57 protein-coding genes and 1 pseudogene (1 of these 58 only partly in view) are annotated in these 54438 nt (G+C 71.8%); 24 read left to right on the plus strand and 34 right to left on the minus strand.

The features are described from left to right. Positions 1 to 400: pseudogene (locus AB0D85_RS32655) on the minus strand (hypothetical protein); the annotation flags it as partial. A 293-nt stretch (positions 401 to 693) separates the two neighbouring features. On the opposite strand from AB0D85_RS32655, the gene AB0D85_RS32660 reads away from it, so the two are divergent. Together AB0D85_RS32660 and AB0D85_RS32665 are read left to right on the plus strand one after the other, a co-directional pair. After that, positions 694 to 1509 (plus strand): DeoR/GlpR family DNA-binding transcription regulator, encoded by an 816-nt coding sequence (locus AB0D85_RS32660; RefSeq protein ID WP_362328213.1) that lies wholly within the window; start codon positions 694 to 696, stop codon positions 1507 to 1509. Positions 1510 to 1575: 66 nt separating this feature from the next. Further along, the gene (locus AB0D85_RS32665; protein WP_362328215.1) at positions 1576 to 2037 is read left to right on the plus strand and encodes an SRPBCC family protein; all 462 of its coding nucleotides are present in this window, start codon (positions 1576 to 1578) and stop codon (positions 2035 to 2037) included. A gap of 46 nt (positions 2038 to 2083) precedes the next feature. On the opposite strand, the gene AB0D85_RS32670 is transcribed toward AB0D85_RS32665, so the two are convergent. Further along, positions 2084 to 3208, minus strand: a complete 1125-nt coding sequence (locus AB0D85_RS32670) for a PLP-dependent cysteine synthase family protein (protein ID WP_362328217.1) — start codon at positions 3206 to 3208, stop codon at positions 2084 to 2086. A 368-nt stretch (positions 3209 to 3576) separates the two neighbouring features. Here AB0D85_RS32670 and AB0D85_RS32675 point away from each other — a divergent pair, with 368 nt between their 5' ends. Both AB0D85_RS32675 and AB0D85_RS32680 read left to right on the plus strand, forming a co-directional pair. Next, entirely contained in the window at positions 3577 to 3900 is a 324-nt protein-coding gene (locus AB0D85_RS32675) for a hypothetical protein (RefSeq protein WP_362328219.1), read from the plus strand. Between the two features lie 183 nt (positions 3901 to 4083). Beyond that, a complete protein-coding gene (locus AB0D85_RS32680; protein ID WP_362328221.1) occupies positions 4084 to 4650 on the plus strand; it encodes an ATP-binding protein in 567 nt (188 codons plus the stop codon). A 27-nt stretch (positions 4651 to 4677) separates the two neighbouring features. Here AB0D85_RS32680 and AB0D85_RS32685 read toward each other — a convergent pair whose 3' ends face one another. The 3 genes from AB0D85_RS32685 to AB0D85_RS32695 are packed head-to-tail and all read right to left on the minus strand — an operon-like array spanning position 4678 to position 8269. After that, positions 4678 to 7239, minus strand: coding sequence for an ABC transporter permease (locus AB0D85_RS32685; RefSeq protein ID WP_362328223.1), 2562 nt, complete (start codon positions 7237 to 7239; stop codon positions 4678 to 4680). Next, positions 7236 to 7982 carry an ABC transporter ATP-binding protein gene (locus tag AB0D85_RS32690; protein WP_362328225.1) on the minus strand — a complete coding sequence of 249 codons (747 nt, stop codon included), beginning with the start codon at positions 7980 to 7982 and terminating at the stop codon, positions 7236 to 7238. The genes AB0D85_RS32685 and AB0D85_RS32690 overlap by 4 nt, the downstream gene beginning before the upstream one ends. Further along, positions 7979 to 8269 (minus strand): SHOCT domain-containing protein, encoded by a 291-nt coding sequence (locus AB0D85_RS32695; RefSeq protein WP_362328227.1) that lies wholly within the window; start codon positions 8267 to 8269, stop codon positions 7979 to 7981. Before AB0D85_RS32695 ends, AB0D85_RS32690 begins: the two co-directional genes overlap by 4 nt. A 166-nt stretch (positions 8270 to 8435) precedes the next feature. Here AB0D85_RS32695 and AB0D85_RS32700 point away from each other — a divergent pair, with 166 nt between their 5' ends. From AB0D85_RS32700 to AB0D85_RS32710, 3 genes are read left to right on the plus strand one after another with little or no spacing between them, the layout of a single operon-like run. Further along, entirely contained in the window at positions 8436 to 9005 is a 570-nt protein-coding gene (locus AB0D85_RS32700) for a TetR/AcrR family transcriptional regulator (RefSeq protein WP_362328229.1), read from the plus strand. A gap of 6 nt (positions 9006 to 9011) precedes the next feature. Then, positions 9012 to 9596, plus strand: a complete 585-nt coding sequence (locus AB0D85_RS32705) for a DUF4865 family protein (RefSeq protein ID WP_362328231.1) — start codon at positions 9012 to 9014, stop codon at positions 9594 to 9596. Next, positions 9593 to 10501 carry a phosphotriesterase gene (locus AB0D85_RS32710; protein WP_362328233.1) on the plus strand — a complete coding sequence of 303 codons (909 nt, stop codon included), beginning with the start codon at positions 9593 to 9595 and terminating at the stop codon, positions 10499 to 10501. Before AB0D85_RS32705 ends, AB0D85_RS32710 begins: the two co-directional genes overlap by 4 nt. 3 nt (positions 10502 to 10504) lie before the next feature. Here the strand turns inward: AB0D85_RS32710 and AB0D85_RS32715 are convergent, their stop codons facing one another. After that, positions 10505 to 11977 (minus strand): ketol-acid reductoisomerase, encoded by a 1473-nt coding sequence (locus AB0D85_RS32715; protein WP_362328235.1) that lies wholly within the window; start codon positions 11975 to 11977, stop codon positions 10505 to 10507. 88 nt (positions 11978 to 12065) lie between these two features. Here AB0D85_RS32715 and ilvY point away from each other — a divergent pair, with 88 nt between their 5' ends. Further along, positions 12066 to 12920: an HTH-type transcriptional activator IlvY gene (gene ilvY, locus AB0D85_RS32720; RefSeq protein ID WP_362328237.1), complete on the plus strand. Its 855-nt coding sequence runs from the start codon at positions 12066 to 12068 to the stop codon at positions 12918 to 12920. 48 nt (positions 12921 to 12968) lie between these two features. Here ilvY and AB0D85_RS32725 read toward each other — a convergent pair whose 3' ends face one another. Both AB0D85_RS32725 and AB0D85_RS32730 read right to left on the minus strand, forming a co-directional pair. Beyond that, positions 12969 to 14204 (minus strand): ROK family protein, encoded by a 1236-nt coding sequence (locus AB0D85_RS32725; protein WP_362328239.1) that lies wholly within the window; start codon positions 14202 to 14204, stop codon positions 12969 to 12971. Between the two features lie 96 nt (positions 14205 to 14300). Then, on the minus strand, positions 14301 to 14951 hold the full coding sequence (locus tag AB0D85_RS32730) for an alpha-ketoglutarate-dependent dioxygenase AlkB (RefSeq protein WP_362328241.1): 651 nt from the start codon (positions 14949 to 14951) through the stop codon (positions 14301 to 14303). A gap of 67 nt (positions 14952 to 15018) precedes the next feature. Between AB0D85_RS32730 and AB0D85_RS32735 the strand changes: the two genes are divergently transcribed. Next, positions 15019 to 16149 carry a methyltransferase gene (locus AB0D85_RS32735; RefSeq protein ID WP_362328243.1) on the plus strand — a complete coding sequence of 377 codons (1131 nt, stop codon included), beginning with the start codon at positions 15019 to 15021 and terminating at the stop codon, positions 16147 to 16149. Here AB0D85_RS32735 and AB0D85_RS32740 read toward each other — a convergent pair. Further along, the gene (locus AB0D85_RS32740) at positions 16136 to 17002 is read right to left on the minus strand and encodes a class II fructose-bisphosphate aldolase (RefSeq protein WP_362328245.1); all 867 of its coding nucleotides are present in this window, start codon (positions 17000 to 17002) and stop codon (positions 16136 to 16138) included. The two genes, AB0D85_RS32735 and AB0D85_RS32740, sit on opposite strands and share 14 nt — an antisense overlap. Before the next feature lie 2 nt (positions 17003 to 17004). Next, positions 17005 to 17907 (minus strand): SIS domain-containing protein, encoded by a 903-nt coding sequence (locus tag AB0D85_RS32745; protein ID WP_362328247.1) that lies wholly within the window; start codon positions 17905 to 17907, stop codon positions 17005 to 17007. Positions 17908 to 18030: 123 nt separating this feature from the next. Here AB0D85_RS32745 and AB0D85_RS32750 point away from each other — a divergent pair, with 123 nt between their 5' ends. Beyond that, positions 18031 to 18810: a DeoR/GlpR family DNA-binding transcription regulator gene (locus AB0D85_RS32750; protein WP_362328249.1), complete on the plus strand. Its 780-nt coding sequence runs from the start codon at positions 18031 to 18033 to the stop codon at positions 18808 to 18810. Positions 18811 to 18855: 45 nt separating this feature from the next. Here AB0D85_RS32750 and AB0D85_RS32755 read toward each other — a convergent pair whose 3' ends face one another. The 3 genes from AB0D85_RS32755 to AB0D85_RS32765 all read right to left on the minus strand — a co-directional run bounded on the left by AB0D85_RS32755 (position 18856) and on the right by AB0D85_RS32765 (position 21059). After that, positions 18856 to 19251: a luciferase family protein gene (locus AB0D85_RS32755; protein WP_362328251.1), complete on the minus strand. Its 396-nt coding sequence runs from the start codon at positions 19249 to 19251 to the stop codon at positions 18856 to 18858. Between the two features lie 204 nt (positions 19252 to 19455). Continuing rightward, positions 19456 to 20385, minus strand: a complete 930-nt coding sequence (locus tag AB0D85_RS32760) for a carbohydrate kinase family protein (protein ID WP_362328253.1) — start codon at positions 20383 to 20385, stop codon at positions 19456 to 19458. Next, on the minus strand, positions 20382 to 21059 hold the full coding sequence (locus AB0D85_RS32765; protein ID WP_362328255.1) for a class II aldolase/adducin family protein: 678 nt from the start codon (positions 21057 to 21059) through the stop codon (positions 20382 to 20384). The genes AB0D85_RS32760 and AB0D85_RS32765 overlap by 4 nt, the downstream gene beginning before the upstream one ends. A gap of 57 nt (positions 21060 to 21116) precedes the next feature. Between AB0D85_RS32765 and AB0D85_RS32770 the strand changes: the two genes are divergently transcribed. Beyond that, a complete protein-coding gene (locus AB0D85_RS32770) occupies positions 21117 to 21770 on the plus strand; it encodes a TetR/AcrR family transcriptional regulator (RefSeq protein ID WP_362328257.1) in 654 nt (217 codons plus the stop codon). 25 nt (positions 21771 to 21795) lie between these two features. Here the strand turns inward: AB0D85_RS32770 and AB0D85_RS32775 are convergent, their stop codons facing one another. From AB0D85_RS32775 to AB0D85_RS32805, 7 genes are all read right to left on the minus strand, one after another. After that, positions 21796 to 22083, minus strand: a complete 288-nt coding sequence (locus tag AB0D85_RS32775) for a hypothetical protein (RefSeq protein ID WP_362328259.1) — start codon at positions 22081 to 22083, stop codon at positions 21796 to 21798. 269 nt (positions 22084 to 22352) lie between these two features. Next, positions 22353 to 23345, minus strand: a complete 993-nt coding sequence (locus tag AB0D85_RS32780; RefSeq protein WP_362328261.1) for a pyridoxal-phosphate dependent enzyme — start codon at positions 23343 to 23345, stop codon at positions 22353 to 22355. 76 nt (positions 23346 to 23421) lie between these two features. Next, positions 23422 to 24072, minus strand: coding sequence for a DJ-1/PfpI family protein (locus AB0D85_RS32785; RefSeq protein ID WP_362328263.1), 651 nt, complete (start codon positions 24070 to 24072; stop codon positions 23422 to 23424). Positions 24073 to 24141: 69 nt separating this feature from the next. After that, on the minus strand, positions 24142 to 25185 hold the full coding sequence (locus AB0D85_RS32790) for an alpha/beta hydrolase (RefSeq protein ID WP_362328346.1): 1044 nt from the start codon (positions 25183 to 25185) through the stop codon (positions 24142 to 24144). 140 nt (positions 25186 to 25325) lie between these two features. Beyond that, positions 25326 to 26201 carry a type II CAAX endopeptidase family protein gene (locus AB0D85_RS32795; RefSeq protein WP_362328264.1) on the minus strand — a complete coding sequence of 292 codons (876 nt, stop codon included), beginning with the start codon at positions 26199 to 26201 and terminating at the stop codon, positions 25326 to 25328. A 203-nt stretch (positions 26202 to 26404) separates the two neighbouring features. After that, entirely contained in the window at positions 26405 to 27232 is an 828-nt protein-coding gene (locus tag AB0D85_RS32800; protein WP_362328265.1) for an SDR family NAD(P)-dependent oxidoreductase, read from the minus strand. A gap of 7 nt (positions 27233 to 27239) precedes the next feature. Further along, positions 27240 to 27896, minus strand: coding sequence for an NAD(P)-binding oxidoreductase (locus tag AB0D85_RS32805; protein WP_362328267.1), 657 nt, complete (start codon positions 27894 to 27896; stop codon positions 27240 to 27242). 118 nt (positions 27897 to 28014) lie between these two features. Here AB0D85_RS32805 and AB0D85_RS32810 point away from each other — a divergent pair, with 118 nt between their 5' ends. Both AB0D85_RS32810 and AB0D85_RS32815 read left to right on the plus strand, forming a co-directional pair. After that, positions 28015 to 28452, plus strand: coding sequence for a MarR family winged helix-turn-helix transcriptional regulator (locus AB0D85_RS32810; RefSeq protein WP_362328269.1), 438 nt, complete (start codon positions 28015 to 28017; stop codon positions 28450 to 28452). 261 nt (positions 28453 to 28713) lie between these two features. Then, positions 28714 to 29865 carry an MFS transporter gene (locus tag AB0D85_RS32815; RefSeq protein ID WP_362328270.1) on the plus strand — a complete coding sequence of 384 codons (1152 nt, stop codon included), beginning with the start codon at positions 28714 to 28716 and terminating at the stop codon, positions 29863 to 29865. 33 nt (positions 29866 to 29898) lie between these two features. On the opposite strand, the gene AB0D85_RS32820 is transcribed toward AB0D85_RS32815, so the two are convergent. Further along, positions 29899 to 31644, minus strand: a complete 1746-nt coding sequence (locus tag AB0D85_RS32820) for an alpha/beta-hydrolase family protein (protein WP_362328271.1) — start codon at positions 31642 to 31644, stop codon at positions 29899 to 29901. A gap of 143 nt (positions 31645 to 31787) precedes the next feature. Between AB0D85_RS32820 and AB0D85_RS32825 the strand changes: the two genes are divergently transcribed. The 3 genes from AB0D85_RS32825 to AB0D85_RS32835 are packed head-to-tail and all read left to right on the plus strand — an operon-like array spanning position 31788 to position 33679. Further along, on the plus strand, positions 31788 to 32195 hold the full coding sequence (locus tag AB0D85_RS32825) for a hypothetical protein (RefSeq protein WP_362328272.1): 408 nt from the start codon (positions 31788 to 31790) through the stop codon (positions 32193 to 32195). A gap of 16 nt (positions 32196 to 32211) precedes the next feature. After that, the gene (locus tag AB0D85_RS32830) at positions 32212 to 32919 is read left to right on the plus strand and encodes a CPBP family intramembrane glutamic endopeptidase (protein ID WP_362328274.1); all 708 of its coding nucleotides are present in this window, start codon (positions 32212 to 32214) and stop codon (positions 32917 to 32919) included. A gap of 25 nt (positions 32920 to 32944) precedes the next feature. Beyond that, entirely contained in the window at positions 32945 to 33679 is a 735-nt protein-coding gene (locus tag AB0D85_RS32835; protein ID WP_362328276.1) for a maleylpyruvate isomerase family mycothiol-dependent enzyme, read from the plus strand. Between the two features lie 9 nt (positions 33680 to 33688). Here the strand turns inward: AB0D85_RS32835 and AB0D85_RS32840 are convergent, their stop codons facing one another. After that, positions 33689 to 34081, minus strand: a complete 393-nt coding sequence (locus AB0D85_RS32840) for a MarR family transcriptional regulator (protein WP_362328278.1) — start codon at positions 34079 to 34081, stop codon at positions 33689 to 33691. Between the two features lie 86 nt (positions 34082 to 34167). On the opposite strand from AB0D85_RS32840, the gene AB0D85_RS32845 reads away from it, so the two are divergent. Both AB0D85_RS32845 and AB0D85_RS32850 read left to right on the plus strand, forming a co-directional pair. Beyond that, positions 34168 to 35652: an MFS transporter gene (locus AB0D85_RS32845; RefSeq protein ID WP_362328280.1), complete on the plus strand. Its 1485-nt coding sequence runs from the start codon at positions 34168 to 34170 to the stop codon at positions 35650 to 35652. A gap of 101 nt (positions 35653 to 35753) precedes the next feature. Continuing rightward, positions 35754 to 36038, plus strand: a complete 285-nt coding sequence (locus tag AB0D85_RS32850; RefSeq protein ID WP_362328282.1) for a DUF6332 family protein — start codon at positions 35754 to 35756, stop codon at positions 36036 to 36038. Here the strand turns inward: AB0D85_RS32850 and AB0D85_RS32855 are convergent. The 3 genes from AB0D85_RS32855 to AB0D85_RS32865 form a co-directional block, all read right to left on the minus strand. Further along, positions 35999 to 36664 carry a response regulator transcription factor gene (locus tag AB0D85_RS32855; protein WP_362328284.1) on the minus strand — a complete coding sequence of 222 codons (666 nt, stop codon included), beginning with the start codon at positions 36662 to 36664 and terminating at the stop codon, positions 35999 to 36001. The two genes, AB0D85_RS32850 and AB0D85_RS32855, sit on opposite strands and share 40 nt — an antisense overlap. Further along, positions 36661 to 37893 (minus strand): sensor histidine kinase, encoded by a 1233-nt coding sequence (locus tag AB0D85_RS32860; RefSeq protein WP_362328286.1) that lies wholly within the window; start codon positions 37891 to 37893, stop codon positions 36661 to 36663. The genes AB0D85_RS32855 and AB0D85_RS32860 overlap by 4 nt, the downstream gene beginning before the upstream one ends. Positions 37894 to 37984: 91 nt before the next feature. Further along, positions 37985 to 38647, minus strand: a complete 663-nt coding sequence (locus AB0D85_RS32865) for a TetR/AcrR family transcriptional regulator (protein ID WP_362328288.1) — start codon at positions 38645 to 38647, stop codon at positions 37985 to 37987. A 238-nt stretch (positions 38648 to 38885) separates the two neighbouring features. Here AB0D85_RS32865 and AB0D85_RS32870 point away from each other — a divergent pair, with 238 nt between their 5' ends. After that, positions 38886 to 39989: a medium chain dehydrogenase/reductase family protein gene (locus tag AB0D85_RS32870; RefSeq protein ID WP_362328290.1), complete on the plus strand. Its 1104-nt coding sequence runs from the start codon at positions 38886 to 38888 to the stop codon at positions 39987 to 39989. Between the two features lie 11 nt (positions 39990 to 40000). Here the strand turns inward: AB0D85_RS32870 and AB0D85_RS32875 are convergent, their stop codons facing one another. Both AB0D85_RS32875 and AB0D85_RS32880 read right to left on the minus strand, forming a co-directional pair. Further along, a complete protein-coding gene (locus AB0D85_RS32875) occupies positions 40001 to 41212 on the minus strand; it encodes a GDSL-type esterase/lipase family protein (RefSeq protein WP_362328292.1) in 1212 nt (403 codons plus the stop codon). Between the two features lie 34 nt (positions 41213 to 41246). Continuing rightward, positions 41247 to 41816, minus strand: a complete 570-nt coding sequence (locus AB0D85_RS32880) for a WHG domain-containing protein (RefSeq protein WP_362328294.1) — start codon at positions 41814 to 41816, stop codon at positions 41247 to 41249. An 85-nt stretch (positions 41817 to 41901) separates the two neighbouring features. On the opposite strand from AB0D85_RS32880, the gene AB0D85_RS32885 reads away from it, so the two are divergent. After that, positions 41902 to 42393, plus strand: a complete 492-nt coding sequence (locus AB0D85_RS32885) for an FBP domain-containing protein (protein ID WP_362328296.1) — start codon at positions 41902 to 41904, stop codon at positions 42391 to 42393. A 29-nt stretch (positions 42394 to 42422) separates the two neighbouring features. Here AB0D85_RS32885 and AB0D85_RS32890 read toward each other — a convergent pair whose 3' ends face one another. Continuing rightward, on the minus strand, positions 42423 to 43127 hold the full coding sequence (locus AB0D85_RS32890; RefSeq protein ID WP_362328298.1) for a TetR/AcrR family transcriptional regulator: 705 nt from the start codon (positions 43125 to 43127) through the stop codon (positions 42423 to 42425). 223 nt (positions 43128 to 43350) lie between these two features. Here AB0D85_RS32890 and AB0D85_RS32895 point away from each other — a divergent pair, with 223 nt between their 5' ends. Continuing rightward, positions 43351 to 43800 (plus strand): nitroreductase family deazaflavin-dependent oxidoreductase, encoded by a 450-nt coding sequence (locus tag AB0D85_RS32895; RefSeq protein WP_362328300.1) that lies wholly within the window; start codon positions 43351 to 43353, stop codon positions 43798 to 43800. Here the strand turns inward: AB0D85_RS32895 and AB0D85_RS32900 are convergent. Next, the gene (locus AB0D85_RS32900; RefSeq protein ID WP_362328302.1) at positions 43790 to 45082 is read right to left on the minus strand and encodes a geranylgeranyl reductase family protein; all 1293 of its coding nucleotides are present in this window, start codon (positions 45080 to 45082) and stop codon (positions 43790 to 43792) included. The two genes, AB0D85_RS32895 and AB0D85_RS32900, sit on opposite strands and share 11 nt — an antisense overlap. A gap of 219 nt (positions 45083 to 45301) precedes the next feature. Here AB0D85_RS32900 and AB0D85_RS32905 point away from each other — a divergent pair, with 219 nt between their 5' ends. The 3 genes from AB0D85_RS32905 (at position 45302) to AB0D85_RS32915 (ending at position 48510) form a co-directional block, all read left to right on the plus strand. After that, on the plus strand, positions 45302 to 46654 hold the full coding sequence (locus tag AB0D85_RS32905; RefSeq protein ID WP_362328304.1) for a dipeptidase: 1353 nt from the start codon (positions 45302 to 45304) through the stop codon (positions 46652 to 46654). Between the two features lie 67 nt (positions 46655 to 46721). Then, positions 46722 to 47444: an MBL fold metallo-hydrolase gene (locus AB0D85_RS32910; protein ID WP_362328306.1), complete on the plus strand. Its 723-nt coding sequence runs from the start codon at positions 46722 to 46724 to the stop codon at positions 47442 to 47444. 10 nt (positions 47445 to 47454) lie between these two features. Further along, entirely contained in the window at positions 47455 to 48510 is a 1056-nt protein-coding gene (locus tag AB0D85_RS32915) for a protein kinase family protein (protein WP_362328308.1), read from the plus strand. Here the strand turns inward: AB0D85_RS32915 and AB0D85_RS32920 are convergent. The 5 genes from AB0D85_RS32920 to AB0D85_RS32940 form a co-directional block, all read right to left on the minus strand. Then, complete coding sequence (locus AB0D85_RS32920; RefSeq protein WP_362328310.1) at positions 48483 to 49535, minus strand: oligopeptide/dipeptide ABC transporter ATP-binding protein; 1053 nt, start codon at positions 49533 to 49535, stop codon at positions 48483 to 48485. The two genes, AB0D85_RS32915 and AB0D85_RS32920, sit on opposite strands and share 28 nt — an antisense overlap. Continuing rightward, a complete protein-coding gene (locus tag AB0D85_RS32925; protein WP_362328348.1) occupies positions 49532 to 50635 on the minus strand; it encodes an ABC transporter ATP-binding protein in 1104 nt (367 codons plus the stop codon). The genes AB0D85_RS32920 and AB0D85_RS32925 overlap by 4 nt, the downstream gene beginning before the upstream one ends. A 47-nt stretch (positions 50636 to 50682) precedes the next feature. Further along, entirely contained in the window at positions 50683 to 51603 is a 921-nt protein-coding gene (locus tag AB0D85_RS32930; RefSeq protein ID WP_362328312.1) for an ABC transporter permease, read from the minus strand. After that, positions 51596 to 52582 (minus strand): ABC transporter permease, encoded by a 987-nt coding sequence (locus AB0D85_RS32935; protein ID WP_362328314.1) that lies wholly within the window; start codon positions 52580 to 52582, stop codon positions 51596 to 51598. The genes AB0D85_RS32930 and AB0D85_RS32935 overlap by 8 nt, the downstream gene beginning before the upstream one ends. Before the next feature lie 76 nt (positions 52583 to 52658). After that, positions 52659 to 54438, minus strand: partial view of an ABC transporter family substrate-binding protein gene (locus tag AB0D85_RS32940; protein ID WP_362328316.1) — the 3' portion only. It continues 38 nt past the right edge of the window; only the last 1780 of its 1818 coding nucleotides appear in the window; the start codon falls outside the window, past its right edge; its stop codon occupies positions 52659 to 52661.

The following is a 54438-nucleotide window of genomic DNA, read 5'->3' on the forward strand; positions in this document are numbered from 1 at the left end:
CCATCTCAGCCTTCGTGGCCACGGCCTGCTCGACCGTCCCGACCCCCGCGGCTGCGACTTCCTCGGCCGTCCCGGCCCCCGTCGCTGCGACTCCCCCGGCAATCCCGGACCCCGTGACCGCGACCTTCTCGACCATCTCAGCCTTCGTGGCTGCGGCTTGCCCGGCCGTCCGGGCCCCCGTGGCTGCGGCTCGTTCTGCAGTCCCGGACCCCGTGACTGCGACCTGCCCGACCATCCCAGCCTGCGTGGCTGCGGCTTCCTCAGCCGTCCGGGCCCCCGTGGCTACGGCCTGCTCGACCGGCCCCGTCTTCGCGGCACCCGGCGCCTCCGTGGGTGCGGTCTCCGTCGTTGTCGGTCGCTCGGTGAGGTCGCCGGTGGTGCGTTCCTGCGCGCGTTCCACTCTTCTCGCACTTCCCCCGTGACGCGCCGATGGTCCCTGTCCGTGCGGGTTTCAGGATCGCCGATTCCGGTGTGACGCACACCACTCGTCACGGAATCTCCCCGATGTGTGTGACACCCGGTGCAACACGTGGTGACCGAATGACATGTGCGCACCGACACAGGGAGTGGCGCAACCGGCGTGGTCCCGTGAAAGGATGGGGCGCCCCCGCACCGGAGCCGAGCGGAATGTCCTGGTCGGAGCTGGTGCGCAGGGCGTGTCGGACGGCTTGAGGCGAGAGGACCGGAGCGTACGTGAGCGAGAACCAGAACCTCCTCGCGGAGCAGCGCCGCGCCCTGATCCTGGACGAGGTCCGGCGCCGGGGCGGCGTCCGGGTCAACGAGCTGACCCGCAAGCTCGGCGTGTCGGACATGACCGTACGCCGGGACCTGGACGCGCTGGCCCGGCAGGGCGTGCTGGAGAAGGTGCACGGCGGCGCCGTGCCGGTGGTCGAGGCGAGCACCCACGAGCCGGGGTTCGAGGCCAAGTCGGGGCTGGAGCTGACCGCCAAGGAGGACATCGCCAGGGCCGCCGCCGAGCTGGTCGTGCCGGGCACGGCGATCGCCCTGTCCGGGGGTACGACGACGTACGCGCTGGCCCATCAGCTCCTGGAGGTCCCGGATCTGACCGTGGTCACGAACTCGGTGCGGGTCGCGGACGTCTTCCACGCGGCACAGCGTGTCTCCGGGCAGCGCCAGGGTGCGGCGACGGTGGTCCTGACCGGCGGGGTGCGCACCCCGTCCGACTCCCTGGTGGGCCCGGTGGCCGACCAGGCGATCGCCGCCCTCCACTTCGACCTGCTGTTCCTCGGCGTGCACGGCATATCGGTGGAGGCCGGCCTCTCCACCCCGAACCTCGCGGAGGCGGAGACCAACCGCCGTCTGGTCCAGTCGGCCCGGCGGGTCGTGGTGGTCGCCGACCACACCAAGTGGGGCACGGTGGGCCTGAGTTCGTTCGCCAAGCTGGAGCAGGTCGACACCCTGGTCACCGACGCCGGGCTCCCGTCCGACGCACGCGAGGAGATCTCCGAGCACCTGCGCCGCCTGGTGGTGGCGGGCGAAACCGACTGAGGATACAGACAGCTGACGGCTCGTCAGCTACCTTTTCGGGACGGCGTCTCACGAGGAGGTAGGTCGGTGGCTCACCAACTGCGCCCGGTGGAACTCGACTTCGTCGACACCGCACCCGTACGGCTCGTGTTCGCGAGGGAGATGACGGCGGCGCCGGAGACGGTCTTCCGGGCCCTGGCGGAGGACGTGCCCGGCTGGTCGCAGTGGCTCACGGGCGTGAAGTCCGTCCGTGCCACGGAGCACGGCCGCGAGGTGCGCCTCCAGGGCGGCGTCCGCTTCGAGGAGACGGTGATCGCGGCCAAGGCGCCCGAGGTGTACGCCTACCGGGTGGACGTGGTGAACGTACCGGGCGCGCGGGCCTGGCTGGAGGAGTGGCGCCTCACACCGTCCGGAACCGGGACCCGGGTGCGGATGACGTTCGCACTGGACGGTACGGCGCCGTTCCGGGCGATGTGCCGGCTGGCGGCGCCGGGCATGGGCCGGGCGATCCGCGACGGGGTCCGCGATCTCGACCGACGGCTGTCGTGAACGCCTGCCGCAACGCCCGCCTCAACGCCCGCTTTCGAGGACTGCCCTATTCCGGCCAGACCCCCGTCGCCAGCAAGGCCTCGATCGCCGCCGCGTACGGCGCGATGTCCAGCCCCTGCTCCTCCAGCCACGAGTCCGAGTAGTACTTGTCGAGATACCGGTCCCCCGGATCGCACAACAACGTCACCACACTCCCCGTACGCCCCGCGGCCACCATTTCCGAGACGATCTTCAGCGCACTCCACAGCCCCGTCCCGGTGGAACCCCCCGCCTTCCGCCCGATCGCCCGCTCCAGCGCCCGTACCGCCGCCACGCTCGCCGCGTCCGGCACCTTCATCATCCGGTCGATCGCACCTGGCACGAAGCTGGGTTCCATCCGCGGCCGCCCGATGCCCTCGATCCGTGACCCGCAGTCGCAGGTGACGTCCGGATCGCCGGTGGTCCAGCCGTCGAAGAAACAGGAGTTCTCCGGGTCGGCGACACAGATCCGGGTATCGCGCTGGGTGTAGTGGACGTATCTCGCGAGGGTCGCCGAGGTACCACCGGTCCCGGCCGTGGCGACGATCCACGCCGGCTCCGGGAACCGCTCCAACTCCAGCTGGCGGAAGATGGATTCGGCGATGTTGTTGTTGCCGCGCCAGTCCGTGGCCCGTTCGGCGTAGGTGAACTGGTCCATGTAGTGGCCGCCGGTCTCCACCGCCAGGCGCGCGGACTCCTCGTACATTTTCCGGGAGTCGTCCACGAAATGGCACCGCCCGCCGTGGAATTCGATGAGCCGGCACTTCTCGGCGCTGGTCGTGCACGGCATCACGGCGATGAAGGGCACGCCGACGAGTTTCGCGAAGTACGCCTCGGAGACGGCCGTCGAGCCGCTGGACGCCTCGATCACGGGGCGGCCCGGCCGGATCCAGCCGTTGCACAGGCCGTAGAGGAAGAGCGAGCGGGCCAGCCGGTGCTTGAGACTCCCTGTGGGATGGGTCGACTCGTCCTTGAGGTAGAGGTCGATGCCCCAGGCCTCGGGCAGCGGGAAGCGCAGCAGATGCGTGTCCGCCGAGCGATTCGCATCCGCCTGGACCTTGCGGACGGCCTCTTTGAGCCAGGCACGGTAGGTGCCGTCACTGCGGTCGACGTCGAGGGTGGCGCCGGTCAGGATCTGCGGGGTGGGGCTCACGGCGGGACTCCTTACGCTGCGCGGCGGCCGCGTCCGAACCTGGCCGCCGCACCGATCATAGACACCTTCCACACGCTTCTCACCTGCATAAACGCATCTTTGGGCGCCTCAAAGGCACCCCTGGGGAACACTGGGGAACACTGGCGCGAACCCTTCGGGGGCGCATTCCGGAGAGTGCTCCGAGCGCCCCCGGCCGACCGGCCCGTGTGCACTGGTGCTCCTTGCCGAGGGCGGGCAGACTGCCACCGGACGGGACGAACGTCTCGAACGGGGGCGCACACTGGATCACGACACGAGCCGGAGCGCGCCGGCCGGGGCCACAAGCTCCCGGTCCGGTGACCTAGGTACTCGAAAAGGGGCGGGGCAGGATGGCGGAGCCGGAGTTCACGGCCACGGGCGTGCGGATCGACAAGCGACTGCGCTCCCTCACCCGGGCCGGACAGGTCCGGATAAGCGACGGCAGGCTGCAACTGCTGACGAGCTACGGCAGCGAGATCGACAGCGCACCCGTGCAGGCGGTACGGGCCTCGCGACCGTGGTTCGCGTCGGAGGACCGGGCCCTGGCCGACCTCAACGGCCAGCGCTACTCACTCACCCTCGGTGACCACGACCCGGCGCCGGGCGAGCCCGGACCGCCCGCCGCGAGCCGCTTCATCGAGGCGGTACGGCGGGCCGCGGGACGTGACCGCTGAACCACGGCGAGTTGCGGGACCGTACACGCCGGGTCACGCTTGTCTCACGTCACTCTGGGTTTACCGGCGATAACGCTGCGAACCAGCCCGCCGGCCACGACAGCAGGCGGCCCCATGGACGGTGGCACCCTGCTGGATTCGTTCTCCGTGTTCTTCCGGACCTCACGTCGGGGAGTCGCAGTCGTGATCGAACACCCAAGCAGACACTGCTCGGTGGAGCTCCAAGCTTTGCCCTCGCGGATCGGCCAGGTCCGCAGAATCGTATCTGCACAGTTGCGCTACTGGCGTCTGGACCCGCTGATCGACCGGGCCGCGCTCGGTGTGACGGAGTTGCTGACCAACGTCCACCGGCACGCCCAGCCCGACAAGAACTGCACCGTGGAGATCGAGCTCCAGCTCGACCGGCTCACGGTGTCGGTGCGGGACCACGATCCGCGCCTGCCGGTGGTGGAGGACGGGACGGACGTCGCGCCGATGGCCACCTGCGGGCGGGGCCTGGCGATGGTGGCCGCGGTCAGTGAGAGCTGGGGGGTACGGCCGCACGACGACGGCAAGGTCGTGTGGTTCACCCTGCCCGCGGCGGCGGGCGCGCCCACCGCCGTGCACGTGACGACCGGTGCCGCCGCGCACGCGACCGTCGGCGCCCCTGCCGCCGCGCATGTGACCGTCGACGCCCCTGCCGCCGCACACGTGACCGTCGACGCCCCCGTTGCCGCACGCTCTCCCGCCCGCCCGGCTGTCGTCAGTTGAGCGGGCGGTGAGTCTTCTCCCCGGGCGCTACTCGGTGGCGATCGCCCGCAGTACGTCCAGGCGTGCCGCCCGCCGGGCCGGACGCAGGCCCGCCAGGGCGCCCGCCGCCAGGCCGACCAGCGCCACGACCACCAGCCGGGCCGGCGGGACGGCGAAGGCGAACGCCGTGTCGCTCGCGCCGTCCGAGGCCCTCACCAGGACCCAGCCGAGGAAGGTGCCGAGGCCGAGCCCGCCGACGGTGCCGAAGGCCGCGACCAGGACCGACTCCCAGCGGACCATGGCCCGCAGTTGCGGGCGGGTCTGGCCGACAGCACGCAACAGGCCCAGTTCCCGGGTGCGTTCGTGGAGGGCCAGGGTCAGCGTGTTGGCGATGCCGAGCAGCGCGATGAGCACGGCGAGGGCGAGCAGCGCGTAGACGAGGGTGAGCATCATGTCGATGCCGCCCGCCGAGGACTGCGCGTAGTCGTCGCGCGTCTGCACCTGCGGGTTGCCGTACTGTGCGGCCACCTTCGTCACCGCAGCCTTGCCCGCGGCCGTGCTCACCCCGGACCTGAGGGTGACGGCCACCAGGGTGTCGGAGTCCTGGATCCGGTGCGGGGCCCAGGCCGCGCGGGTGATGACGTAGTCACCGGCGAGTTCGGACCGGCCGTAGACCGCGCGGACGGTGAAGTTCTCCTTCCTGCCGTCCGTGAAGGTGAGCCGGGCGGTGTCGCCGGTGTGCAGGTGCTGCCGGTCGGCCTCCGCCCGGGCGAGGGCGATGCCGTCGGCGCCGAGCCGGGCGAGTGAGCCCTGGACGGTGCCGAGGTCGAAGGTGCGGGCGAGTGCGGCCGGGTCGGTGACGGTCAGTGCCCGTCCCCTGCCGTCGACTTCGGCCACCCCGCGGCCGAGTCCGACGGCGGTGTCCACCTCGGGCAGCCGCTGGATCGCCGAGGCCAGCCGGGGGCTGAGTCCGCTGCCGCCCGCGCCGAAGGAGGGGGTGCTGACGGCGAGGTCGCCGGCGAAGGACCGGGAGACGGTCTGGTCCATGGTGGCCTTCAGGGACGCGCCGAACACGGTGAACAGCGAGACGACGGCCACGCCGATCATCAGCGCGCTCGCCGTGGCCGCGGTCCGCCTGGGGCTGCGCAGCGCGTTGCGCCGGGCGAGGGCGCCGGTCACTCCGCGCAGCCGGTCCAGGGGACCGCCGAGGAGCCGTACGACCGTGGTGGCGGCGACCGGGCCCAGGACGACGAAGGAGACCAGGGCGAGGAACGCGCCGAAGCCCGCCGTCCGGACGGACGGTGAGACCAGGACACCGGTGAGCGCGAGGGCCACGGCCAGGGCGCCGAGGCCCGCCCCGATGACGGCCCGCCGGCCGGACGCGCCGGAGGAGTCGACGGCCGTCTCGCGGAGAGCGGCCAGCGGGGCGGTGCGGCCGGCGCGTACGGCGGGCAGCAGGGCGGAGCCCAGGCAGACGGCGACACCGACCACGAGCGGCAGGACCATCGAGAGCGTCTTGATCACCAGGCCGCCGTCGGGGAACGGGAACCCGATCGCCGGGAAGAGTGCCTGCAGCCCGGCCGCGATGCCGATCCCGCCCGCGAGTCCGGAGGCGGACGCGGCGACCGCCACGACGCCCGCCTCCGTCAGGGCGGACGCGGTCACCTGGCGTCGGGAGGCGCCGAGGGCCCGCAACAGGGCGTTCTCCCGGGTGCGTTGGGCGACGACGATGGCGAAGGTGTTGTGGATGGAGAAGGTCGCGACCAGCAGGGCGACCCCGGAGAAGACGAGCAGGAAGGTGGTGAAGACGGTCAGGAATTGGCCGGAGATCATGTCGGTGTCCTCCTGGGCCGACTCCTGGCCGGTGATGGCCTCGACTCCCTTGGGGAGCACGGGTGTCAATCGGTCGACCAGTTCCTTCTGGCCGACGCCGGGACCGGCCCGTACCAGGATGCTCGCCGCCTCCCCCGGCTTCGCGGTGAGGTACTTCTCGGCGTCCGCGCGGGTCATGCCGGTGTAGGTCACCTGGCCCATGCCGTCCTCGCCGCCGAAGCTCGCGAGGCCGACGATGGTCACCTCGACCGGGTCGGGGGTGCGCAGGACGGTGGTGTCGCCGATCTTCAGGCCGCCCTTCTTCGCCGCGCCCCGGTTGACCACGACCTCCCCGGACCTGGCGGGCGCGCGGCCCTCGGCGAGCCGGTAGGAGTTGAGCTCCGGGTCGGTGATCCAGTTGCCTGCCAGGGTGGGCGGCCCCTTGCCGCCGATGGGTTCGCCGTCGGCGCCGACCAGCTGGCCCTTGCCCTGGATGTCCGGGGCGGCGGCCGCGACACCGGGCACCCGCTCGACGGCGTTCACCAGGGACGTGGGAACCGGCTGCCGTACCCCCTGGGCCTCGCCGGGTGTGGTGATGGTGTCGGCGCCGCGTACCACGGCGTCCGTGCCGCGGGTGGCCTGGCCGAACATGGAGTCGAAGCTCGCGCGCAGTGTGTCGCCCATGACCAGGGTGCCGGCCAGGAAGGCGACCCCGAGGAAGACGGCGAGGAAGGTGCCGGCGAAGCGGCGCCGGTGGGCGCGCAGCGAGGACAGGCTGAGTCGTACGGAGCTGTTCACGACCGCACCTCGAAGGCCTTCATCCGGTCCAGGACCGTGTCCGCGGTCGGGCCCTCCATCCGGTCGACCATGCGCCCGTCGGCGAGGAAGACGACCTCGTCGGCGTGGGCGGCGGCCACCGGGTCGTGGGTGACCATGACGACCGTGCGGCCCGTCCGCCGTACGGTGTCGCCGAGCAGGCCGAGGACCTCGGCGCCGGAGCGCGAGTCCAGGTTGCCGGTGGGTTCGTCGGCGAACACGACCTCGGGGCGGCCGGCGAACGCCCTTGCCACGGCGACGCGTTGCTGCTGGCCGCCGGAGAGTTCGGAGGGGCGGTGGTGCAGCCGGTCGCGCAGCCCCACGACGTCCACGAGCGCGTCGATCCACTCCGGGTCGCCGCGGCCGCCCGCGAGGTCCAGCGGCAGGGTGATGTTCTCGGCGACGGTCAGCGTCGGCACCAGGTTGAACGCCTGGAAGACGAAACCGACCCGGTCGCGGCGCAGCAGCGTCAGCCGCCGGTCGTCGAGCGAACCGAGTTCGGTGTCACCGATCCAGGCGGCGCCGGAGGTGAGGGTGTCGAGGCCGGCCGCGCAGTGCATCAAGGTGGACTTGCCGGAGCCCGACGGCCCCATGATCGCGGTGAATCGTCCTTCCGGGAACGCCACGTCCACGCCGTCGAGGGCGCGTACGGCGGTGTCGCCACGGCCGTACACCTTCACGGCACCCACGACCCGGGCGGCGGCCCGTACTGCGGTCGTCGTCATGCCGCGCCGCCCTTGCCGATGCGGCCGAAGTGCTCCTCCAGGACGGACAGCCGCCGCCAGTACTCGTCCTCGTCGATCTCGCCGGAGGCGAAACGGCGGCCGAGGACAGCGAGCGGCGAGTCGCCGCCCGGCCGGCCGGCGTCCGTCGGGCGCCAGGGTCCGCCGCGCCCGCGCAGGCCGGCGCGGCGCAGGAAGGTGACGACGCCGATCACGACGGCCGCCCAGATCAGCGGGAAGAACAGGATCCACGGGCCGGGCCCGCCGTTCCAGCTCGCCAGGGTCTGCATCTCGGTCCAGCTCCTTCATCGAAGGGTCTCGGTGTGATGCCTTGAGACTGGCTCCGGGCAGGGGTCCGGGTCGTCGTGCGGCCGGCGGCAGTGGCCGTACCTCCCGGGGAGTACGCGACGGTGGGCGCTCTGCTCCCGAAAGGGCTGGCGTTCTGTAACTACTAGTATGTACAGTCCTTCCATGAGCACGTCGGAGCGGTTGATCGAGTCCACGCGTGAGCTGCTGTGGGAGCGCGGTTACGTCGGTACGAGCCCCAAGGCGATCCTGGAGCGTTCCGGTGCCGGGCAGGGCAGCATGTACCACCACTTCAAGGGCAAGCAGGACCTGGCACTGGCCGCGATCCGGCGGTCCGCCGAGGAACTGCTGGCCGCGGCCGAGGCAGTACTCACCGGGCCGGGCACGCCGTACGAGCGGATCGAGGCGTATCTGCGGCGCGAGCGCGATGTGCTGCGGGGCTGCCCGATCGGCCGGCTCACCATGGACCCGGACATCATCGCGAGCGACGAACTGCGGGCGCCGGTCGACGAGACGCTCGACCGGATCCGGGAGCTGATCGCCGGGATCGTCGAAGAGGGCAGGGAACAGGGGCAGTTCGGGCCCCAGGTGGACGGCGAGGAGATCGCCGCGACCGTCCTCGCGACCGTTCAGGGCGGTTACGTCCTGGCCCGCGCCTCGGGTTCACCGGCCGCGTTCGACGCCGGCGTGCGCGGACTGCTGTCCCTGCTGAGGAGTTGACACGCCATGCATGCCCTGCAGTACGAACTGACCCTCCCCGCCGACTACGACACCGGCATCATCCGGGACAGGGTGACGCGCGTCGGGCATCTGCTCGACGACTGGGACGGCCTCGGTCTCAAGACCTACCTGCTGCGCGAGCGCGGTGTGCACGGCTCGCCGGTCAACCAGTACGCGCCGTTCTACCTCTGGAACACCATGGAGGGCATGAACCGCTTCCTGTGGGGAGGCGCCTTCCAGGGGCTCGTCGACGACTTCGGCCGCCCCGCGGCACGGCAGTGGTCGGGGCTGGCGTACGAGGAGGGCGCCGCCACCGACGCGCCCGCGGCCTTCGCGGTACGGCGGCGGGAGCCGGTGCCCGACGGCGCCGAGCTGTCCGGGCTGATGGCGGACGCGGTGCGGGAGACCCGGCGGATCGCGGAGGCGGACGGTGCCGTGCTGGCGGCGACCGCCGTGGACACGGCCCGCTGGGAGCTGGTCCGCTTCTCGCTCTGGGCGCACGGCGCCCCGAAGGCCGACGGGGACGTCTTCCAGGTGCTCCACATGTCGGCGCCCGGACGCGACCGGCTCCCGCGCGGACGGCAGTGGTGAGCGGCGTCCGTACGGTCCTCGGCGACCTACCCCCCGAGGACCTCGGCGTGTGCGACGCCCACGACCACCTCTTCCTCCGCAGCGCTCGGCTGCCGGGCCGGGAACTGGACGACGCGAGCGCCGCGCGGGCCGAGGCGGAGGCGTTCCGTGCGGCGGGCGGGGCGGCCGTCGTGCAGTGGACGCCGTACGGGATGGGACGGCGGGCCGCCGACCTGCCGCTGCTCTCCCGTGCCACCGGAGTGCATGTGCTCTGCGCGACGGGGCTGCACCAAGCGGCGCACTACGCACCGGAGTTGCTCGACGAACTGCGTGGGAGGCTCGCCGAGGTCTTCGTCGACGAGCTGACCCGGGGCATCGGCATCTCGGGGGTACGCGCCGGTCTCATCAAGGTGGCGGGCGGCTTCCACGCCCTCGACGCGCACGCCCGCTGGACGATGGCGGCGGCGGCCGAGGCCCACCACGCGACGGGCGCACCCATCGCCGTCCACCTGGAGCTGGGCACGGGCGCGCTCGACGTACTGGACCTGCTGTGCGGGGAGTTGGGGGTCCCCGGCGACCGGGTGATCCTCGGCCACCTCAACCGCTCCCCCGACCTCGTCGTCCAGCGCAGGGCCGCCGGCTCCGGCTGCTGGCTGGCCTTCGACGGGCCGTCCCGCGCCCACCACGCCACCGACTGGCGGATGCCGGAGGCCGTACGGGCCCTCGCCGAGGCCGGGTTCGGGGACCGGTTGCTGCTCGGCGGGGACACCGTGGTGGCCGGGGCACGGTCGGTGGACGGCGGGCCCGGGATGCCGTACCTGCTGCGGCGGGTGCGGCCGCGGCTGGCGGCGGAGCTGGGCGCGGAGCAGGTCGAGCGCATCCTCACCGACAACCCGGCCCGGGCCTTCGCGGTGGACTGGCGTTAGGCGTCAAGCAACGGAGATGTCGACCGACGGGCGGAGCTTCGCGGCCGCGGCCAGGGCCTCGTGGGCCGGATGCGTGTCGAAGGCGGACAACAGCTCCCGGTCGGCGGGGAGTTCGGCCGCCGGGAAGGCGATCTGCTCGTAGGCCGCCAGGAAGCGCGGGCCCCAGCGGCGGGTGCCGAGGCGGGCCGTGCGGGAGCAGTTGTCCACCATGTAGGCGACATCGCGGGCGTGCATGTACGGCAGCAGCGAGTCGACCGCCTCGATGACCGACTCGTTGACGATCTCGGACCACGGGTGGCCGTGCTCGGCGAACTCGTCGACCTGCGCCATCATCGTGGCGACGAACACGCCCGCGGTGAACGGCTCGACGGGCAGCTCCCGTTCGGCCCGCCGGGCGCGGACCCGCTCCCCCGCCGCCCACATCGGCGAACCGCCGATCCGGCTCATCTCCCGCTTCCCGAGCCGCCGTTCGGCCAGGATCACACTGCGCAGTTCGGTGCCGTCGGCGACCTCGTCGTAGATCTCGGCGACGATCTCCCGGGCGGGTCCGTAGGCCGCCGTGTACGCCCGGTCGAACACCTCCCGCCCGGCCGTGTCGAGGTCCTCCCGGACGCTCCGGATGCCCGCCCGGGAGATGGTCCGGGCGATGGGCCCCGTCACGTTCTCGCAGGACCGTTCGTACGCCGTCACCTCGTCGTCCCCGGCCAGCCGGTAACGGCTGTACAGGCTCTCCACGATGCCGTGCACGGCCCCGGCGAGGACGGCGCGTTCGCCGACGATGTCGGAGCGGTACTCGCTCTCCAGCGTGGTCCGGAAGGTGTACGGCGAGCCGAGCCCGACCGACCAGCCGAGGGCGAGGTCGCCGGCCCGGCCGTCCGGGTCGGCGTGCACGGCGAAACTGCTGTTGATCCCGGCGCCGTTGACCTCGGCGCCCTGTTCGTAGAGGCGGCGCACGGAGTCGCCCATGCCCTTGGGGCAGACGGCGATCACTCCGTGGCCGGCCGGGAAGTCGCCGCCGGTGGCCCGCAGATGGCCGAGCAGGAAGCCGTGCGAGAGGCCGATGACCGCGCCGGGCCTGAGCGCGGCGAAGATCTCCTGGTGGTGGGCGGCGAGTGCGGCGTCGGCGATCAGCAGGAGCAGCAGGTCGCTCTCGGCGGCGACGGTGAGCCAGTCGCCGAGGGTGCCGTTCTCCTCGGTGAAGCCGTGGGCACGGGCGTCGGCGGCCGAGGCGGAGCCGGGGCGCAGGCCGACGGTGACCGTGATGCCGGTGCCGGCGAGGGAGTCGCGCAGGTTGCACGCCTGGGCGCGGCCCTGCGGACCCCAGCCGAGGACGCCGATCCTGCTGACCCCGGCGAACGCCTGGGGCAGCAGCGGGAAGAGGTGCCGTCCGCCGCGCAGGATCGTCTCCGTGCCGCCGGGCACGTCCATGGTTTCGAGCGCGAAGACACGGGAGGTGTAGCTGGTCGTCGTGGTCATGGTCGAGTTGTATGCTCCGGGCGGATGTTGCGGCAAGCGCAACTTCCGCAGCGGCCTGTTGCGCATCATGAAAGGGCCTGGTCACAGGGTGCGGGACGATCACCGGGAGCTGCGGCTCTTCCTCCATCTCGCGCAGTCGCTGAACTTCGGGCGGACCAGCCTGGACTGCCATGTCAGCCCGGCCACGCTCACCCGGACCGTGCAGCGTCTGGAGGCCGGCCTGGGCCGGCGGCTCTTCGACCGGGGCCCGCGCGGGGTGTCCCTGACCGCGGAGGGGCACCGCTTCCGCGCATACACCGTCCAGGCACTGGAGTTGTGGCAGGCCTACCGCGACGAGCATCCCGACCCGGCCGAACTCACCGGCAGACTCGCCGTGTTCGCCACCGTGACGGCCTGCCAGGCCCTGCTCCCCGACCTGTTGGCACCGTTCCGGACGGCGCACCCGCAGGTACGGCTGGATCTGCGTACCGGTGACGCGGCGGCGGCGCTGGCCCGGCTCGACGAGGGCGAGGCCGACGTGGCCGTCGCCGGCCTCCCGGCGCGTCTGCCGGAACCGCTGGTCGCCCGGACGGTCGCGGTCACCGACCTGGTCCTCGTCACCGCGCGCGACCGTCCCGACCCCGGCCTGGACGGTCCCTTCGTCCTCCCCCAGCGGGGTCTGGTGCGCGAGGCGGCCGACCGCTGGTTCCGCACCCGGGGCGCGGCGCCGGACCTCGCCTGCGAACCGGACGGCCACGAAGCCCTGCTGGCGCTGGTCGCCCTGGGCTGCGGCACGGGACTGGTGCCCCGGATCGTCCTGGAACACAGCGCGGTGCAGGACCGGATCTCGGTGCTCCCGGCCGATCCGGCACCGGAGCCGTTCCCCATCGCGCTGTGCGTCCGCCGGTCCGACCTGCGGCGGCCACTGGTGGCGGCGCTGTGGAGCCTCACCGCCCGGTGGTAGGCCGCCGGCGGCGGCGCCGTGGACCCGACGGCGGAGGGTGGCCGCTGTTTACTGCAGCGCCCCCAGCGGATCGTCCAGCACCGGCTGCCATGCCAACTCGGCGGCCCCCACCAGGCTGTTGTGGCTGAGCGTGCACGGCAGGATCGGTACGCCGCCACTCTGCCCCCACAGGCTGCGGTCGGCGACCACGGCACGCAGCCGCTCCGGGTCGGCGTCCAGCAGGGTGCGGTGCAGGCCGCCGAGGATGATGCGGTCGGGGTTGAGGATGTTGACCAGTCCGGCCAGGCCCAGGCCCAGTCGGTCGATCAGCGCCTCGGCGGCCCTGCGCACGGTCGGGTCGTCGTAGTGGTCGCGGACCAGGTCCTCGGCCTGCCTGAGCAGCGACACCTCGGGGCCGGGCGCACGGCCCGCCTCGATGAGCAGCGCCAGCGGATCCGCCTCCACGTCCAGACAGCCCCGGCTGCCGCAGTGGCAGGGGCGGCCCTCGGGGTTGACGGTGAGGTGACCGACCTCCAGTGCCAGGCCCGAACTCCCCGTGTGCAGACGGCCGTCGAGCACCAGCGCACCGCCGACGCCCCGGTGCCCGGTGGCCACGCACAGCAGATCCCGGGCGCCCCGGCCGGCGCCGTGCCGGTGCTCGGCCAGCGCGGCCAGGTTGACGTCGTTCCCCGCGAACGCCGGGCCGGTGATCCCGGCCGCGCGCACGCACTCCGCGAAGATCCGGCGCACGGGCGCGCCCACCGGCCAGTCCAGGTGCAGGGGGTTGAGGGCCAGGCCGTCCGGTTCGGCGACGGCGGACGGTACGGCGAGACCGGCGCCGACGCAGCGGCGGCCGGTGGTGCGGAGCAGATCGGCGCCCGCCTCCACCACCGAGCCCAGCACCTTCGCCGGGTCGGCGTCGACCGCCTCGCAACCGGGCGCCGTCGCGACAATACGGCCGCCGAGACCGACCAGCGCCGCGCGGAACCCGTCGGCGTGGACCTGCGCGGCGAGCACGACCGGGCCGTTCTCGGCGACCTCGAGGCGGTGCGAGGGGCGGCCCTGCGACCCGGCCGCGGCGCCCGGGTGCGCGTCGACCCTGATCAGGCCGAGCGCCTCCAGTTCGGCGGCGACGGCGCCGGCGGTGGCCCGGGTGACGCCGAGTTCCGCGGTGAGGACCGCGCGGGTGGGGGCGCGGCCGGTGTGCACGAGTTCCAGTGCGGGGCCGAGTGCGCCGCGTCCTCTGTCCAACCTGGTCTTCGAGGTCCCTTCCCCCGTCTGGCGGGGGGCCGCCTTGCCGCTCATGAGAGGGAGTCTGCCATGATCCGCGGGAAGGGCCGTATCAAAGGTGCGGCGCCGTTGGGGCTGGTCGCGCAGTTCCCCGCGCCCCTTGGGCGCGCTTCAGAAACCGCTCACTCGAAGAGTCACGTTCAGACGGCCGGTCAGACCCAGCTCCGCCGGTCCCGTGCCCGGGTACACCCTCGGCACCCCGTGATAGGCGAGTCGCGACTCTCCCCCGAACACGAACAGGTCCCCCGACCGCAGTTCCACATCCGTGTACGGCTTGGTCCTGGTCTCCGTGTTGCCGAAGCGGAACACGCACGTGTCCCCCAGGCTCAGCGACACCACCGGCGCGTCGGAGCGTTCGTCGGCGTCGCGGTGCATGCCCATCCGGGCATCCGCGTCGTAGAAATTGATGAGGGCGATGTCGTACGACAATCCGCCGACCGCCTCCGGGCCCAGTGCCTCGGTCACCGCGCGGCGGCCCAGTTCGTCCAGCCAGGGCGGGAACGGCTTCACGGGGCTGCCGTCGCCGTCGGTGACCGTGCGGGCGTAGGCGTACGGGTACCAGTGCCAGCCCAGGCAGACCTGGCGGGCGGTCATGGTGCCGCCGCCCGGTGTGCGGACCGTGCGCAGGCCGGCCGGGGGCCGGGCCCAGTCGCGGCAGGCCATGAGCAGCGCGCGCTGCCGCTGCGCGTCCAGCCAGCCGGGGACGTGCACGGCGCCCGGCGCGACGCGGGCGCACGCCCTCGGGAACAGCTCATCCTCCATGCCCCCATCCTGCCCGACCTGGTCTGAGCTGGGGTTCCGCTAGCCTGGACGCACGATGAGCGACCGTATGACGACTGCGTGGGGCGAGTTCGAGCTGTCCCGCTTCCCCGAGGATCCGCGCGACCGGCTGCGTGCCTGGGACGCCTCCGACGCGTATCTGCTGCGGTATCTCGACCAGGAGCGGATCGGGCTGTCGGGCACGGTGGTGGTGCTCGGCGACCGCTGGGGCGCCCTGGTCACGGCGCTGGCGGAGCACCGGCCGACGCAGATCACCGACTCGTATCTGAGCCAGGAGGCGACCCGGGCGAACCTCGCGCGGGCCGGCGTGGAACCCGGCGCCGTACAGCTGCTCACCACCCAGGATCCGCCGCCGGAGCGGGTGGACGTGCTGCTGGTGCGGGTGCCGAAGAGCCTGGCGCTGCTGGAGGACCAGTTGCTGCGGCTGGCGCCCGCCGTGCACGCGGGCACGGTCGTGATCGGCACCGGCATGGTGAAGGAGATCCACACCTCGACGCTCCAGTTGTTCGAGCGGATCCTCGGGCCGACCCGGACCTCACTGGCCGAGCAGAAGTCCCGGCTGGTCCACTGCACACCGGATCCGGCGCTGGAGCGTCCGGCGAATCCGTGGCCGTACAGCTACGCGCTCCCCGACGGCATCGGGGCAGTCTCCGGGCGTACGGTCGTCAACCACGCGGGGGTCTTCTGCGCCGACCGGCTCGACATCGGTACGCGGTTCTTCCTGGCGCATCTGCCCGAGGGCGGGCGGCGGATCGTGGACCTGGGGTGCGGCAACGGGGTCGTCGGTACGGCGGTGGCGCTGGCCGATCCGACGGCCGAGGTGCTGTTCGTCGACGAGTCGTTCCAGGCGGTGGCCTCGGCGGAGGCCACCTACAAGGCCAACGGGGTGCCCGGACACGCCGAGTTCCGGGTCGGGGACGGGCTCGCCGGGGTCGCGGCCGGGAGTGTGGACGTGGTGCTGAACAACCCGCCGTTCCACTCCCACCAGGCGACCACCGACGCGACGGCATGGCGGATGTTCACCGGGGCGAAGCGGGCGCTGCGGCCGGGCGGCGAACTGTGGGTGATCGGCAACCGGCACCTGGGCTACCACGTGAAGCTGCGCAAGCTGTTCGGCAACAGTGAACTGGTGGCGAGCGACCCGAAGTTCGTGGTGCTGAAGGCGGTCAGGCGCGGGTAGTCCCGCCGCCCAGCACGCCGATGATCCTGGTCACCTCCCGGGCCATCGCCTCCCTGCCGACGCTGAGGTACTTGCGGGAGTCGACGGCCTCGGGATGGTCCGCGAGGAAGCGGCGGATCGAGGCGGTCATCGCCATGTTGAGCGCCGTACCGACGTTGACCTTGGCGATGCCGCCGGTGACCGCGGCGACCAGGCCGTCGTCCGGCACCCCGGAGGAGCCGTGCAGGACGAGCGGGACGGGCACGCCGGCGGCAAGGCGTGCGAGGAGGGCGTGGTCGAGGGCGGCGGTGCGGGTGGTCATGGCGTGTGCGCTGCCGATCGCCACCGCCAGCGCGTCGACCCCGGTGCCGGCGACGAAGGCCCGTGCTTCCTCGGGATCGGTGCGTGCGCCGGGTGCGTGGGCGTCCAGGGGCGGGCGACCGTCCTTGCCGCCCACCTCCCCCAACTCGGCCTCGATCCAGAGCCCTTGGGTATGCGCCCAGTCGACGGCGGCCGCGGTCGCGGTGCGGTTCTGGACGTAGGGCAGCCGGGACGCGTCGTACATCACGGAGCTGAATCCTGCACCGGGTGCCTGCCGGAGCAGGTCGTCGCTCTGGACGTGGTCAAGGTGCAACGCGACGGGTACATCGGCGCGTTCGGCGGCGGCCGTGGCGGCGCGGGCCAGCGGGAGCAGTCGTCCGTAGCGGAACCTGACCGCGTTCTCGCTGACTTGGAGGACCACGGGCGACCCGGCCGCCTCCGCGCCGGTGACGACGGCCTCCACGTGTTCCAGGGTGATGACGTTGAACGCGGCTACGGCGCACCGGGCTTCGGCGGCCCTCGTCATCAACTCGCCGGTGGCTGCGAGGGGCACGGTCACTCCTCCCCGGACGAACCGGACGGGGTGAGGATCACCGAGCGGGTGAGGTGGCGGGGCCGGTCGGGGTCGAGACCCCGGGCCGCGGCGACGGCGACCGCGAGGCGCTGGGCCCGGACGAGTTCGGCGAGCGGGTCGAGCGTGCCCTCGATCCACAACCCCCCGGTGGCCCGGACCTGTTCGGCGAGTCCGGTGGGCGCCGGGCCGAACATCCAGCCGGCGCCGGAGCGGGAGGTGATGCTGATCGGGCCGTGCCGGTACTCCATCGCCGGGTAGGCCTCGGTCCAGGAGAGCGAGGCCTCACGCATCTTCAGCCCGGCCTCGTTGGCGAGACCCACGGTCCAGCCGCGCCCGAGGAAGGTGAACTGGGTGCACTCGACGAGCCCCGTGGGCAGGGGAGTCGAGAGTGCGGTGCGGGCGTCGGCGACCACGGCGTCGGTGTGCAGGCCGAGGTGGGCACGCAGGAGGGTGAGCGCGCTGGTCGCGAACCGGGTCTGCACGACGGAGCGTTCGTCCGCGAAGTCCAGGACGACGAGGTCGTCGGCGGCCGTCATCACGGGGGTGTCCGGGTCGGCGGTGATCGCCGCCGTGCGCACGCTCCCCTTCAGCCGCCCCAGCAGGTCCAGCACCTCGGTGGTGGTGCCGGACCGGGTCAGGGCGAGCACCCGGTCGTACGACCGCCCGTGCGGGAACTCCGAGGCGGCGAACGCGTCCGTCTCACCGTGCCCGGCCGACTCGCGCAGTACGGCGGCGGCCTGGGCCATGAAGTACGAGGTGCCGCATCCGACGATCGCGACCCGCTCCCCCGGCGACGGAAGTGCCTCCGGGTGCCGGTCCGCCTCATCGGCCGCCCGTATCCAGCACTCGGGCTGACTGGCCAGCTCCTCAGCGATATGCGACATACCACTGCCCTCCGTGATGTGATTGTTTCTGCAAGATAGAGCCACCTTTCAAGCATGTTCAAGCATTTCGTCGAAATCCGGGTGCGCTAGGGTCACTGGAAGATCGAGAACCGGAGGCCGCCGATGTCGCGGGACGCCCGCTGGAAGGCACTGCTCGAGTTGCTCGTCGAGCGCGGCCGCCTCGAGGTCGAGGAGGCGGCGGCCGAGCTGGAGGTGTCGGCGGCGACGATCCGCCGGGACCTCGACCAGCTCGCCGAGCAGCAGATGCTGGTGCGCACCCGGGGCGGGGCGGTGGTGCACGGGGTGTCCTACGAGCTGCCCCTGCGCTACAAGACGGCTCGGCGGGCCTCGGAGAAGCAGCGGATCGCCAAGGCGGTGGCGGAACTGGTCGCGCCGGGCGAGGCGGTGGGACTGACCGGCGGTACGACCACGACGGAGGTGGCCCGTGCCCTCGCCGTGCGGGGCGACCTCACCACCGGCACGCCGGCGCTGACGATCGTCACGAACGCACTGAACATCGCCAACGAGCTGGCCGTACGGCCCCAGTTCAAGATCGTGGTGACGGGCGGGGTGGCGCGCCCGCAGTCGTACGAGCTGATCGGGCCGCTCGCGGACGGGGTGCTGGGTCAGATCACCCTCGATGTGGCGGTGCTCGGGGTGGTCGCCTTCGATGTCACGCACGGGGCGGCGGCCCATGACGAGGCGGAGGCCGCGATCAACCGGCTGCTGTGCGAGCGCGCGGCCCGGGTGGTCGTCGCCGCCGACTCCAGCAAGCTGGGCGGGCGCGCGTTCGCCCGGATCTGCGCGGCGGAGCTGGTGGACACACTGGTGACGGACACCGCGGCGGCGCCGGAGGCGGTGCGCCGGTTCGAGGAGGCGGGAATCCGGGTCATGACGGTGTGACCCGCTCCCGGACGGCTGCCCGCGGGAGCCCGCCGGTGTCCGCTGTCAGATCCCGCTGGTGTCCGCGCTGACGAACCCCGCGCCCCGCTGGTCGTTGCAGCCGAACACGGGCCGGTCGGCCGGGTCGGGCCAGCTCTGCTGGGCCTGCAGGGCGACGCTCACCAGGGTCAGCAGCAGGTCGACGTCGCTCGCGGCGTCGAGTCGTATCGTCACCCACTGCGAGCCCGGGACGATGCGGATCGCTCCGGTGTTCTTGAGGTCCTTGGCGAAATGCCGGATGGCGCGGGCGGTGAGACGCAGGTCCACATCGCGGTCCGAGTGGAAGTGCGCGATCTCGCCCTCCAACGAACTCACCGCCTGGCCCAGACCGCAGCTCGGTACGGCCTGGGTCAGGTCGGGCCAGGTCGCCAGTTGCGCGAGAGCGCGCGAGGCCAACGTCATGGGGCCATCATGGCCCGCTCACTCTCCGGTAACCAACTAGCGAGCAGTTATTAACCGAGCTGTTGCCGGACTCTGTCCGAACACAAACGCATGGGACGAGCGAATATCCGCAGGACTTCAGTGGTTCGAGGGATGGAAGGTACCTCTCGGACGTCCGGGACAGCCGTGGCCAACGTCACGTTCTACGCACGCCCGGCATCCTTCTTACCCACGCCTCACACCCGTGGCCGCGAACGCGTCGGCGGCCGCGAGGTCGAAGTCCCCGTGGTCGCTGCCCAGGCCCTGGGCCACCAGCGCCGCCACGGCGTTGCCGAGCACGGCTGCCTCGTACGGGGTGCGGCCGAGGCCGATGGCGTGGACGAAACCGGCCGAGAAGGCGTCACCGCAGCCGGTGCTGTCCACGACGTCGATCTCGAAGACGGGGACCGTCTCGGTGCCCTCGGCGGTGACCAGGAGCGTGCCGTCGCCACCGCGCGTGACGGCGACCAGCCCGGCCCCGGCGTCGATCAGCTTCTTCGCACCGGCCACCAGGTCGTCCTCCTCGGAGAAGCCCAGCACCTGGTCGTCGTTGGGGAGCAGGTGGTCGACGTGGGGCAGGGCCGCCGCGATCTGCTCGAAACTGCCGAACACGCCGGGCGCGAGCAGATCCACGGAGGTCGTCACTCCGTGCTCCTTGGCGAAGTGCAGGATGCGCGCGGCGATGTCGACCCCGATCAACTCGGGTCCGCCGAGGTGGAGATGAGTGGCTTCGGCGAGGGCGTCCCAGGGCACGTCGTCGAGGCCGTAGGTGACGTTGGCGCCGAGCAGATGGAGGGAGGGCCGGTCGCCGTTGGAGCGGATGGGCAGCACGCTCGCCGAGGTGCCGGTGTCGATGCGGCGTACCAGGAACCCGGTGTCGATCCCCGCCTTGCCGAGCAGGTGCACCAGCATGTCCCCGGTGGCGTCGGCACCGATGGCCCCTGCGCTCTGCACGGTGGCGCCGAGCTTCGCCAGGGTGAGCGCCGTCCCGCCGGCCGTCCCGGCCGCGGTCATCCTGATGTCCTCGACGAGGGTGGCACCCTGCCCCTCGGGTATCTCGTCGACCGGCCGGACCAGCACGTCCAGCACATGGACGCCCATCGTGACGACTCTCATGGCTTGCCCTCCTGCAGGGGTTGGGTGGTGCCGTAGTTCCGTGCGATCGCGGCCTCGATCACCGCGAGTTGCTGCTGCTCGTCCAGGACCCGGGGTTTCCCGATGGCCGCCGCGTGCTGGTAGACACCGCAGGCCCATTCGAGCAACAGGGCGTTCTCGACGGCCTTGTCGAGGGTCGGCCCCATGGCGACCGAGCCGTGGTTGGCCATCAGGGCGGCGCTGCGGCCGTCGAGCGCGGTGAGCACCGATTCGGCGAGTTCCGGGGTGCCGAAGGTGGCGTACGGCGCAACCCGTACGGTGCCGCCGAGAGCGAGCAACTGGTAGTGCATGCAGGGCAGTTCGTCGATCACGCAGGAGAGGGCGGTGGCCATCGGGGCGTGGGTGTGCACGACCGCTCCGGCGCCGTGCCGCCGGTAGACCCCCAGGTGCAGGTCGAGTTCGGAGGTCGGCTGCAGGGTCCCGGCCACGGTCTTCCCCTCCAGGTCGACCACCGTCACCTGGCCCGCGGTGAGTTGGGCGAGCACCGCTCCGGTCGCGGTGACCGCGACCCGGTCACCGACCCGCACACTGACGTTTCCCGCCGTACCGATGAGCAGTCCCGCCGCGCCCAGCCGTCGACACACGTCCGCGACCGCGGCCCGCTCCTGGACCAGCGCGGAGCTTGAGTCCGTCATGGCCGCGACGGTAACCTAAACCTGAAACAAAGTCACGTTCAGATTCAGGAGCCGCGCGTGAGCGAGCCGACCGCCGACGAGACCGGGGTCGTGCTGCGCCGGACTCCCCAACAGGCCCGCAGCAAGGCCCGGTTGGCGAAGGTGCTGAAGGCGGCGGAGCGCGTGCTGGTCGCCGAGGGCGTCCAGGCCCTGACCACGACCCGGGTCGCGGCGGAGGCCAAGGTGTCGGTGGGCTCGCTGTACCAGTACCTGCCGGACCGGGACGCGATCATCGACGCGCTGGCCGCCGGCTACTTCACCCAACTCGAAGCGGTGATGGACGAGTTCGTCCGGGCCGCGGGGATTGAGCGCTGGCCGGACCCGGTCGGCGTGCTCATCGACACGTACGCCGCGCTCTACCGCACCGAACACGGCTTCCGGGCCCTGTGGTTCGGCACCGGGCTGACCGACCGGACCCGGGAGGCGGACCGCGAGCACAAGCACCGGATGGCGGACGGGGTGCGCCGGGTGCTGCTCGCGCTGGGCGTCGCCGAGGACACGGAGGCACTCGGCCGTGCCTGCCACGCCGCCGTCCTCACCGCCGACGCCCTCGCCCAGGAGGCGTTCCGCCGCGACGCCGAGGGGGACACCGCCCTCCTCGACGAAGCGAAGGTCATGCTGCGCGGCTACCTCACGGCGATCACCGGACGCCGGGGGCAGGACCGAGCCTGAACGGCCGTACCAGGCCCGCGACTCCTCAGTCCCTGCCGTCGGCGTCGGCCGCGTCCGCGCCGGCCGCTTCGTCGGCGGCGATGATCACGAAGCGGCGTACGGTCTCGACGGGCATGTCGAGCCCTTCGGACGCGGCGCGCTCGTCACCGAACACCTGCACCGCCTCGGCGACGGCCACGGCCAGTTCGGCCTCCGCCTTGCGCACCTTGACCTCTGCCTTGTCCACGGTGTCGACCACCGTCAGCTGGCGCCGCTGCTTCTCCTGGAGCCGCTGTTTACGGGAAGGCGCCTTGTCAGAATTCTGCACAGTCATGATCAAGATCATAAGCGGGTCCTCCTCCGGCACGAAATCGGTAACTCCGCTTCTGCGAGAGGCTGTTCACCAGCTGGGGTGGGCTAGGGCCTGTCGTTTGGATCAGGCCGGCTGCGAGGGACTGCGCATTTCAGCCGACCCGAGCGGGGTGTGGTGCGTGCAGCTGCAAGGCGGAGGAGGGCGGCGACGCGGAGCGTCGACAACCGACGACAACGCCGCAGATGCGCGTGCCACACCCCGCGACGCCGGCATGATCCAAACGACAGGCCCTAGGGGGCCGACCCCGCCGGGGAAGCCGTGTCGTGTGTGCGTGCCGGGTCCGGGGCGAGTTCTCGCAGGAGGGCGGGGGAGAAATTGCCGCCGGTGAGGATCGTGGCGAGGGATGCGACTCCGAGGTCGTGGCGCAGTGCGGCGGCGATGCCGACCGCGCCCGAGGGTTCCAGGATCAGGCCCAGGGTGTCCCGCACCAACCGCAGCGCCCGGAGGATGTCCTGCTCCTCGACGAGGAGGACCTCGTCGACGACCTCGCGCATCCAGGCCACCGCCGCGGGCACCGGCACCCGTACGGCGATGCCGTCCGCCATGGTGGACACCGGCCCCGTGGACTCGGGCACGCCGGTGCGCCAGCTCGCCTCCATGGCGGGGGCGCCTGCCGCGCACACCCCGATGATCCGGGTACGAGGTGAGCGGGCCTTCGTCCAGCAGCCGATGCCGCTGACGAGTGCGCCGTTGCCGACCGGGACCACGATCGCGTCGAGATCGAGCGGGGCCAGTTCCACGGCGATGGTGCCGGCTCCCTCCGCGATGAGCGGCTCGTCGCCGTCCTCCACGAAGACGCACTCCGGTCGGGTACCGGCGTATGCCCGGGCCGCGTCCTTGGCGGCGTCGAAATCGGCGCCCGACAGCACGACTTCGGCGCCCAGTTCCCGCATCCGCGCCACCTTGGTGGGGTTGGCGTCATGGGCGGCGAACACCGTCACCGGGATGCCGCGGGCCCGGCCGACGTACGCCATGGCCTGGCCGAAGTTGCCGGCCGAGGCGCAGACGACATGCCGTGCGACCGCCGCCCGCCGCAGGAAGAGGTCCACTCCGCGGCCCTTGAAGGACCGGAGCTGGTTGAGTGTCTCCACCTTGACCACGGTGTCCCGGCCGAGTGCGCGGGAGAGCGCGGGGTCCGAGAACTGGGGAGTGTGCAGGAAGGCGGGGTTGATGAGACGGGTGGCCTCGTCGATGCCGTCAGGAGACAAACGCGTTACGGTCATGACTCACCTTAGGTCGGCACTCGGCGTGATGACTACGGCCGAACCGGTGCCGTGGCCGAGCGCCTGCTGCTCTCCACTACGCCAGGGACACCGGGGCGCCCGTGGCGCTCCAGACCGTGCCGCGCCGTTCGTGCCGGATGAGTTCCGAGACGGCATGGGCGACGCGGGCTCCGACCTCGCGTTCGACCAGGTACAGGGCGAGGTCGAGGCCGGAGGTGACGTTGCCGGCGCTGAGCAGGTTGCCGTCGTCGACCATGCGGGCCGTTACCGGGACGGCCTTCGTTCCGGCGAGGTCCTGGCCCCGTTCGTGTGTGACCAGCGGCCGGCCGTCCGCCAGGCCGGCGTGGGCGAGGAGGATGGAACCCCCGCAGACGCTGGCGACGGTCATGTCCGGTCGAGCCAGCGCCTCACGCAACAGGCCCGGCAGATCCGTGGCCCCTGCCCGGCCGAGAATCCAGCCGATGCCGCCGACGACGCCGGGATCCAGTGAGAGGCCGCCCGAGGCGCCGGGGACGACGATCACGCTTTTCCTGTTCACGTCCACGGCGGAGGTCGCGGTGAGCGTGATCGACGGGAATCCACTGGGCACTTGCCGTGCGCCTTCGGCGCTGACGAACTCGGTGGACACCTCTCCGCCGGAGAACTCGCCTGCGGAGTGGAAGACTTCGAAGGGTCCGAGGACATCGAGGGGGTCGAAGCCGTCGTAGAGCGCGATCTGTACGTGCATGGCTCAAGTCCTTGTCCGGGTCGGGAGGAGCGGTCGGTGAAACAGCGGCGGAGGTGAAGGGGAAACCGGTCAGCCCAGCATCCGGCGCAGGGCGTGAGCGCTTGCGGTGACGGCCCGGTCGAACCGGGGGCCGAGATGGACGAAGGGCAGGAAGCCGTGCGGCAGGTCCGCTTCGCGGACGGCCGTGACCCGGACACCGGCTGAGCGGAGCTTGTCGGCGTAGGCCTCGCCTTCGTCCCGCAGCGGATCGAATCCCGCCGTGACGAGGTGCGCCGGCGGCGTGTCCGGGGCGACCTCGCCGTAGATGACGGACACCTGCGGATCCGTGCGGTCCACGCCAGGGGGGAGGTAGTGGTCCTGGAACCAGCGGATGTCGTCGTCGGTCAGCAGGAATCCCCTGCCGTAGGTGTCCCGGGACGGGTGACGGCCGGCCAGGTCGGTGGCGGGATACAGCAGCCACTGCCCCGCCGGGACGGGGCCGTGCCCCCGCCCGGCGGCACGACGGGCGGTCACCGCGGCGAGCGTGGCCCCCGCGCTGTCCCCGCCGACCACGATCCTGTCCGGGTCGATGCTGAACTCCTCGGCCCGGGAAACGGTGTCGTCGAATGCCGCCAGGGCATCGTCCACGGCGGCGGGGAACGGGTCCTCGGGGGCGAGCCGGTAGTCCACCGACAGCACTCGGTGGCCCGAGTGTTCGGCGAGAAAGCGTCCCACGTGGTCGTATCCGGCGCGGCTGCCGATCACCCAGCCGCCGCCGTGGAAGAACACCAGCGCACCGGACGTCCCGGGGCAGGACGCGGGTTCGTACAAGGTCGCTTCCAGAGCGTTCCGCCCGCCCTTCAGGCACACCTCGGACGCCGTCACCGCCCGCGTCGGCCGCCGGCCGGCACGGAGCATCGGTGCGTTGCGTTCGAGTGCCGCGCGGGACAGCTCCGGTGAGTCCTCGACCACCAGAGCCGACTCCCTGCCCCCGAGGGAGCGGATCAGCAGGCGAGCATCAACGGCCGGCGTTGCGCCGTCCACGACGATCTCCGGTCCCGCCAGCGCCGACCGCACCCGATCCGGCAGGCGGCCCAGCAGCCCGACCATCACCTCCTGCGCCCGCACCCCCATTGGCACTGAGATATCCCTGGCCACACGGCCCTCCATCGAGTTACAGCCTGACTGAAAGATTGTTTCAGTCAGACTGTAACCCAAGGGGGAGGAGCACGCCAGTGAAGCTCTCCGGGGGCTTCGGGCGGGGCGGTGCGGGGTCAGCGCAGGCCCAGCCGTCCCCTCGTCGCCAGCAGGATCACCGCCGCCGCCAGGGTCGACGCGATCAGGAAGGCGTAGGTCGTGCTCTCGATCCCCGCCGACGGGAACATGTCCGAAAACGCCACGGAGAAGAAGTTGTTCACGCTGGTGTGCAGCAGCATGACCAGCGGCATGCTCTCGCGGGAGCGGTTGAACACCCAGGTCATCACGAAGCTGAACGCGAGCGTCGTCCCCATGAAGGCGATCGGGCGGGAGGGGTCGACGTCCGGCCCGCCGCCCCACTCCGTGAGGAACAGCGGCAGATGCCAGGCGCCCCAGAGCACACCCACGATCAGGGTGGCGACCAGCGGACCGAAGCGGCGCTGCATGTGCGGCATCGCGAACTCGCGCCAGCCCGGCTCCTCGGCGAGGCCCGTGGTGATCATCTGCATGATCAGGCCGGGGATGTACGCGACGAGCACGACGGCCGGCGGCATCACAGGATTCCGGTCGGTCAGGGCGGCGGTGGCGATCGTCAGCGCGGCCGGCACCGAGAGCGCCACGACCAGGAACCAGCGCCAACTCACCCGCAGCTTCGTCATCCGGCCCCGCCACTCCCGCAGTCCGGCACGGCCCTCCGTGACGGCGGTGACCAGCAGCGCCGAGCCGATCGGGCCGAGGTAGGCACCGGGCAGGACGCCGAGAAGCTGGCTGCCGAGCGCGCCGCCGGGGAAGGTCCAGTGCCACAGGCCGACCCCGTTCCCGGAGAGGATGTACGGCGTCCAGGCCAGCCAGCTCATCCCCATGGCCAGCGCGAAGAACCAGGTGAGCGGGCGGCGGCGGATGGCGGAGCGGTGGGGTGCCGGAGTCTGTGGGGGAAGGTTGGTGACGGTCACCGGGGTGTCCCTTCGGGGGGCCGAGCGGCGGCTCGACAGCGGCTGAGCGGGCTGCCGGGCGGCCCTCTGCGTGCCGCCCTTGCGATGCCCCAAGCACACCAGCGCCGAGCTTCCCGATCATTGCCGCGCACACCCCGACTCCGGGTACAGCAGGCTGTACCGCCCCCGTCGCCACGCGTCCCGCCCACGAGGCACGCCGTGGCCTACCCCGCCGCATGCCCGTCGGACGCGGTCGCGCGGTCGGCGGCTTCCCACAGGGCCGTGCCGAGTTCCTGGTTGTGGAGTTGGGCGGAACCCTGGCCGCGGCGGGTGTGGACGAAGTAGGCGCCGGCGAGGGCCTGTTGGCGGGTGGCCAGTTCGGCCAGCCGTTCGGCGCCCTGGCGAGGGGTGCCGATGAACGGGCGGGCGGCGGCCTTCAGGAGGCTGCCGGTACGGCCCAGGTACCGGCCGAAGTCCGAGGCGATGATGCCGGGGTGGAAGTCGCCGACGTCCACGCCCGGGTTGCGGCGGTGGAACTCGCGCAGCAGCACTCCGGCGGCGAGCTTGGCGCGGGCGTAGGTGTGGTGGCCCGACACCCGCGGCTCCCCCGCGAGGGCGGCGGCGAGGTTGTGCGGGGAGAGGACGGCGTTGGTGTGGGACCGGGAGTTGGTCAGCAGGACGCGGCCGGTGGCGAGCTTCCCGGCCAGCCGTGTCATCAGCAGCCACGGCGCCAGGGCGTTGGCCTGGAAGGTGGCGTCGATCCCGTCGTCGGTGAGGTGCGGGGGCATGACGCCGCCGGCGTTGAGGGCCAGGACGTCGATGTTCGGCACGGCACGGGCCAACCGCGCGGCCAGGGTGCGGGTCTGGGCCAGGCTGGTGAAGTCGGCCGTGTACGTGGGCGCGTGCAGTTCCTCGCCGATGGCCCTCGTACGTTCCTCGTCACGGCCCACGAGGTGCAGGGTCGCCCCCTGGACGCTGAGCAGACGGGCGGCCTCGACGCCGAGGCCCGAACTCGCCCCCGTCAGCACGATGGTCCTGCCTCTGAGGTTCATCGGAGCGTCATCCTTTCGGCGCGCCGCTGACCGAGAGGCGGTCGGCGCTCGGGCGGGGGGATTCGACGGCGTCCAGCAGGCACTGGGCCAGGTCGGCGCGGCTGATCGCCAGGGGCGAGGGGGTTCTGATGCCGGAGCGGGCGGACCAGGCGTGTGAGGCGGGCCGGTCGGTCAGCGAGCCGAAGTAGACGACGGTGAAGTCGAGCCCCGAGGCGGCAAGGATCGCCTCCGCGGTGTCGAAGTCCTGGTAGTCGCGGCGGATGAGCAGCCGGGTCAGCGCCTTGAGCGGCCACGCGGTCCGCTCTCGTGAGACGCCGCTCCCCCAGGCCAGCGGCATGGCGATCCGCCGTACCCGGTGCAGATGCATGGCGGCCACCAGGTTCGCGGCGGCCCGGGCCATCACCGGGGAGCCGGTACGCGCCTTGAGCCAGAGCGGATTGCCCAGTGCGCTGACGACCGCGTCCTGCCCGTCGACAGCGTGGCGTACGGCTGCCAGGTCATCGCCCACAGCTCCCTCCACGAACCGCAGCCCCGGCTTCTCGGCCTGCCCCGCACTCCGCCGCACGAGCGCGGTCACCTGGTGCCCGCGCTCCAGGGAATGGGTGACCACCTGCCGGCCCAGGCCGCCGTTGGCGCCGACCACCAGGAGCTTCATCTCCGTCATCTCACCTCATCGGGATCACCGGACAGCATGTTTCAGTTTGCCTGAAACCCGGAATGGAGCCTGCCCCGAACTCCAGTTAAAGTCAAACTGAAACTTTCCGAGGAGGAACGAGGAAGCCGTGACCGCCCAGCCCCCGCCCACCAGCACCGCCTTCCTGCTCGCCGCACTGGGACGGCGAGCCAGGCAGGACGTCGAACGGGCGCTCAAGCCGACCGGTTACACGCTGCGCCATCTCTCGGCTCTCGGCCACCTGTTGAGGGAACCGGGGATGTCCTACAGCGAACTCGGCCGCAGGGCGGGGATCACCGCACAGAGCGCCCAGGCCACCGTCCGGCAACTGGAAGAGCGCGGTGCCGTCGAGCGCCGCACCGACCCCGGACGCGGCCGCACCGCGGAACTGCACGTCACGGCGACCGGCCAGGAACTCCTGCGGGCGGGGCGCGACGCCTACGCCGAAGTGGACGCCGCCCTGGAACGCGCGCTCGGCAAGGAACGGCGCCAGGACCTCACCGGGCTTCTCCTGTCGGCGCTGTCCGCAGGCCCTTCGGGTGAGTGAGGGAAGGCGGCGGGGTCTGCGGCGCCACATAGCCGTGGCGGACGCCGGAGGCGCCCTGGTACCGGGCCCGCGAGGGGGGGCGTCCAGTCGGCGAGCAGGTCGTCGTCGAGGGGACACTGAGGCTGCCGAACGGAAGACAGCGGTTGCCGTCGTCTGGACCTGCGAAGATCCAGCGTCTCGACAACATCCTTGCCCCGTTCGCCGCCCGTCACCTAGCCTGAGTTTGTGCCGCTAATAAACAAAACCCGTTCGCACAGCGTCGTGCCGGGTAGCCCCCTCGCCCTCAGCCGTCTCCGGATCGCCATCACCGCGCTCTTCGCCATGGACGGCTTCGTCTTCGCGGGCTGGGTGGTCCGGATCCCCGACATCAAGCACCAGACCCACGCCTCGGTCGGCGCACTCGGGCTCGCGCTGCTCGGCGTCTCGGCCGGCGCGGTGATCACGATGACGCTCACGGGCCGGCTGTGCCGCCGCTACGGAAGCCACCCCGTGACGGTGGCCTGCGCGATCCTGCTGTCCCTGAGCGTCGCCCTGCCACCGCTCACCCACTCGGTCATGGCGCTCGGCGCCGTCCTGCTCGTGTTCGGCGCCGCGTACGGAGGCCTGAACGTCGCCTTCAACAGCGCGGCCGTCGATCTGGTCGCCGCCCTCCGCCGCCCGATCATGCCGAGCTTCCACGCGGCGTTCAGCCTGGGCGGGATGATCGGCGCGGGCCTCGGCGGCCTGGTCGCGGGCTCCCTCTCCCCCACCCGCCACCTGCTCGCCCTCACCGTGATCGGCCTGCTGGTGACCGCTGTCGCCGGCCGCACCCTCCTCCGGTACGACGCCCCGGCCCCGCGCACCGAACAGCACTCCGGCACCACCCCGCGCCGCCTGGACGCGCACACCCGCCGACGGGTCGTCGTCTTCGGCCTGATCGCCCTGTGCACGGCGTACGGCGAGGGGGCGATGGCCGACTGGGGCGCGCTGCATCTCCGTCAGGACCTGGATGCCTCGCCGGGCCTCGCCGCGGCTGGTTACACGTGTTTCGCCCTGGCCATGACGATCGGCCGAGCGAGCGGGACGAGACTGCTGGAGCGGCTCGGACGGTCCAGGACCGTGATCGTCGGCGGCAGTACGGCGGCGGCCGGCATGCTGCTCGGCTCGCTCGCGCCGTGGGTGTGGGCGACGCTGCTCGGCTTCGCGGTGACCGGACTGGGCCTGGCCAACCTGTTCCCGGTGGCGGTGGAGCGGGCGGGCGCGCTGGCCGGGCCGTCGGGTGTGGCGACCGCCTCCACCCTGGGCTACGGCGGCATGCTGCTGGGCCCGCCGGCGATCGGCTTCATGGCGGACTGGACGTCCCTGCCGACGGCGCTGACGAGCGTGGCGGTGCTCGCGGGCGCAGCCACACTCATAGGCGCAACGGCCAAGTAGCCCAAAAGGCGGTGCGCGGCGGAGAAGAGCAGGTCAGTCCAGCAGCCCTGGTTCCCTTACCGACTCCAGCACCCCGGCCAGCCTCGCCGTGTCGGCCTCCGTCCACGCCGGCGGTCGCGTGATCAGGGCCCACGCGCTCGTCGGCATCGTCCCGTACCGGTGCCCGAACCCGTCCGGCACGCTGTCGGCCCCCGCGAGGTCACACACCACCTGCCAGAACGTCAGCAGCGGATACCACCGCATCGCCGGTGAGACGTCCCGGGCACGGGGCCGGTCCAGCCAGTCCGGTTTGTGGAAGGCGAGGGAAGGTGACCACCAGACCACCGGGTCGGATCCGTTCTGGAGATAGACCGCCCTCGGTTCTCCCCAGGGCGCGTCCGGGATGCCGTAGTCCTTCCGCACCTGTGCGAAGCGCAGATGCGCCCCGTCGCCGACCACCGGCCGCCACTCGGGGCTGCCCGGCTGCCGCTGCGCGGTGACCGACTTCCAGAGGGGGTTGTCGTAGGTGGGCCCCACGAACAGTGCCCCGCCGGTCTTCTCGACGAGCGCGGGCAGGGAGCCGTCGAGGGCGGACTCCATGGAGAAGGAGCCGAGGCTCTCGCCGTAGACGAGGAGCCGGGGGCGGGAGCCGGCGGGGAGGGTGCGCCACTTGGCGTAGACCGCGTCGAAGAGGCCCCGCCCGGTGTCGGCGGCCTCGTCCTCGGTGAGCGCGGAGACCCAGCTGGGCAGGTAGGAGTACTGCATGGCGACCTGGGCGGTGTCGCCGCCCCACATGTACTCCAGGGGTTTGCTGCCCTGGTCGTTGATCCAGCCCGTGCCGGTGGTGCCCATGACGGCGAGGATGCTGCGGGAGAAGCCGCCGGTGCGTTCGAGTTCGTGTACGGCGAGGGCGGCGCGTTCGTCGAGGGTGGCGGCGGAGCGCAGGCCGACGTAGACCCGTACCGGATCCTCGGCGGGGTGGCCGGTGAACGCGGCGATGTCGGCGCGGGTCGTGGCCGTACCGACGAAGGTGCGGCCCTGGGCGCCAAGGGTGTCCCAGTGGGCGGCGGACCCGGGGCTGCCGGAGAGGGTCGGCAGGCCGGGCTGGTGGACGCCCTCGCTGGTGCCCTGGTCGGCGAGGGACGCGGTGCTCTCGATCGCGTCGAGTGCCGCGTTCAGCAGGAAGCCCTGGACGATTCCGACGATCACGAAGGCGGCGAGGACGACCCCGGTGGCGTAGGCGACGGGGCGTGGGACGAGGACGTCGAACGCGTGGGCGACGATGCGGGTGCCGAGCCGTACCGTCCGGGCGACCAGGAGCAGCAGCGTCGCGACCAGCGCGGCCACGACCGGGACAAGCGCCCACTGCCACCAGGCCACCTGCGGGGGCAGGGTCACCGCCCGGCGGACCTGGCCCTCCCAGCGGACGCTCCAGGCGGTGACGGTGACGATCGCGGCAGCGCCGAGCACCCCCATGACGGCCCACAGGACCCTGCGGACACGCGGGCGGACGCGGATGCCGGCCCAGCGGAGCAGGTACCGGGCGAGTGACTCCAGTACGGCGCCGACGGCGTAGCCGATGACCGCCGAGACGCCGGCAATGAGCCCCTGGAGCCACCAGGAGCGCGGGAGCAGGGACGGGGTGAGGGACAGGCAGTAGCACAGGACCGCCACCGCGGTCCCTCCCCGGCACGGCCGCCGCCGGACCACCCGGCCGGGGCCCGCGTGGTGGCGCACGCGGTCCACGACCCGGCGGGTCCAGTCCTTCGTACGATTCAGCGCCCTGCCCGCAACACTCACTTGGCCACCTCGGGACCACGATCGGCCACCGCACCGGCCGCCGCATCCGGAAGATCCCGAAAGCGCACGCTCCCCCACGCCCCCGCACTCCCCCCGCGCAACAAAAGGTGCGGAGCCGCACCGGGTATCCCATCGTGGTGGGCATGGCCCAGGCCCAGATGACCGAGAGTCCCAGTCCCTCACCACCTGCGGCCAAGCCGACGCTTCCCCCGCCGACCCCGACGGTGGCCGGCTCGACGGCCGGCGCCGGCGCGTTCCCGCTGCCGCGCCGCTTCGCCGATAGGACCGGTGTCGCGGGCGCGCCGATCGCCCGGGTGATCGCGGGCGCCGGCCTGCCGACTCCGGCCCCGGTCCTCCGGATACCGGCACCGCGGCGGGCGGACCCGGCCGCCGGCGGGCCCGAAGCACCTTCTCGTCCCGCCAAGGCACTGGGGCTGCCGGAGCTGCGCGTCGTGGAGACCGGCGGTGACGTCGACGCCGAACCGGGCCGGGGGCGCGGCGGCGGGCACTGTACGGCCTGTCCGCCGGTCCGTGACCCGGTCGAGTTCTGACCCGCCCGGCCAGGAGATGCCGTTTCCCCGGCTCCCCACCCGGACGGCCCTGGTGGCCGCGTTGGCCGTGCTGGTGGCGGCGAACCTGCTGAACAACCGCTGGGCCCCGTCCTGGTCCCTGCTCACCGCGGTCGCGGCCTCGGCGGTCCTGGTGGCTGTGCTGTTCTGGGCCGGGGGCAGTCTTCAGGAGCTGGGTCTCGGCCGGGACACCCTTGCGGACGGAGCTCGTTGGTCCGTCGCCCTGATCGGGATCGTCGCGATGGTCTATCTGTGCGGGGCCCTTCTGCCGGTCACCCGCGGCCTGTTCGAGGACCGGCGGACCAACGCGCTCGGCGGCTCGGCGATCGCCTTCAGGGCGCTGGTGGCGGTGCCCGTGGGGACGGTACTGCTGGAGGAGATCGCCTTCCGCGGCGTCCTGTTCGCGCTGCTGTGCCGCCTGCGGACGGCGACGACCGCCGCCGTCGTCTCCTCGGTCCTCTTCGGGCTCTGGCACATCCTGCCGTCGTTGAACCTCAACAGGGACAAGCCGACGCTGGGTTCGGTCTTCGGGCACTCGGTCGCCGGGGCGGTCCTGGTGGACCTCGGGGCCGTACTGTTCACCGCCGTGGCGGGATGTCTGCTGTGCTGGCTGCGCGACCGCAGCGGCTCCCTGCTGGCACCGATGGCCCTGCACTGGGCGGTCAACGCGCTGGGGTACACGGTGGGTTTCCTGCTGCGCCAGTGACGGCCGCATCGGGCAGACTCGCGGCATGGAGACTGCCGAGTATCTTCAGATCCTGGACCGGGAGGGCCGGGCGCTGGGCGCGGCCGCCCTGGAAGCGGGGCTCACCGCCGAGGTGCCGACCTGCCCGGGCTGGCAGGTGCGCGACCTGCTGCGGCACACGGGCACGATCCACCGGTGGGCCACCGGTATCGTCGCCGACGCCGCTCCCGAACGCCGTCCCGTCCCGGACCCGCCGGCCCTCGACGGCACCGAGCTGACCACCTGGTACCGGGACGGCCACCGCGGCCTCGTCGACACCCTGGCCACCGCGCCGCAGAACCTGACGTGCTGGACCGTGCACCCGGCCCCGGCCCCCTCGCCACTGGCCTTCTGGGCCCGCCGCCAGGCCCATGAGACGACCGTCCACCGGTACGACGCCGAGGCGGCGCGGGGCGGTCCGGCGTCCCCGATCGGCACGGACTTCGCGGTCGACGGCATCGACGAACTGCTGCGCGGCTTCCACGCCCGCCCTCGCAGCCGGCTGCGCACCGAGGTCCCCAAGGTGCTGCGGGTACGCGCCCTGGACGCGGACACGGCCTGGACCGTACGGCTGTCCCCCGAGCCGCCCGTGACGGAGCCCGGCGCAGGGCATGACGCGGTCACCGAACTCGCCGGTCCCGCCGACCAGTTGTACCTGGCACTGTGGAACCGGGTGCCCGTGCCGAGAGTGACCGGCGATCCGGAACCGGCCGAGCTGTGGCGCACCAACTCCGCGATCTGAACGGCCGGTTCAGCCGGCCAGCATCCGGATCAGCACCGCGCGCTGCACCGGCAGCACCTCGCCGTGCAGCGCGCGCCCCTTCCCGGTGAGCGCAACCCGCACGCCCCGCCGGTCCTCCGGGCACATGGCCCGCTCGACCAGGCCGTCCTTCTCCAGCCGGGCGATCAGCCGGGACAGCGCGCTCTGACTGAGGTGCACCCGCTCGGCGATCTCCTGGACGCGGTAGCTGCAGGCGCCGTCCGCGGCCTGACCGTCGGAGAGCAGGTCGAGGACCTCGAAGTCACTGGCGCACAGGCCGTGGCCGTGCAGGGCGCGGTCGAGCTCGCACTGGGTACGGGCGTGCAGAGACAGAATGTCCCGCCACTGCTCCACGAGCGCCTGTTCGGGCTTCTTCGCCGCCATCCCGGCACCGTAGCAGAGAAACGGGATTGTTGCATCGTAATTAAATGCACTTGCATTCGATGCATGCGCATGTACTGTCTGGGGTCATGACCTCTCCGCTCACCGCTCCCGCCGACCCGTTCTCGGCGGTCCGCTGGACTCCCCGCCTCTGGGGCACCCTGCTGGTGCTCTGCGCCGCGATGTTCCTGGACGCCCTGGACGTGTCGATGGTCGGCGTCGCCCTGCCGTCGATCGGCTCCGATCTGCACCTGTCGACGTCGACGCTGCAATGGATCGTCAGCGGCTACATCCTGGGATACGGCGGCCTGCTCCTGCTCGGCGGCCGCACCGCGGACCTGCTCGGCCGGCGCCAGGTGTTCCTGGTGGCCCTCGGCGTCTTCGCGCTCGCCTCGCTGCTCGGCGGCCTGGTGGACTCTGGCCCGCTGCTGATCGCGAGCCGCTTCATCAAGGGCCTGAGCGCCGCCTTCACCGCTCCGGCCGGCCTCTCGATCATCACGACCACGTTCCCCGAGGGCCCGCTGCGCAACCGCGCCCTCTCCATCTACACCACCTGCGCGGCCACCGGCTTCTCCATGGGCCTGGTGCTGTCCGGCCTGCTCACCGAGGCCAGCTGGCGCCTCACCATGCTGCTGCCCGCCCCCATCGCCGTGATCGCGCTCCTCGCCGGCCTGAAGCTGCTGCCGCGCAGCGCCCGCGAACGCGACCACAACGGCTACGACATCCCCGGCGCCGTCCTCGGCACCGCCTCCATGCTGCTGCTGGTGTTCACGGTGGTGGAGGCTCCGCAGGCCGGCTGGGCATCGGCCCGCACCCTGCTGTCGTTCCTCGCCGTCGCCGCCTTGCTGACCGTCTTCGTCCAGGTCGAGCGCCGCTCCCCCGGCCCGCTCGTCCGCCTCGGCGTGCTGCGCTCGGGCCACCAGATCCGCGCCCAGCTCGGCGCGGTCGCCTTCTTCGGCTCGTACGTCGGCTTCCAGTTCCTGACCACCCTGTACATGCAGTCGCTGCTCGGCTGGTCCGCGCTGCACACCGCGCTGGCCTTCCTGCCGGCGGGCGCACTGGTGGCCGTGTCCTCGACCAAGGTCGGGGCGATCGTGGACCGCTTCGGCACCCCGCGGCTCATCGCGGCCGGCTTCGCGCTGATGGTCCTCGGATACGCCCTGTTCCTGCGCGTCGATCTCACCCCGGTCTACGCGGCGGTGATCCTGCCGTCGATGCTGCTGATCGGCGCGGCCTGCGCCCTGGTCTTCCCCTCCCTCAACATCCAGGCCACCAACGGGGTGGACGACCATGAGCAGGGCATGGTCTCCGGACTGCTCAACACCTCGGTGCAGGTGGGCGGCGCGATCTTCCTGGCGATCGTCACCGCCGTGGTCACCGCCGGCGCCCCCGCCCATGCGACCCTGCAGGCGGTGCTCGACAGCTACCGTCCCGGCTTCATGGTCGTGACGGGCGTGGCCCTCGCCGGGCTGCTGATCACGCTGACGGGACTGCGCACCCGGCGTCCGCGGCAGAGCGTCGTGATCGCCAAGTCCACCTCGCTGGAGGCGGAGCGCGTGTCCGTGCGCGACTGAGCACGATGGGGGGACTGCGGGGGTCCGAGGGGGACGCCTCCGAACGTGCGCCCGGCGGGGGCTGGTTGCTCCGCCGGGCGCACGGCTGTGAGACTGGCGGGATGACGAGTCACGGGGGACGACGCGGTCAGGCCGAGCGGGACGCCATCACCGTCGAGATCGGATACGCGCTGTGCAGCGCGGTGTTCGCGGCGGCGGTCGTCTTCGGGGTGGTGGCCGGCCCGGCACTGCTGTTCCGACTGCCCACCGGTTTCGAGCGCGTTCTGCCCCTCGTGGGCGTGGCACTCGCCACCGTGGTGTTCGTCGCCCGGGTCGTCAGCGTGCTCGTCCGTTTCCGGCAGTCGTCTCAGCCCAGCCAGCCCGGCCGTACCAGCCCCGACTCATAGGCCAGGACGACCAGTTGGGCCCGGTCGCGGGCGCCGAGTTTGACCATCGCGCGGCTCACATGGGTCTTGGCGGTGAGGGGGCTGACCACCAGACGGCGGGCGATCTCCTCGTTGGACAGGCCGATGCCGACCAGCGCCATCACCTCCCGTTCCCGCTCGGTGAGCTGGACGAGGGCGTCGGCGGCGGCCGGTTCCTTGGAACGCGCCGCGAACTCCGCGATCAGCCGTCGCGTCACCCCCGGCGACAGCAGCGCGTCCCCGCCCACCACGGCCCTGACGGCGCGCACCAGTTCCTCGGGTTCGGTGTCCTTCACCAGGAAGCCGGAGGCGCCGGAGCGGATCGCCTCGAAGACGTACTCGTCGAGCTCGAACGTCGTCAGCATGACCACCCTGACATCCGTCAGCTCCTTCTCCCCGGTGATCCGGCGGGTCGCCTTCAGGCCGTCGAGCCGCGGCATCCGGATGTCCATCAGGACGACGTCGGGGCGCAGTTCACGCACCTTGCGCACCGCCTCCTCGCCGTCCGCCGCCTCCCCGGTCACCTCGATGTCGGGCTGGGCGTCGAGCAGCGCCCGGAAACCGGCCCGCACCAGCGACTGGTCGTCGGCGAGCAGTACCCGGATCATCGGTCCTCCCTGTCGTCGAAGGGCAGTACGGCAAGCACCCGGAAGCCACCGCCGTCGCGTGGCCCCGCCTCGATCGTGCCACCGAGCGCGGCCGCCCGTTCCCGCATCCCGGCCAGCCCGTTCCCGCTGCCACCCGCGTCCGCGCCGGTCGCGGGCCCGTCGTCGTCGATCCGCAACCGCAGCTCCCCGCCCCCGCGTTCGAGCCGCACACGCGCGTGCCGCGAACGGGAGTGCCGCACGACATTGGTGAGCGCCTCCTGCACGATCCGGAAGGCGGCCAGGTCGGCGCCGGGCGGCAGCCGCGGCGGCTCCCCCTCGACCGTCACCGTGAGCCCGGCGCCCGCCGCCTGTTCGACCAGTTCCGGCAGCCGCCCGAGGCCGGGCGCCGGTGTGCGCGGCGCGTCTCCCGGGGCGCGCAGGGTGTCGAGCACCTGACGGACCTCCCCGAGGGCCTCCTTGCTGGCGGCCTTGATGGTGGTGAGCGCGGCCCTGGCCTGCTCCGGGTCGGAGTCCAGGAGCGCGAGGCCCATGCCCGCCTGGACGTTGATGACCGAGATGCTGTGGGCGAGCACGTCGTGCAACTCGCGGGCGATCCGCAGCCGTTCCTCGTCCGCCCGCCGCCGGGCGGCCTGGGCACGGTCGGCCCGCTCCCGCGCCCACTGCTCGCGCCGCACCCGGGCCAGCTCGGCCACGGAGACGATGATCAGCACCCAGGTGGCGATGATCATCTCCTGGCCGAGGGCGGCGCCCCCGTCCCCCGGCGGCGGCAGCCATCGGTACAGCCAGAGCGAGATCAGCAGGTGCCCGCCCCACAGCATCCCGACGGCCGCCCAGGCGGCCCGGCGGTGCCCGGCGACGATCGCGCCGAAACAGGCCACGGCGACGGCCGCGAAGAGCGGCCCGTACGGGTAGCCGGCGCCGAGGTAGACCAGGGCGAGCCCCGCCGTGCCGAACGCCACCGGCACCGGGTGCCGGTGCCGCCACAGCAGCAGGACGCAGGTGACGAGGATCAGCAGGCGGGCCGGCCCGTCGAGGGGTTCGCGGTGCGGCTGCTGGCGGGCGGCGAAGTTCGAGCCGGCCAGGACGAGGGCGGTGAGCAGCACGGTGGAGCGCCACGGCAGGCGGGAACGGGCCGGCTCGGCGGCGCCGTCGTCGGTGCGGTGCCACCACGGGGGTCCGTAGCGCCACCACTGCGCGGGGCCGCGCTCCCGTACGCGCTGCTCGTCCATGACCGCCACGCTAGACGCCGTCGGCCGGGGCGGGCGTCAGCCCGGCGAGGTGATCACGCGTACTCCCCGGGAAGTAGGCCGCCGCGCACGGTCAGCGGCCGGACGACAGCTCCGCCACCTCGGCGTCGAACAACCGGTCCGGGTCGAAGCCCATGCCGGTGAAGTGCCCGGCGAGTTCGAGGGAGAGCACCCCGTGCATGCGGGTCCAGAACGCCAGCGCCCGCCGCAGCACCCAGGGCGGCGCGGGGTGGTCGCCGGCCCAGTGTCGGTGCTGGGAGAGGTGCGCGGTGAAGCCGGCGGAGGCCGGCGCGGGCGCCTCGAGCGCGGCTCCCGCGAAGACGTCGAGCAGGGCAGCCATGATCTCCTGGGCGATCGCGGTGATGTCGTCCGGCGCGTGATAGCCGGGGACCGGGGTGCCGTAGACGAGGAAGTACCGCTGGGGGTCGTCCAGCGCCCAGCGACGCAGGGCGCGCGCGAGGCCTTCGACGCCGGCACCGGAGTCGGCCGCGGCGCGGAAGGTGTCGGCCAGGCCGCGGTAGGCGTCCCGGATCAGCTCGGTGATCAGCTCGTCGCGGCTGCCGTAGTAGCGGTAGAGGGCGGGACCGCTCATGCCCAGTTCCTTGGCGATCGCGTTCAGGGACAGGCCCGACGCGCCGGACTTGGCCAGCTGCTCCCAGGCGCGCGCCTTGATGTCCGCCCGCACCTGGCTCCGGTACCGCTCGCGGGGGCTCACCGCGTCCGCGTCTGCCGCCATGGCCGTCACGCTCCTCTCGCTCTGACCTGCCGGGCTTCCGAGTTCCCGGGTTCTGGGTCCCCAGCTTCAGGGTTGTTCGTTTCACCTTATCACTTTCGAGAGTGGCTCTAACGAACGCGATGGCATCCTCCGCAGTGAGCGCTTGACACTTTCGCGAGTAGCCATCATGTTAGTTATAGCTTCTAACGCAAGCGAGTAGCTCTCTCGCTTGCGAACGGATCTACACACGGAGGTCGTCATGGGAACTGCCGAAATTGCCGGAACCGCTGGAATCGCCGGAAACACCCAGCTCGTCGAGGTCGTCCTGCCGGGCGTCGTGGAGCCCGAGGGGCTGCAGCTCCGGCACCGGGAGGTCCCGGCCCCGGGCACCGGCCAGATCGTCGTACGGGTGGAGGCGACCGGCGTCTCCTTCGCGGAGCAGCAGATGCGCCGCGCCCGCTACTACGACCAGCCGCCCTTCCCCTTCGTCCCCGGCTACGACCTGGTCGGCACGGTGCTCACGGCCGGTCAGGGGGTCGCGCCGGGACTCGTCGGCAAGCGGGTGGCGTCACTGGTCAAGGTCGGCGGCTGGGCCAGTCACGTCGTGCTCGACGCGGCCGACGCCGTGGAGGTGCCCGCCGGGGTCGGCGCCGTGGAGGCGGAGACGCTGGTGGTCAACGGCATCACGGCCTGGCAGATGCTGCACCGCAGGGCCAAGGTGCGCCGGGGCGGCACGATCCTGGTGCACGGCGCCAACGGCGGGGTCGGCACGGTCCTCGTCCAGCTCGCCCGCGCGGCGGGTCTGCACGTGATCGGCACGGCCTCCGTTCGCCATCACGACGCGCTGCGGGACCTGGGCGTGACCCCGGTCGACTACCGCGCCGAGGACGTCCCGGCCCGGGTCCGGGAACTGGCGCCCGGCGGTGTCGACGCCGTCTTCGACCACCTGGGCGGCCGCAGCGTGATCGACTCCTGGCGGCTCCTCGCCCCGGGCGGCACCCTCGTCTCGTACGGCAGCGCCACCACCCGGGACGACTCGGGCTCCAAGCAGTGGCCCGTACTGAAGATCCTCGGCCGGGTGTGGCTGTGGAACGCGCTGCCCAACGGCCGGCACGCGTACTTCTTCAACGTCTGGGAGGGCCGCGCCCTGAACAAGAACCGTTTCCGGGCCCGGCTGAGCGCCGACCTCACCCAGGTGTTCCAGGCCCTCCAGCGCGGCGAGGTCTCCGCGCACGTCGCCGCCCGGCTGCCCCTCACCCGGGCCGCCGAGGCCCTGCGGCTCGCCGAGTCGGGGACGGTCGCGGGGAAGGTCGTACTCATCCCGGACACCGGCGACGGGGCCTCGGCCGCCCCCGCGCAGTGAGGACCGCCGGCTCAGCGGCCGCCGCCCGCGAACGCCCCGCCGTCGGCGAACGCTCCGCCGTCCGCGAAGGCCAGCGAGGCGAAGCGTTCGCCGATCCGGCGATGGGTGGCCGCGTCCGGGTGGAGCTGGTCGGGCAGGGGGAGTTCGGCGGAGTCGGCCTCGCCGTAGAGGGCACGTCCGTCGAGGTGGTGGAGGTGGGGGTCGTCGGCCGCGCGCTGGGCGACGATCCGGGCCAGTTCGTCCCGGATGACAGCCAGGGTGAGCTTGCCGCTCGCGCGCTCGGCCGGGTCGCCGACGGCCGTGAAGGTGAGCCGGCCCGCGGCGAAGGAGCTCAGGTCCATGGCGGTCGGACCGGGCGTGTCCTCGTGGATGGGGCACAGGATCGGCGACACGACCAGCAGCGGAGTGGTGGGGTGCCCCTCGCGGACGGTGTCGAGGAAGCCGTGGACGGCGGGACCGAAGGCCCGCAGCCGCATCAGGTCGGCGTTGACGACGTTGATGCCGAGTTTCAGGCTGATCAGGTCCGCGGGGGTGTCCCGGACGGCGCGGGCGGTGAACGGGTCGAGCAGGGCGCTGCCGCCCAGCCCCAGGTTGACCAGCTCCACACCGGCGAGCGCGGCCGCGAGCGCGGGCCAGATGCCGGTGGGGCTCGCCGCGTCCGAGCCGTGACTGATGGAACTCCCATGATGCAGCCAGACCTTGCAACCGCGGCCGGGTACGGCGGCGAGCGGGGCGTCGGTGCGCAGCGCGACCAGTTCGGTGGTCTCGTTGTGCGGCAGCCAGATCTCGACGTCCTTATCCTTCGGGGGCAGGCCGGTGAAGCGGAGGGTGCCGACCGGTCCGGAGCGCAGCTCCATCGTCCCGGCGCTCATGTCGACGACCTGGACCTTGCCGCCGGTCACCACACCCTGGCCGGCCAGGGTGCCGTCGACGAGCAGGTCGTACACGCCGTCCGGGCGGGGTGGTGCGCCGACGTAGAGCCGCTTGGTGGGCAGGGTGTCCAGTTCCACGGCGGTGGCGCGGGTGCGGAACACCAGTCGTACGCCGGAGGGCTGGGACTCGACCATGGCGAGCTGCGGGTCGGCGCACTGGGCGCGGGCCCGGGCGGGGAGGCGGTGCGGCAGGATGCCGTGCTCCGTGTGCTCCAGGTCGAGGGCTCCGCGCAGCAGGCCGGGGGTGATCGGGGTGGTGATCCAGCGGGGGTCGTGGTGGTCGGTGTTCATCGCCTCTGCCTGGGGGCTGGTGGATACGTGGGGTTCAGGTGCGGGGCCAGGTGCGCAGCAGGGCGTCGAGGGCGTCCAGGATGCGGGTCCAGGACTCCTGGCTGTCGGGGGCGCTGTGGCTGAAACCCCCGCTGAGTTCCAGGTCGACATAGCCGTGGAAGACGCTGCCGAGCATCCGGACGGCATGGGTCTCGTCCGGTTCGGTCAGGTCGTAGCCGCGCAGGATCGCCCGGGTCATCTGCGCGTGCCGGATCCCGGCGCTGGCCGCCGCCGTGTCCGGGTCGAGGCGCAGCCGGGCCGCCGTGTAGCGGCCGGGGTGGGCGCGGGCGTAGTCGCGGTACGCGCCGGCGAACGCGACGAGGGCGTCCCGGCCGGCCCGGCCGGCCAGCGCCTCGGCGGCCCGGTCGGCGAGTTCCTCCAGCGCCAGCAGGGCGATCCGGGTCCGCAGGTCCTGGGAGCTCTTCACGTGCGAGTACAGGCTCGCGACCTTCACATCGAACCGTCTGGCCAGCGCCGAGACGGTCACCTGGTCGAAGCCGGCCTCGTCGGCCAGTTCGGCTCCCGCGCGGACCAACCGCTCCGTACTCAGTCCCACTCGCGCCACAGCCGCACCTCCACTTCCACTTCCCCTCTCGCCTGAATGGATTATGCAGTTGCCTAAACCTTTTAGGCAATTTAGCGTGCCACACATGAGGCAGCTGAGTGAGCAAGAGATCCGCGCCGCGTTCGTGAACTGCACGAAGGGCGCGGCGAAACGCCTGACCATCCCGCACGACCTGGACGAACGGCCTTGGGCCGACCTGGACTACTTCGGCTGGCGCGATCCCCAGGCACCCGACCGCGCGTACCTGGTCACCGAGTCGGACGGCCATGTCCGGGCCGTGGCGCTGCACTGTCCGAGCCCCTCCTCCTGGCAGACCCGGCGCAGCATGTGCTCGATCTGTCTGACCACGCACACCGGCGGTGTCTCGCTGATGGTCGCCGCGAAGGCGGGGAAGGCCGGGCAGCAGGGCAACTCCGTGGGCGCCTATCTCTGCAGCGACCTCGCCTGTTCGCTGTATGTGCGGGGTCTGCGGGACGCGGGCATGGGCGGGCGCATGCCGGAGTCGCTCACCCTGGAGGAGAAGATACGGCGGACCGTGACGAACCTCGCCGCGTTCCTGGGCAAGGTGACGGACTGACAGCCGGTGGGGACGCCCGCCGGACCCTGCTACGGGAAGACCAGCCCCACTCCGTGGGCAAGCTGGCCTGCCGCGTGCCGGAAGAACCGCTCCCGGTCCTCCACGACCCCCTTGAACTGGCCGAACAGCTCGAACCCGACCAGCCCGAACAGCTGGGCCCACGCCGCGGTCATCGCCACGACCACCTCCGGCGGGAGGCCGGGCATCAGCTCGTCGGCCATCCGCCGGGCCTCGGGCGCGAGTTCGGCGGGTACGGGGGTACGGGCCAGGCCGCGTCGCTCGAACGCCTCGCGCACGATGCCGATCAGCACGAAGGCGACGCGGGCGGCCGGCTGGATGGTCGTGTCCGGCGCCGAGTAGCCGGGCACCGGCGAACCGTAGATCAGCGCGTACTCGTGCGGATGCGCCAGCGCCCAGCCGCGCACCGCCTCGCACACGGCGACCCAGCGCCGCGCGGGGGCGGCGTCGGCGTCCGCGTCGACGGCGGCGGCGTGCGCGGCCTCGGCGGCCTCACCGAGGGAGTCGTAGGCGTCGATGATCAGGGCGGTGAGCAGGTCGTCGCGGCTGGGGAAGTAGCGGTAGAGCGCCGACGAGACCATGCCGAGTTCGCGCGCGACGGCCCGCAGGGAGAGCTTGGCCGCACCTTCGGCCGCGAGTTGTCTGCGCGCCTCGCCCTTGATGGCGGCGGTGATTTCCGACCTGGCTCGCGCACGGGCGCCCTGTGGGGTGGTCATGAGCAGCAGTTTGCCATGTTTGCAGAGCGGTGCACACGGTTTGGAGCAGTGCACTCGAAATTGAGCACCGATCTGCCTTCAGTGCGCCGATCCGCCTTCAGCGCACCGATCTCAAACAAGTGCGGCGCACACTAAAGAGAGCACTGCTCTTGCTTTGGATCGCCGATCTCCCCCACACTGGAGTCGAGCGAGAGCACCGCTCTCCCGAACTGTGGGGGTCACCGTGTCGACACACGTCCAGAAGCCCGGCTGGTTCACCGTCAACATCTTCAACCGGGCGGTGGCCTGGCTCACCCGGCGCGGTCTCAGCATCTGGGGCTCCCGCGTCCTCGCCGTCCGGGGACGCAAGAGCGGGGAATGGCGCACCACCCCCGTGAACCTGCTGACCGTCGACGGACAGCAGTATCTGGTCGCGCCGCGCGGCCACGTCCAGTGGACCCACAACATGCGCGCCGCCGGCGGCGGCGAACTGCGGCTCGGCAAGAACGTGGACGTCTTCACCGCCACCGAGGTCGCCGACGACGACAAGGTCGAGTTGCTGCGGGCCTACCTGAAGCGCTGGAAGGCCGAGGTCGGTGTCTTCTTCAACGGGGTCGGCCCCGACTCCCCCGACGCCGACCTGCGCCGCATCGCTCCCGACCACCCGGTCTTCCGGATCGCCGTCACGAGGTGACCGAGCCCTCGCTGTCCGTGTCGTCCGCGTCCACCTCGGCGGTCCGCTCCGCGGCGACCGGCTCCGGAACGAGTGAGGTGAGGGCGCGCTGGGCCAGCGGGTGGGAGCGGACGAGCTCGGCGAGGGACGTCCTGCCCTGGGTGATCTCCTTGAACGCGCGCCAGGCGGGGCGGAAGCCGGTCAGGGCCGCGTGGAAGAGCCCGGGCCGGCGCTCGAAGGCCGCGAGCATCCGCTTGCCGACGCTCATCTCGACACCGAGGCCGGCCTTGACGGCGAAGGCGTAGTTCAGCGCCTGGCGGCGGGTGTCGACGGCGTCGTGGGCCTCGGCGATCCGGACCGCCCACTCCCCCGCGAGCCGCCCCGAGCGCAGTGCGAAGGAGATGCCCTCGCGGGTCCAGGGCTCGAGCAGGCCCGCCGCGTCACCGCACACGAGCACCCGGCCCCGGGAGAGCGGCGAGTCGTCGGCGCGGCAGCGGGTCAAGTGGCCGGAGGAGATGCTCGGTTCGAAGCCGGCGAGGCCGAGCCGGGCGATGAAGTCCTCCAAGTAGCGCTTGGTGGCGGCGCCTTCGCCGCGCGCCGAGATCACGCCGACGGTCAGGGTGTCGCCCTTGGGGAAGACCCAGCCGTAACTGCCGGGCATCGGGCCCCAGTCGATGAGGACGCGGCCCTTCCAGTCCTCGGCGACCGTCTCCGGAACCGGGATCTCCGCCTCCAGGCCGAGGTCGACCTGGTCGACCTTCACCCCGACGTGGGCGCCTATCCGGCTGGCGCTGCCGTCGGCGCCGACCACCGCGCGGGCCAGCAGAGTCTCGCCGCCCTGGAGGACGACCGCGACCGTGCGCCGGTCCGGGACGGCCGAGCCGTGCTGTTCGACGCGCTGCACGGCGGCGCCGGTGCGCAGTTCCGCGCCCGCCTTCTGGGCGTGCTCGACCAGCTGCTGGTCGAACTCGGGCCGGTTGATCAGCCCGAACATCATCTGCTTGGAGCGGCGGGTGCGGGTGAACCGTCCGTTGTTGGAGAAGGTGACCGCGTGCACCCGGTCCCTGAGGGGCAGCTCGAAGCCCGGCGGGAGCGCGTCGCGCGAGGGGCCGATGATGCCGCCGCCGCAGGTCTTGTAACGGGGCAGCTCGGCCTTCTCCAGCAACAGCACGCGCCGTCCGGCGACCGCCGCCGCGTAGGCGGCCGAGGCCCCGGCGGGTCCCGCGCCCACCACGACGACGTCCCACACCCGCTGCGCGTCGTCCGCCTGCACGTCGTCCGCCGAAGAATTCTCGCCGCTCACGATGGTCCGCTGCTCCGATCAAGCCGTAGAAGCCGTATCAAGCCATGTCAGGCCGTGGGCCGGGCCCTGTCCGTCCAAGCCGTGGGTCACGCCCTTGTCCGTCCGGAAGCCGACACCTGTCACCTGTCCCCCGCATCCTACGGCGGAGATCGCCGCAGGCCGCTGTGGGAGGATCCATGTACTCACCAGTTCAACGTCGCACCCACGAGGAGCGTGCCCATGTCGTCCAATCCGGTCGCCGAGACCGTCGCCGCCCTGCTGCCCCGGGCCAAGGCGGAGCTCGCCGAGCTGGTGGCCTTCAAGTCGGTGGCGGATTTCGCCCAGTTCCCGAGGAGCGAGAGCGAGGGCGCCGCGAACTGGGTCGCCGACGCGCTGCGCGCCGAGGGCTTCGTGGACGTCGCCGTACTGGACACCCCGGACGGCACGCAGTCGGTGTACGGCCACCTGCCTGGGCCGGAGGGTGCCAAAACGGTCCTGCTGTATGCGCACTACGATGTCCAGCCGCCGTTGGACGAGGCCGCCTGGACCACCCCGCCGTTCGAGCTGACCGAGCGCGACAGCCGCTGGTACGGGCGCGGTGCCGCCGACTGCAAGGGTGGCGTGATCATGCACCTGCTGGCGCTGCGCGCGCTGAAGGCGAACGGCGGCGTCCCGGTCGACGTCAAGGTGATCGTCGAGGGCTCGGAGGAGCAGGGCACCGGCGGTCTGGAGCGCTACGCCGAGCAGCACCCCGGGCTGCTGGAGGCGGACACGATCGTCATCGGCGACGCGGGCAACTTCCGCGTCGGGCTGCCGACGGTGACCACGACCCTGCGCGGCATGACCCTGGTCCGCGTCCAGATCGACACGCTCCAGGGCAATCTGCACTCCGGCCAGTTCGGCGGCGCCGCCCCGGACGCGTTGGCCGCGCTGATCCGGGTGCTGGACTCGCTGCGCGCCGCGGACGGTTCGACGACGGTCGACGGGCTCGCGCCGGAGACGGGCTGGGAGGGCCTCGCGTACGACGAGGAGCAGTTCCGCAAGGACGCCAAGGTGCTGGACGGTGTCGAGCTGATCGGTGACGGCTCGGTCGCGGACCGCATCTGGGCCCGTCCGGCGGTCACGGTGCTCGGCATCGACTGCCCGCCGGTGGTCGGCGCCACCCCGTCGGTGCAGGCGAGCGCCCGCGCCCTGGTCAGCCTCCGGGTGCCGCCGGGCACGGACGCGGCCGAGGCGAGCAAGCTGCTGCAGGCCCACCTGGAGGCGCACACCCCGTGGGGCGCCCGGGTGCGCACGGAGCCGGTCGGCCAGGGCCAGCCGTTCCGCGCCGACACCACCAGCCCGGCGTACCAGGCGATGGCCGACGCGATGGCGGTCGCCTACCCGGGCGAGACGATGCAGTACGCCGGTCAGGGCGGCTCCATCCCGCTGTGCAACACCCTCGCGAGCCTCTACCCGCGGGCGGAGATCCTGCTGATCGGCCTCAGCGAGCCGGAGGCGCAGATCCACGCGGTCAACGAGAGCGTGTCCCCCGAGGAGCTGGAGCGGCTGTCGGTGGCGGAGGCGCTGTTCCTCCGGAACTACGCGGGCTGACGCCCGGCCGCTCTGCCCTCGGCAGAGGACCCTCGCCCCGGGCGGGGGTCCTCCCTACGGTCGGGGCATGGACGTCATCGAGCTCCTCCCCCGGCTGCACCTGCTGCGCTTCCCGGTCGGCCAGGCCTATCTCTGGCACGACCCGGACACCGGCGCCTCGACGCTGATCGACGCCGGCCCGCTCGGCTCGGGTCGGCCGGTCGCCGACGCGCTCACCGCGCTGGGGCGGTCCCCTTCGGCCGTACGACGGATCGTCCTCACCCATTTCCACGAGGATCACGTCGGCGGGGCGGCCGAGTTCGCGGCCCTCGGCGGAGCCGAAGTGCTGGCCCACCGCCTGGACGCGCCGGTGATCCGGGGTGAGATCCCGGGCCCGCCACCGGTGTTCGAGGAGTGGGAGCTGCCGATCCACGCCGAGGTGGCGAAGCGACTGCCCACGGGCAAGCCCGTCCGGCCGGACGAGATCACCGAAGTCTCCGACGGGGACGTCCTGGACTTCGGGGGCGGTGCCCGGGTGGTGCATGTCCCGGGTCACACACACGGCAGCATCGCGCTCCATCTCCCGGCGCACGGCGTGCTGTTCACCGGGGACTCGGTGGCGGCCGTGTCGGTCACCGGTGCGGTGATCCTCGGGGTGTTCAACCTCGACCGGGCCCGGGCCCTCGCGTCCTTCCGCCGGCTGGCCGCGCTGGACACGGAGATCGCGTGCTTCGGCCATGGTGATCCGGTGACCGCGAACGCGTCGCAGGTGCTGGCCGAATCCGCGGACACCTACGGGCCGCCGCGGTGACCATGGGGGCATGACCGACACCACGCGCCGCATCGCCGCCCACACCGACATCGCAACCTCCCTGGCCCTGCTGAGCGATGTCGAGCTGGCCGAACTGGTCGCGGCCGGCGAGCCGCTCGGCACCGGGATCGGTGGCAGAGCGGTGCGGATTACGGTGGACGGCAGCCCGGTGTTCGTGAAGCGGATCCCCCTGACCGACCGGGAGCGGGACCCGCTGCACGCCCGCTCCACCGCGAACCTCTTCGGCCTTCCGCCGTACTGCCACTACGGCATCGGCGCCGTCGGCGGCCCGGGGTTCGGCGCCTGGCGGGAGCTGGCCGCGCACACGGAGACGACGAACTGGGTGCTGGCCGGCCGCTTCCCCGGCTTCCCGCTGCTGCACCACTGGCGGACCCTGCCCGACACACCCCACCCGCTGCCCGACGAACTCGCGGACATCGAAAGGGCGGTGGCCTACTGGGGCGGCGCCGCCGGCCTGCGTGAACGCATCGAGGGCCTGCGGGACGCCTCCGCGAGCCTGACCCTGTTCCTGGAGCACTTCCCGTCCACCCTGCACGAGTGGCTGGACGCCGAACTGCGCACGGAACGGGCGGATGCGGCCTGCACCCGAGTGGCGCGGCGACTGGAGGAACTGACCGCCTTTCTCCGGACGCGGCAACTCCTGCATCTGGACGCCCACTTCCGCAATGTCCTCACCGACGGCCGGCAGCTGTACCTCACCGACTTCGGGCTCTCGCTCAGCTCCCGCTTCCGGCTGGCCCCGGACGAGCGGGACTTCTTCGACCGGCATCGCCACTACGACAGCGCGTACTCCGCCTACTTCCTGGTGATCTGGCTCGTCACCGCCCTGTACGGATACCGGGGCGAGGAGCGTGCGGAGTTCGTGCGCGCCTGTGCCGAAGGGAAGCGGCCCGAGGGGATCCCGCGGGCCGCCGCCGAGCTGCTGCTCCGGCACGCCCCGCTCGCCGTGGGCATGGAGGTCTTCTGCCGGAGGCTGGGGCAGGAGAGCCAGCTGACGCCGTTCCCGTACGTGGACGGTTACAGCAGCTGCACGCTCTCCGCGTAGTGGCAGGCGACCGGGTTGCCGCCGCCCCGGTCGACGAGGTCCGGTACCTGTTCGACGCAGGCGGTGCGTTCGCTGTCGGTGAGTTGGCCCGCGAACTTGGGGCAGCGGGTGCGGAAGCGGCAGCCGCTCGGCGGGCGGACCGGGCTCGGGACGTCCCCCTGGACGGTGATCCGTCTGCGGGCGCGTTCCTTGCGCGGGTCGGGCAGCGGGATCGCGGAGACCAGGGCCTGGGTGTAGGGGTGTGCGGGGCGGGCGAAGAGCTGCCGGGCGGGGGCGATCTCGACCAGGCGGCCCAGGTACATGACGGCGACCCGGCTGGCGACATGGCGCATGACGGAGAGGTCGTGGGCCACGAAGAGGAAGGACAGGCCGAGTTCGGCCTGGAGGTCCATCAGCAGGTTCAGGATGCCCGCCTGGATCGACACGTCCAGTGCGGAGACCGGTTCGTCCAGGACGATCACCTTGGGGCGCAGCGCCAACGCGCGGGCGATGCCGATGCGTTGGCGCTGTCCACCGGAGAACTCGTGCGCGAACCGGTTGCCGTGTTCGGGGTTGAGGCCGACGAGCCGGAGCAGTTCGCGCACCTCGTCGCCGGCGCCGGGGCCGTAACGGCCGTGGATGCGCAGGGGTTCGGCGACGATCTCGTGGACGGAGATACGGGGGTCCAGGGAGGCGTACGGATCCTGGAAGACGATCTGCAACTCGCGGCGCAGGGGCCGCATCTGGCGTCGGCTCAGTTCGGTGAGGTCGTGGCCCCGGTAGCGGACCGTGCCGGAGGTGGCGTTCTCCAGATGGAGCAGGGTGCGCGAGATCGTCGTTTTGCCGGAGCCGGACTCGCCGACCAGGCCGAGCGTCTCGTTCTCGTGCAGGTCGAAGGAGACCCCGCAGACGGCGTGCACGTCACCGATCCGGCGGGGGACGACGCCCTTGGACATTACCGGGAAGTGTTTGACGAGGTCGCGGACCTGGAGGACGGGTTCGCCGGTGCCGCCGTGGCCGGGCAGCGGGGGCAGCGGATCGGTCATCGGGCATCGTCCTCCTGGTCGGCGAACCGGGCCAGGGCCTCGGTGTCGGCGCCGACGGCGTCGAAGACCTCGCCGGCCGCCGCGTCGACGAGTTCGTCGGCGAAGTGGCAGGCGCTGTGGTGGGCGTCGGATCCGGCCGGGCGCAGGGCCGGTTCGGTGGTGTCGCAGGGCTCCCGGCGCATCGGGCAGCGGGGTGCGAAGGGGCAGCCCGGTGGCAGGTTGAGCAGCGAGGGCGGGGAGCCGGTGATGGGGGTCAGCCGGTCCTCCTCGCGGTCGAGGCGGGGCAGGGAGCCGAGCAGGCCGAGGGTGTAGGGCATGCGCGGGGTGTAGAAGATGTCCTCGACCGAGCCGGTCTCCACAATCCGCCCGGCGTACATGACGGCGACCCGGTCGGTGTGGCCGGCGACCACTCCGAGGTCGTGGGTGATCAGGACGAGCGCGGCGCCGGTCTCGGCGCGGGCGGCCTCCAGGGCCTCCAGGATCTGGGCCTGGACGGTGACGTCGAGGGCGGTGGTGGGCTCGTCGGCGATGATCACGTCCGGGTTGTTGGCGATCGCGATGGCGATGACGACCCGCTGGCGCATACCGCCGGAGAGCTCGTGCGGATAGCTGTCGACGCGCCGTTCGGGGCTCGGGATGCCGACCGTGCCGAGGAGTTCCACGGCGCGTTCGCGGGCCGGGCGTTTACCGAGCCGGGGGTTGTGCCGGAGCAGGGTCTCGGCGATCTGGTAGCCGACCGTGTAGACGGGGTTGAGGGAGGTCATCGGGTCCTGGAAGACCATGGCGATGCCGCTGCCCCGCACGTCGGACAGTCGGGCGTCGGACATGCCGAGCAGTTCGTTGCCCTCGAACCGCACGGAGCCGCGCACCCGGGCCGAGCCGGGCAGCAGCCCCATCACGGCCAGTGCGGTGACCGACTTGCCGGAGCCGGACTCGCCGACGATGCCCAGTGCTTCGCCCCGCTCCAGCCGGTAGCCGACGCCGCGTACGGCCCGTACGGCACCGTCCTCGGTGGGGAACTCCACGCTGAGGTCCTCGACTTCGAGCACGGCTCCGGACTCCTCGCCCCTGCCCACCACCCTGTCGATGCCCTTGCTGATGCCGGTGCCGTCGCCCGCGCCGTTGCCGTTGCCTGTGTCGGTGGCCGTCACTGTCGCACCCTTTGCTGCCGGGGGTCGAAGGCGTCGCGCAGCCCGTCGCCGATGAAGTTGATGGTGAGGGCGATGGCGATGATGAAAGCGCCGGGGATGTAGAAGAGCCAGGGCCGGGTGTCGACCGCCGTCTGCGCCTGGGCGACGAGCAACCCGAGGGAGGTGTCGGGGGGTTGGACGCCGAAGCCGAGGAAGGACAGGGCGGTCTCGGTGAGGATGCCGGTGGCGACCAGGATCGTGGCGTTGACGATGATCGGGCCGAGCGCGTTGGGCAGCAGATGGCGGAAGATGATCCGGGTGTCGGAGGCGCCGAGCGCCCGGGCCGCCTCCACGAACTCCTTCTCGCGCAGCGATAGTACGGACGAGCGCACCACACGCGACACGTACGCCCAGGTCAGTCCGGCGATCACGACGGCGATCCAGTACCAGGAGCCGCCGCTGCGCGAGGAGATGACCAGCGCGATCGCGAACAGCGGGAGCGTCAGCACGAGATCGGCGATGCGCATCATCAGCGCGTCGACGAAGCCCCGGTAGAAGCCCGCCACCGCTCCCCACACCGCGCCGACCAGGGTGGAGCCGAGCGCGATCAGGATGGCGATCTTCAGGGAGGTCTGGGTGCCGCGCATCACCTGGGCGTAGGCGTCGTACCCGGAGGAGTCGGTGCCGAACGGGTGCTTCCAGGAGGGGGGTTGTGAGTTGTCGGGGGTGTACTTGGCGTACGAGTAGTGCCAGAAGTGCGGGCCGATGAACGCCCACAGCACGATCAGCACGAAGACGACGAGGCTGATCATCGCGGCCCGGTGGCGCAGGAAGCGGCGCAGGACGAGCTGGGCCTGGCTGCGCTGCACGACGGTGAACTCGTGATCCGTGGGTGCCGGTTGGGTGCCGGTCGGCCCGAGTGCCCCGATGTCAGTCATAGCGGATCCTCGGGTCGAGTACGGCGTAGAGGAGGTCGGCGAAGAGGTTGAAGACGATGACGACGACGGCTGACAGCAGCAGCCAGGCCATGGTCCGGTAGACGTCGAGGGTGGTGGCGGCCTGGACGAGCATCTCGCCCATGCCGTGCCACTGGAAGATCGTCTCCGTGATGACCGCGCCGCCGAGGATGATCGCGATGTCGAGGGCGGTGACGGTGGCGAGCGGGATCAGCGCGGTGCGCAGGGCGTGCCGGGTGAGCACTTTGCCGCGCCGCAGCCCCTTGGCGCGGGCGAGCCGGACGTAGTCGCTGTCCATGACCTCGAGCATGGAGGCGCGGGTGTAACGGGTCCAGGAGGCGAAGGAGACGAGTGCGAGGGTGATGGTGGGCAGGATGAGATGACCGATGCGGTCGGTGAACTCGTTCCAGGTGGTGTCCACTTCGAGGTACGGCGACTTCTCCCCGATGGTCCCGAGGAACTGGCTGCCGGTCTCCTGGTTGAACCAGATGCCGGCCTGTTTGAGCAGTACGGCGAACCAGAACACGGGCATGGCGAGGAACAGGAAGCCGAAGAAGGTGATGGTGTAGTCGGCGGCGCTGTACTGGCGGATCGCGCTGAACACGCCGAAGACGACGGACATCACGAGGGCGAGCAGCATGGCGGCGGCGACCAGGGTGACGGTGACCCGGAAGCGGGTGAACAGGTCGTGCCCGATGTCGAAGTTGGCCTGGACGGACGGGCCCCAGTCGCCGTGCAGGACGCCGGTGATCCAGTTCCAGTAGCGCTCCACGGCCGGCTCGTTGGCGTGGATGTGCCGGGCGAAGGCGGCCACGGCGGCCTTGCTGGGCGGGGGTTGCCGCGAGGTGGCGAAGTTGGCCACCGGGTCGCCGGAGTTCACGACGACCAGGAACACGAGGAACGTCGAGACGATCAGTACGGGTATCGAGACGAGGATGCGGCGCACGGCGTAGGCGAGCATGGGGTCTTCTCTCGCGGAGGCCCGGCCCCGGGGTCACCGGGGCCGGGAATCGGATCCGACTGGGTCCCAGGAGGGGTTACTTCTTGAGGCCCCACTCGCCGACGTTGTACGGCGGTCCGACATTGGTGGAGTTGTTGCGCATGTTCACGAACCGGGTCTGCACCGCGAGGAAGGTGGGCTTCTGGTACAGCGGCAGCACGTAGGCGTCGTTGACCATGATCTGGTCGGCCTGGTTGAGCAGGGCCGCGGCCTTGGTCGTGTCCGTGTCACCGATGGCCTGGCTGATCAGGGAGTCGACCTGCTTGTTGCTGTAGCCGCCGAAGTTGCCGCCGCCTCCGGTCGACCAGGTCTGCTGGGCGTTGCTGAACGGGAACGGTGAGGCCACCCAGGCGAAGACGATGATGTCGTACTGGTGGCCGGCCAGGACCGTGCCGAGGTCGGCGGCGCCGATCGGCTTGATCGTGACCTTGATCCCGAGGTTGGCGAGGTCGCTCTGCAGGATCTGGCACTCGCTCTGCCGGATCTGGTTGCCGGTGGTGTAGCGGCAGTTGAAGGGTCCGACCGCCTTGCCGTCCGGGGTCTTCAGGGCGGTACCGACTCCGGTGAACTTGGCGTCGGTGAGGTACTTCTTGGCCTTGGTGAGGTCACCCGAGCCCTGGCCGCTGGCACTGACCACGTCCTGGTAACCAGCCTGTCCGGGAACGAAGTTGTGGTTGTAGAGCTGCTTCACGCCGGGATCGAACTGGGCGACGGTCTTGGCCATGATGTCCTTGACGCTGATGGCCGTGAACATCGCCTGCCTGAGTGCCAGGTACTTGCCGATCACCGGGTTGTGCAGGTTGAGGTCGAAGTGCTCCCAGGTCAGCCCGTTGCCGATGGTGTAGGTGACGTTGGGGATGGCCTTGACCTGGTTGACGAGGTCGACCTCGGGCTGCGGGTAGATGCCCTGGACCTCGTTGTTGCGCAGCGCGATCGGCTCCTGCGTGGCGTCCGAGATCACCTTGAAGATCAGCCGCTGCAGGGTGGCCTTCTGGCCCCACCACTTCGGGTCGGGCTCGTAGGTGGCGTGGTCGTTGTCGACCCATTCGGTCATCTTGTAGGGACCCGCGGTCGCGTACTTGGTGGGCGGGTTCTTCTGGAAGTACTGCCAGCCCTCGGTCATCTGAGCGGCCGTCATATGGGCCGCGTCACCGGCCGTGGCGCCGGAGAGCTTCTCGGCGACGTGCGCCGGATACAGCGGATACCCCGCTCCGAACAGCGACTTCCAGTCGGCGTACGGCTTGGCCATCACCACGGTGACGGTCTTGCCGCCGTCGGAGCCGGTGACCGACTTGATCCGGTCGTAGCCGGCGGTGCTCTGCGGCAGACAGCCCTTGGTCTGGGTGGAGTCGCTGGCGGGCGGCGGCGGACAGTCCTTGCCGTCGTTGGTGCGCCAGTAGTAGATGAAGTCGTCGGCGGTGATCGCGGTGCCGTCGTTCCAGGACGCCTTGGGGTTGATCTTGTAGACGAGAGTCTGCGGGCTGGCGCCGGTCTGGGAAGCGGAGCTCACCAGGTCGGTGTTGAGCTTGACGCTGAAGTCCGGCTGCGGGATGTAGACCTGGGGCAGCACGGGGCTCAGGGCCTCGGCGTTCTCGAAGGTGTTGCCGTTGGTGTCCTGCACGTTCCACTGCTGGACGTTCTTCTCGATGACGTAGGTGAACGTGCCGCCGGTCTTGGTGGCGGCGGAGTTGCAGGTGTCGGCCTGGCCCTCGGTGGAGCAGGACGTGAGACCGGCCGAGGTGCCCTTGCTGCCACTGCCCCCGCCGCCTCCCCCGCTGCTGCAGGCGGCGAGCGCCAGGACGAGCCCGGCGGTCAGT

This window comes from Streptomyces sp. NPDC048277 (assembly GCF_040652235.1).
In the GTDB taxonomy this organism is placed as follows: domain Bacteria; phylum Actinomycetota; class Actinomycetes; order Streptomycetales; family Streptomycetaceae; genus Streptomyces.

Coding starts and splice junctions, on each gene's coding strand:
- AB0D85_RS32675 (WP_362328219.1), top strand. CDS start 3,577: ATGGCGGAGCCGGAGTTCACGGCCACGGGCGTGCGGATCGACAAGCGA.
- AB0D85_RS32690 (WP_362328225.1), bottom strand. CDS start 7,982: ATGACGACGACCGCAGTACGGGCCGCCGCCCGGGTCGTGGGTGCCGTG.
- AB0D85_RS32695 (WP_362328227.1), bottom strand. CDS start 8,269: ATGCAGACCCTGGCGAGCTGGAACGGCGGGCCCGGCCCGTGGATCCTG.
- AB0D85_RS32700 (WP_362328229.1), top strand. CDS start 8,436: ATGTACAGTCCTTCCATGAGCACGTCGGAGCGGTTGATCGAGTCCACG.
- AB0D85_RS32705 (WP_362328231.1), top strand. CDS start 9,012: ATGCATGCCCTGCAGTACGAACTGACCCTCCCCGCCGACTACGACACC.
- AB0D85_RS32715 (WP_362328235.1), bottom strand. CDS start 11,977: ATGACCACGACGACCAGCTACACCTCCCGTGTCTTCGCGCTCGAAACC.
- AB0D85_RS32725 (WP_362328239.1), bottom strand. CDS start 14,204: ATGAGCGGCAAGGCGGCCCCCCGCCAGACGGGGGAAGGGACCTCGAAG.
- AB0D85_RS32730 (WP_362328241.1), bottom strand. CDS start 14,951: ATGGAGGATGAGCTGTTCCCGAGGGCGTGCGCCCGCGTCGCGCCGGGC.
- AB0D85_RS32735 (WP_362328243.1), top strand. CDS start 15,019: ATGACGACTGCGTGGGGCGAGTTCGAGCTGTCCCGCTTCCCCGAGGAT.
- AB0D85_RS32745 (WP_362328247.1), bottom strand. CDS start 17,907: ATGTCGCATATCGCTGAGGAGCTGGCCAGTCAGCCCGAGTGCTGGATA.
- AB0D85_RS32750 (WP_362328249.1), top strand. CDS start 18,031: ATGTCGCGGGACGCCCGCTGGAAGGCACTGCTCGAGTTGCTCGTCGAG.
- AB0D85_RS32755 (WP_362328251.1), bottom strand. CDS start 19,251: ATGACGTTGGCCTCGCGCGCTCTCGCGCAACTGGCGACCTGGCCCGAC.
- AB0D85_RS32760 (WP_362328253.1), bottom strand. CDS start 20,385: ATGAGAGTCGTCACGATGGGCGTCCATGTGCTGGACGTGCTGGTCCGG.
- AB0D85_RS32765 (WP_362328255.1), bottom strand. CDS start 21,059: ATGACGGACTCAAGCTCCGCGCTGGTCCAGGAGCGGGCCGCGGTCGCG.
- AB0D85_RS32775 (WP_362328259.1), bottom strand. CDS start 22,083: ATGACTGTGCAGAATTCTGACAAGGCGCCTTCCCGTAAACAGCGGCTC.
- AB0D85_RS32780 (WP_362328261.1), bottom strand. CDS start 23,345: ATGACCGTAACGCGTTTGTCTCCTGACGGCATCGACGAGGCCACCCGT.
- AB0D85_RS32785 (WP_362328263.1), bottom strand. CDS start 24,072: ATGCACGTACAGATCGCGCTCTACGACGGCTTCGACCCCCTCGATGTC.
- AB0D85_RS32790 (WP_362328346.1), bottom strand. CDS start 25,185: ATGGGGGTGCGGGCGCAGGAGGTGATGGTCGGGCTGCTGGGCCGCCTG.
- AB0D85_RS32800 (WP_362328265.1), bottom strand. CDS start 27,232: ATGAACCTCAGAGGCAGGACCATCGTGCTGACGGGGGCGAGTTCGGGC.
- AB0D85_RS32805 (WP_362328267.1), bottom strand. CDS start 27,896: ATGACGGAGATGAAGCTCCTGGTGGTCGGCGCCAACGGCGGCCTGGGC.
- AB0D85_RS32825 (WP_362328272.1), top strand. CDS start 31,788: ATGGCCCAGGCCCAGATGACCGAGAGTCCCAGTCCCTCACCACCTGCG.
- AB0D85_RS32830 (WP_362328274.1), top strand. CDS start 32,212: ATGCCGTTTCCCCGGCTCCCCACCCGGACGGCCCTGGTGGCCGCGTTG.
- AB0D85_RS32835 (WP_362328276.1), top strand. CDS start 32,945: ATGGAGACTGCCGAGTATCTTCAGATCCTGGACCGGGAGGGCCGGGCG.
- AB0D85_RS32840 (WP_362328278.1), bottom strand. CDS start 34,081: ATGGCGGCGAAGAAGCCCGAACAGGCGCTCGTGGAGCAGTGGCGGGAC.
- AB0D85_RS32845 (WP_362328280.1), top strand. CDS start 34,168: ATGACCTCTCCGCTCACCGCTCCCGCCGACCCGTTCTCGGCGGTCCGC.
- AB0D85_RS32850 (WP_362328282.1), top strand. CDS start 35,754: ATGACGAGTCACGGGGGACGACGCGGTCAGGCCGAGCGGGACGCCATC.
- AB0D85_RS32855 (WP_362328284.1), bottom strand. CDS start 36,664: ATGATCCGGGTACTGCTCGCCGACGACCAGTCGCTGGTGCGGGCCGGT.
- AB0D85_RS32860 (WP_362328286.1), bottom strand. CDS start 37,893: ATGGACGAGCAGCGCGTACGGGAGCGCGGCCCCGCGCAGTGGTGGCGC.
- AB0D85_RS32865 (WP_362328288.1), bottom strand. CDS start 38,647: ATGGCGGCAGACGCGGACGCGGTGAGCCCCCGCGAGCGGTACCGGAGC.
- AB0D85_RS32870 (WP_362328290.1), top strand. CDS start 38,886: ATGGGAACTGCCGAAATTGCCGGAACCGCTGGAATCGCCGGAAACACC.
- AB0D85_RS32875 (WP_362328292.1), bottom strand. CDS start 41,212: ATGAACACCGACCACCACGACCCCCGCTGGATCACCACCCCGATCACC.
- AB0D85_RS32885 (WP_362328296.1), top strand. CDS start 41,902: ATGAGGCAGCTGAGTGAGCAAGAGATCCGCGCCGCGTTCGTGAACTGC.
- AB0D85_RS32890 (WP_362328298.1), bottom strand. CDS start 43,127: ATGACCACCCCACAGGGCGCCCGTGCGCGAGCCAGGTCGGAAATCACC.
- AB0D85_RS32905 (WP_362328304.1), top strand. CDS start 45,302: ATGTCGTCCAATCCGGTCGCCGAGACCGTCGCCGCCCTGCTGCCCCGG.
- AB0D85_RS32910 (WP_362328306.1), top strand. CDS start 46,722: ATGGACGTCATCGAGCTCCTCCCCCGGCTGCACCTGCTGCGCTTCCCG.
- AB0D85_RS32915 (WP_362328308.1), top strand. CDS start 47,455: ATGACCGACACCACGCGCCGCATCGCCGCCCACACCGACATCGCAACC.
- AB0D85_RS32920 (WP_362328310.1), bottom strand. CDS start 49,535: ATGACCGATCCGCTGCCCCCGCTGCCCGGCCACGGCGGCACCGGCGAA.
- AB0D85_RS32930 (WP_362328312.1), bottom strand. CDS start 51,603: ATGACTGACATCGGGGCACTCGGGCCGACCGGCACCCAACCGGCACCC.
- AB0D85_RS32935 (WP_362328314.1), bottom strand. CDS start 52,582: ATGCTCGCCTACGCCGTGCGCCGCATCCTCGTCTCGATACCCGTACTG.